44 protein-coding genes and 3 tRNA genes (1 of these 47 running past the window's edge) are annotated in these 57,671 nt (G+C 57.2%); 23 read left to right on the top strand and 24 right to left on the bottom strand.

Translation table 11 applies throughout. The features are described from left to right. From OKC28_RS09465 to OKC28_RS09455, 3 genes are all read left to right on the top strand, one after another. A protein-coding gene (locus OKC28_RS09465) for a putative transporter (RefSeq protein ID WP_021140621.1) crosses the window boundary here: on the top strand, window positions 1-1,316 show its 3' portion. The gene continues 346 nt to the left of window position 1, outside the view; 1,316 of the gene's 1,662 nt are visible here — the last part of the coding sequence; its start codon lies off the left edge, out of view; it ends in the stop codon at window positions 1,314-1,316. Between the two features lie 226 nt (window positions 1,317-1,542). Further along, window positions 1,543-7,533 carry a retention module-containing protein gene (locus OKC28_RS09460; RefSeq protein WP_270688922.1) on the top strand — a complete coding sequence of 1,997 codons (5,991 nt, stop codon included), beginning with the start codon at window positions 1,543-1,545 and terminating at the stop codon, window positions 7,531-7,533. Window positions 7,534-7,859: 326 nt separating this feature from the next. After that, window positions 7,860-8,804, top strand: coding sequence for a chemotaxis protein CheV (locus OKC28_RS09455; RefSeq protein ID WP_021139650.1), 945 nt, complete (start codon window positions 7,860-7,862; stop codon window positions 8,802-8,804). An 89-nt stretch (window positions 8,805-8,893) separates the two neighbouring features. Here the strand turns inward: OKC28_RS09455 and OKC28_RS09450 are convergent, their stop codons facing one another. Beyond that, entirely contained in the window at window positions 8,894-9,493 is a 600-nt protein-coding gene (locus OKC28_RS09450) for an arylesterase (protein ID WP_270688920.1), read from the bottom strand. Here OKC28_RS09450 and OKC28_RS09445 point away from each other — a divergent pair. Next, window positions 9,492-10,190 (top strand): ABC transporter ATP-binding protein, encoded by a 699-nt coding sequence (locus OKC28_RS09445; protein ID WP_005318003.1) that lies wholly within the window; start codon window positions 9,492-9,494, stop codon window positions 10,188-10,190. The two genes, OKC28_RS09450 and OKC28_RS09445, sit on opposite strands and share 2 nt — an antisense overlap. A 54-nt stretch (window positions 10,191-10,244) precedes the next feature. Beyond that, a complete protein-coding gene (locus tag OKC28_RS09440) occupies window positions 10,245-12,692 on the top strand; it encodes an ABC transporter permease (RefSeq protein WP_265452893.1) in 2,448 nt (815 codons plus the stop codon). 83 nt (window positions 12,693-12,775) lie between these two features. On the opposite strand, the gene OKC28_RS09435 is transcribed toward OKC28_RS09440, so the two are convergent. Then, on the bottom strand, window positions 12,776-13,681 hold the full coding sequence (locus OKC28_RS09435) for a TIGR01777 family oxidoreductase (protein ID WP_125602290.1): 906 nt from the start codon (window positions 13,679-13,681) through the stop codon (window positions 12,776-12,778). A gap of 324 nt (window positions 13,682-14,005) precedes the next feature. Between OKC28_RS09435 and OKC28_RS09430 the strand changes: the two genes are divergently transcribed. After that, the gene (locus tag OKC28_RS09430) at window positions 14,006-15,535 is read left to right on the top strand and encodes an EAL domain-containing protein (RefSeq protein ID WP_270688914.1); all 1,530 of its coding nucleotides are present in this window, start codon (window positions 14,006-14,008) and stop codon (window positions 15,533-15,535) included. 86 nt (window positions 15,536-15,621) lie between these two features. Here the strand turns inward: OKC28_RS09430 and OKC28_RS09425 are convergent, their stop codons facing one another. Both OKC28_RS09425 and OKC28_RS09420 read right to left on the bottom strand, forming a co-directional pair. Further along, the gene (locus OKC28_RS09425; RefSeq protein ID WP_059113151.1) at window positions 15,622-16,803 is read right to left on the bottom strand and encodes an aminotransferase-like domain-containing protein; all 1,182 of its coding nucleotides are present in this window, start codon (window positions 16,801-16,803) and stop codon (window positions 15,622-15,624) included. A 216-nt stretch (window positions 16,804-17,019) separates the two neighbouring features. Further along, on the bottom strand, window positions 17,020-18,087 hold the full coding sequence (locus tag OKC28_RS09420; protein ID WP_270688913.1) for a M28 family metallopeptidase: 1,068 nt from the start codon (window positions 18,085-18,087) through the stop codon (window positions 17,020-17,022). A gap of 305 nt (window positions 18,088-18,392) precedes the next feature. On the opposite strand from OKC28_RS09420, the gene trmB reads away from it, so the two are divergent. The 5 genes from trmB (at window position 18,393) to OKC28_RS09395 (ending at window position 22,253) form a co-directional block, all read left to right on the top strand. Then, window positions 18,393-19,106 carry a tRNA (guanosine(46)-N7)-methyltransferase TrmB gene (gene trmB, locus OKC28_RS09415; RefSeq protein ID WP_021139657.1) on the top strand — a complete coding sequence of 238 codons (714 nt, stop codon included), beginning with the start codon at window positions 18,393-18,395 and terminating at the stop codon, window positions 19,104-19,106. A gap of 31 nt (window positions 19,107-19,137) precedes the next feature. Further along, the gene (locus OKC28_RS09410; protein WP_005317987.1) at window positions 19,138-19,470 is read left to right on the top strand and encodes a YggL family protein; all 333 of its coding nucleotides are present in this window, start codon (window positions 19,138-19,140) and stop codon (window positions 19,468-19,470) included. A 129-nt stretch (window positions 19,471-19,599) separates the two neighbouring features. Further along, entirely contained in the window at window positions 19,600-20,520 is a 921-nt protein-coding gene (gene glsB, locus OKC28_RS09405; RefSeq protein ID WP_005317985.1) for a glutaminase B, read from the top strand. A gap of 29 nt (window positions 20,521-20,549) precedes the next feature. Next, entirely contained in the window at window positions 20,550-21,845 is a 1,296-nt protein-coding gene (locus OKC28_RS09400) for a sulfurtransferase (RefSeq protein ID WP_270688910.1), read from the top strand. A gap of 198 nt (window positions 21,846-22,043) precedes the next feature. Continuing rightward, window positions 22,044-22,253: a YgdI/YgdR family lipoprotein gene (locus tag OKC28_RS09395; RefSeq protein ID WP_270688908.1), complete on the top strand. Its 210-nt coding sequence runs from the start codon at window positions 22,044-22,046 to the stop codon at window positions 22,251-22,253. A gap of 54 nt (window positions 22,254-22,307) precedes the next feature. Here the strand turns inward: OKC28_RS09395 and OKC28_RS09390 are convergent, their stop codons facing one another. Next, window positions 22,308-25,868 carry an ATP-binding cassette domain-containing protein gene (locus OKC28_RS09390; protein ID WP_270688906.1) on the bottom strand — a complete coding sequence of 1,187 codons (3,561 nt, stop codon included), beginning with the start codon at window positions 25,866-25,868 and terminating at the stop codon, window positions 22,308-22,310. Window positions 25,869-25,967: 99 nt separating this feature from the next. Beyond that, on the bottom strand, window positions 25,968-27,245 hold the full coding sequence (locus OKC28_RS09385) for an alpha/beta hydrolase (RefSeq protein ID WP_270688903.1): 1,278 nt from the start codon (window positions 27,243-27,245) through the stop codon (window positions 25,968-25,970). 531 nt (window positions 27,246-27,776) lie between these two features. Between OKC28_RS09385 and betI the strand changes: the two genes are divergently transcribed. The 4 genes from betI to OKC28_RS09365 all read left to right on the top strand — a co-directional run bounded on the left by betI (window position 27,777) and on the right by OKC28_RS09365 (window position 32,982). Then, entirely contained in the window at window positions 27,777-28,364 is a 588-nt protein-coding gene (betI, locus tag OKC28_RS09380) for a transcriptional regulator BetI (protein ID WP_099994215.1), read from the top strand. A 4-nt stretch (window positions 28,365-28,368) separates the two neighbouring features. Beyond that, window positions 28,369-29,832, top strand: coding sequence for a betaine-aldehyde dehydrogenase (gene betB / locus OKC28_RS09375; RefSeq protein WP_270688901.1), 1,464 nt, complete (start codon window positions 28,369-28,371; stop codon window positions 29,830-29,832). Between the two features lie 9 nt (window positions 29,833-29,841). Next, complete coding sequence (betA, locus tag OKC28_RS09370) at window positions 29,842-31,521, top strand: choline dehydrogenase (protein ID WP_270688899.1); 1,680 nt, start codon at window positions 29,842-29,844, stop codon at window positions 31,519-31,521. Between the two features lie 243 nt (window positions 31,522-31,764). Continuing rightward, window positions 31,765-32,982, top strand: coding sequence for a BCCT family transporter (locus OKC28_RS09365; RefSeq protein WP_270688897.1), 1,218 nt, complete (start codon window positions 31,765-31,767; stop codon window positions 32,980-32,982). Between the two features lie 429 nt (window positions 32,983-33,411). Here the strand turns inward: OKC28_RS09365 and OKC28_RS09360 are convergent. Both OKC28_RS09360 and OKC28_RS09355 read right to left on the bottom strand, forming a co-directional pair. Beyond that, window positions 33,412-33,487 (bottom strand) — tRNA-Asn (locus tag OKC28_RS09360). An 8-nt stretch (window positions 33,488-33,495) separates the two neighbouring features. Then, a tRNA-Phe gene (locus OKC28_RS09355) sits at window positions 33,496-33,571 on the bottom strand. Between the two features lie 665 nt (window positions 33,572-34,236). On the opposite strand from OKC28_RS09355, the gene OKC28_RS09350 reads away from it, so the two are divergent. Next, a complete protein-coding gene (locus tag OKC28_RS09350; protein WP_270688896.1) occupies window positions 34,237-35,463 on the top strand; it encodes a tyrosine-type recombinase/integrase in 1,227 nt (408 codons plus the stop codon). A 38-nt stretch (window positions 35,464-35,501) separates the two neighbouring features. Then, on the top strand, window positions 35,502-37,811 hold the full coding sequence (locus tag OKC28_RS09345; RefSeq protein WP_270688894.1) for a DUF927 domain-containing protein: 2,310 nt from the start codon (window positions 35,502-35,504) through the stop codon (window positions 37,809-37,811). A gap of 354 nt (window positions 37,812-38,165) precedes the next feature. Here OKC28_RS09345 and OKC28_RS09340 read toward each other — a convergent pair whose 3' ends face one another. The 7 genes from OKC28_RS09340 to OKC28_RS09310 form a co-directional block, all read right to left on the bottom strand. Next, window positions 38,166-38,345 carry a hypothetical protein gene (locus OKC28_RS09340; RefSeq protein WP_029304370.1) on the bottom strand — a complete coding sequence of 60 codons (180 nt, stop codon included), beginning with the start codon at window positions 38,343-38,345 and terminating at the stop codon, window positions 38,166-38,168. Between the two features lie 126 nt (window positions 38,346-38,471). After that, on the bottom strand, window positions 38,472-39,365 hold the full coding sequence (locus OKC28_RS09335) for a helix-turn-helix transcriptional regulator (protein WP_270688891.1): 894 nt from the start codon (window positions 39,363-39,365) through the stop codon (window positions 38,472-38,474). A 284-nt stretch (window positions 39,366-39,649) separates the two neighbouring features. Next, window positions 39,650-40,891: a tyrosine-type recombinase/integrase gene (locus tag OKC28_RS09330; RefSeq protein WP_270688889.1), complete on the bottom strand. Its 1,242-nt coding sequence runs from the start codon at window positions 40,889-40,891 to the stop codon at window positions 39,650-39,652. Between the two features lie 647 nt (window positions 40,892-41,538). Continuing rightward, window positions 41,539-41,973, bottom strand: a complete 435-nt coding sequence (locus tag OKC28_RS09325; protein WP_270688887.1) for a DUF2787 family protein — start codon at window positions 41,971-41,973, stop codon at window positions 41,539-41,541. Continuing rightward, on the bottom strand, window positions 41,970-42,590 hold the full coding sequence (locus OKC28_RS09320; protein ID WP_270688885.1) for a hypothetical protein: 621 nt from the start codon (window positions 42,588-42,590) through the stop codon (window positions 41,970-41,972). Before OKC28_RS09320 ends, OKC28_RS09325 begins: the two co-directional genes overlap by 4 nt. A 22-nt stretch (window positions 42,591-42,612) precedes the next feature. Next, entirely contained in the window at window positions 42,613-42,915 is a 303-nt protein-coding gene (locus OKC28_RS09315; RefSeq protein ID WP_029304363.1) for a YkvA family protein, read from the bottom strand. Continuing rightward, complete coding sequence (locus OKC28_RS09310; protein ID WP_270688883.1) at window positions 42,912-43,460, bottom strand: hypothetical protein; 549 nt, start codon at window positions 43,458-43,460, stop codon at window positions 42,912-42,914. The genes OKC28_RS09315 and OKC28_RS09310 overlap by 4 nt, the downstream gene beginning before the upstream one ends. A 317-nt stretch (window positions 43,461-43,777) precedes the next feature. Between OKC28_RS09310 and OKC28_RS09305 the strand changes: the two genes are divergently transcribed. Next, the gene (locus OKC28_RS09305) at window positions 43,778-44,161 is read left to right on the top strand and encodes a hypothetical protein (RefSeq protein WP_270688881.1); all 384 of its coding nucleotides are present in this window, start codon (window positions 43,778-43,780) and stop codon (window positions 44,159-44,161) included. Between the two features lie 307 nt (window positions 44,162-44,468). Here the strand turns inward: OKC28_RS09305 and OKC28_RS09300 are convergent, their stop codons facing one another. Then, window positions 44,469-44,993 carry a hypothetical protein gene (locus OKC28_RS09300; RefSeq protein ID WP_270688879.1) on the bottom strand — a complete coding sequence of 175 codons (525 nt, stop codon included), beginning with the start codon at window positions 44,991-44,993 and terminating at the stop codon, window positions 44,469-44,471. An 82-nt stretch (window positions 44,994-45,075) separates the two neighbouring features. On the opposite strand from OKC28_RS09300, the gene OKC28_RS09295 reads away from it, so the two are divergent. Then, on the top strand, window positions 45,076-46,212 hold the full coding sequence (locus OKC28_RS09295; protein WP_270688877.1) for a DNA adenine methylase: 1,137 nt from the start codon (window positions 45,076-45,078) through the stop codon (window positions 46,210-46,212). A gap of 65 nt (window positions 46,213-46,277) precedes the next feature. On the opposite strand, the gene OKC28_RS09290 is transcribed toward OKC28_RS09295, so the two are convergent. Then, the gene (locus OKC28_RS09290) at window positions 46,278-47,060 is read right to left on the bottom strand and encodes a type II restriction endonuclease (protein WP_270688875.1); all 783 of its coding nucleotides are present in this window, start codon (window positions 47,058-47,060) and stop codon (window positions 46,278-46,280) included. Between the two features lie 851 nt (window positions 47,061-47,911). Next, entirely contained in the window at window positions 47,912-50,188 is a 2,277-nt protein-coding gene (locus tag OKC28_RS09285; protein ID WP_270688873.1) for an immune inhibitor A domain-containing protein, read from the bottom strand. A gap of 420 nt (window positions 50,189-50,608) precedes the next feature. On the opposite strand from OKC28_RS09285, the gene rraB reads away from it, so the two are divergent. Beyond that, window positions 50,609-50,956: a ribonuclease E inhibitor RraB gene (gene rraB, locus OKC28_RS09280; RefSeq protein ID WP_011898395.1), complete on the top strand. Its 348-nt coding sequence runs from the start codon at window positions 50,609-50,611 to the stop codon at window positions 50,954-50,956. A gap of 74 nt (window positions 50,957-51,030) precedes the next feature. Here rraB and OKC28_RS09275 read toward each other — a convergent pair whose 3' ends face one another. After that, on the bottom strand, window positions 51,031-53,004 hold the full coding sequence (locus OKC28_RS09275; RefSeq protein ID WP_021140747.1) for a sensor domain-containing protein: 1,974 nt from the start codon (window positions 53,002-53,004) through the stop codon (window positions 51,031-51,033). Between the two features lie 171 nt (window positions 53,005-53,175). On the opposite strand from OKC28_RS09275, the gene OKC28_RS09270 reads away from it, so the two are divergent. After that, a complete protein-coding gene (locus tag OKC28_RS09270) occupies window positions 53,176-53,670 on the top strand; it encodes a hypothetical protein (protein WP_212540722.1) in 495 nt (164 codons plus the stop codon). Window positions 53,671-53,902: 232 nt separating this feature from the next. Here the strand turns inward: OKC28_RS09270 and OKC28_RS09265 are convergent, their stop codons facing one another. Genes OKC28_RS09265 through rsgA form a run of 5 tightly spaced genes read right to left on the bottom strand, consistent with a single transcriptional unit; the run spans window position 53,903 to window position 56,769 of the window. After that, window positions 53,903-54,301 (bottom strand): hypothetical protein, encoded by a 399-nt coding sequence (locus tag OKC28_RS09265; RefSeq protein WP_005317936.1) that lies wholly within the window; start codon window positions 54,299-54,301, stop codon window positions 53,903-53,905. A 2-nt stretch (window positions 54,302-54,303) separates the two neighbouring features. After that, window positions 54,304-54,567, bottom strand: coding sequence for a DUF2960 domain-containing protein (locus OKC28_RS09260; protein ID WP_005317932.1), 264 nt, complete (start codon window positions 54,565-54,567; stop codon window positions 54,304-54,306). Next, window positions 54,557-54,826, bottom strand: coding sequence for a VF530 family DNA-binding protein (locus tag OKC28_RS09255; RefSeq protein ID WP_005317929.1), 270 nt, complete (start codon window positions 54,824-54,826; stop codon window positions 54,557-54,559). Before OKC28_RS09255 ends, OKC28_RS09260 begins: the two co-directional genes overlap by 11 nt. After that, complete coding sequence (gene asd / locus OKC28_RS09250; protein ID WP_270688867.1) at window positions 54,823-55,695, bottom strand: archaetidylserine decarboxylase; 873 nt, start codon at window positions 55,693-55,695, stop codon at window positions 54,823-54,825. Before asd ends, OKC28_RS09255 begins: the two co-directional genes overlap by 4 nt. A 39-nt stretch (window positions 55,696-55,734) precedes the next feature. Further along, window positions 55,735-56,769, bottom strand: coding sequence for a small ribosomal subunit biogenesis GTPase RsgA (gene rsgA / locus OKC28_RS09245; RefSeq protein WP_021140742.1), 1,035 nt, complete (start codon window positions 56,767-56,769; stop codon window positions 55,735-55,737). A 91-nt stretch (window positions 56,770-56,860) separates the two neighbouring features. Between rsgA and orn the strand changes: the two genes are divergently transcribed. Continuing rightward, window positions 56,861-57,406 (top strand): oligoribonuclease, encoded by a 546-nt coding sequence (gene orn / locus OKC28_RS09240; protein WP_005317921.1) that lies wholly within the window; start codon window positions 56,861-56,863, stop codon window positions 57,404-57,406. A gap of 189 nt (window positions 57,407-57,595) precedes the next feature. After that, window positions 57,596-57,671, top strand: a tRNA-Gly gene (locus OKC28_RS09235).

Raw genomic sequence — 57,671 nt, 5'->3', positions numbered from 1 at the left:
ATGTACCCTTGCCGGTGATCCTCGGGGTCTTCTCCGGCGCCGTGACCAATACGCCCTCCCTCGGTGCGGGTCAGCAGATCCTGGCCGAGCTGGGGGCCGACCCCGGCGCGACCGGCTTGATGGGCATGGGCTATGCCGTTGCCTATCCGTTCGGCATCTGTGGCATCCTGCTGACCATGTGGCTGGTTCGTCTGTTTTTTCGCATCAAAATCGACGAAGAAGCCGACCATTTCGAGCAACATGCAGGCAAGACCAAGGAGAGTCTGCAGACCATCAATATTGCGGTGCGCAACCCCAATATGCATGGCCTGATGCTCTGCGAGATCCCGAGTCTCGACGAGTCGGATGTGATCTGCTCCCGCCTCAAACGGGGTGAGGAACTGATGGTGCCGCGGTCGGATTCGCGCATCGAGCTCGGTGATTTGCTGCACCTGGTGGGTGAGCGGCATGCGCTGCACAAGGTACTGCTGGTGCTTGGGGAAGAGGTGGAGACCTCGCTCTCGACTCGCGGCACCGATCTGCGGGTAGAGCGGGTGGTGGTCACCAACGAGCAGGTACTTGGCAAGAAGATCCGCGATCTCGACATCAAGCAGAAATACGACGTTGTCATCTCGCGCCTCAACCGGGCCGGTATCGAGCTGGTGCCGACCAGTCAGACCAGCCTGCAGTTTGGTGACATCCTCAACCTGGTGGGTCGACTCGACGCCATAGAGGCGGTAACCAATGTGGTGGGCAACGTGCAGCAGAAGCTGCAGCAGGTGCAGATGCTGCCGGTGTTCATCGGCATCGGCCTTGGCGTGCTGCTTGGCTCCATCCCCTTCTATCTGCCCGGGTTCCCTGCGGCGCTCAAGCTGGGTCTGGCGGGCGGTCCGCTGGTGGTGGCGCTGATCCTGTCGCGGATTGGCAGCATCGGCAAGCTCTACTGGTTTATGCCGCCGAGTGCCAACCTGGCGCTGCGGGAGATTGGCATAGTGCTGTTTCTGGCGGTGGTGGGCTTCAAGTCCGGTGCCGGCTTTGTCGACACCTTGATCAACGGTGATGGTCCGGCCTGGATGATGTACGGTATGGCGATCACCCTGATCCCGCTGCTGGTGGTCGGGGTGCTGGCCCGTCTGTATGGCAAGATGAACTACCTCACCCTGTGCGGCTTGCTGGCGGGTTCCATGACGGATCCCCCCGCCCTGGCATTTGCCAACGGTATGCACCCTACCAGTGGTGCCAGTGCCCTGTCATACGCCACCGTCTATCCCCTGGTGATGTTTCTGCGGATCATTTCCCCCCAGTTGCTCGCCATCCTGCTGTGGGCGGGTGTCTGACCATGACCCGGACGGGAGCACAGTGATGTGCTCCCGTCATCAAAATGCAACACATTGATCATCTTGATTTTATTTTTACCTCCTCCGTCATTGACCCTTCTGTTTAACCGGCCGGTTTAGCCTCAAATCAGTCTATCCATTCGAATTTTCTAACTGGTTTCTGGCGTCATTCACGGGCACATTAGACGGTGGAATATTGCATGCCAATAGAGATTCAGGAGAGAACATGAGCAGCCATAAAATCGCATTGGAACAGGACGTCGTTGTTACCCAGTTGAAAGGCAACATTTACCTGGTCGCCGCAGATGGCAGCCAGAAGCAGCTTGCCGAAGGCGATATCCTGCCCAGGGATGCGGTGCTGATCACTCCTGAGGGCGCCAGTTTCAACGGCGGCAACCAGACTTTCACCCTGAGCCCGACCAACGAGCAGCAGGCTGAGGATGAAACGTCTCAGGCACCTTTGCTGGCCCAGAACCAGGACGTGGCCGCTGGCACTCCTGATGAGATATCGGCTTTGCAACAAGCCATTTTGGGCGGGGCCGACCCGACCCAGGCGTTTGAAGCGGCTGCAGCCGGCGGTGCTCCTGCCGCAGGCGGTGGCAACATAGGTGGTGTGGCCGGTGCCAGCGGCAACGGTGGCTTCGTCACCATAGATCGTACCGGCGATGCCACCATAGCTGAAGCCACCTTCGATACCACCTACAACGCCAATGGCGAGCCGCCGCGTGATGCCGTTGGTGAAGATGAACCTCTATTTACATCCGTCAACCTTGTCTTGAGTGCTGATGCGCAGGTGAGTGAAGGTGGATTTATCATCTTTACTGCGACACTGAATGAGCCTGTTTTTGGTTCTGACTTGGTGATTCAGCTGTCCAATGGCGCAGTGATCACCATACCCGTTGGTCAGAGTTCCGGTTCAGTCACTGTTGCGGCTCCGGCAGATAGCCCTTATGTCGACCCGTCAACGCTCATCGTTTCGATCACTGGTACTCAGGGGGGGGGGGTCAACCAGATAATCACCGGCACCTCAACGACCACCCAGATTAATGACACCATTGACACCACCACCGTGACCCTGAGCTCGGCGACCGCCGGTCAGGACGTGGTCGAGGGCGGCAGCATCGTCTACACCGCCAGCGTCAACAACCCGGTGACCGGCAGCCCGCTGAGCGTGACCCTCTCCAACGGGGTGGTGATCACCATTCCGGTCGGGGCCAGCAGCGCCAACAGCGAGCCGGTTCCGGTGCGCGGCGATGATGCCTACCAGCAGGGTGAGCAGGACCTGAGCGTCACCATCGGCAGCACCAGTGGCGGCAACTACGAAGCGGTGGCCACCACCGGTACCATCAGCAATACCGTGGTGGATGACAGCGACGTGACCACCGTGACCCTGCTGGGACCAAGCTCGGTTGTCGAGGGGGCAGATAGTGCCATTTATACGGTTACCTTGAGCAACGAGGCTCCGGAGGGAAGTATTGTTACTTTGGCATATCGCTATATCAGCGCTAGCGGTGACGACATCGTGGAAACAGCACAAGCGGTGATCGGACCTGATGGTAAAACAGCCACCTTTACTATCTCGACACTGACCGATTCTGTATATGAAGGGGAAGAAAGCTTTGAGGTCTTTGTAACCGGAATTCAAATGCCGGAAGGGGGGTTGGACTTTGAGCTGCTGGATTTGTCAGCCGCAAAAGTGATTACGGTTATTACCGATGCGGCCGATCTGCCGAAGGTGAGCCGCGTGGTAGGCGACAGCGTGGCGGAGGGCAGTGCCAACACCTTCAGCGTGAGCCTGTCCAATGCCAGTACCACGGCCACCACCGTCAACCTGACCCTGGCGGGCGGCACGGCCGAGAAAGGCGTCGACTTCACCGGCACCACGGTGACGGTAGTGATTGGTGGGGTGAGCCAGAGCGTGGCCGTGGCCGCCGATGGCAGCTTCAGCGTCAGCGTGCCAGCGGGCACCACCGGCTTTGCGGTCAATGTCGAGACCCTCGACGACACCACCTACGAAGGCAATGAACAGTACACCCTGACGGCGGGCACCAGCGGCACGCCGAGCGTGACCGGCACCGCCACCATCACCGACAACGATGCTCCCCCTTCTGTGGTGATCAATAAACCGGCAGTCGTGTCTGAAGAGGGATTGGCAAACGGATTGCAAGATGATGTAGGCAATTCGGATACCACCAATGCGAAGGCTGCTAGCGGCACTATTACTGTGGGGGATGTTGACAGTAGTAGCGTGACGGTCAGCCTCTTTGGCCCATCTGGGCTCAAGTCTGGCGGAGTGGATGTGAAGTGGAGCTGGGATCCTTCAGCCAAGGTGTTGACAGGGTACACAGGTACCTTGGGTGGTGCGGACTACAAAGCGGTCATCGATGTGAAGTTGACTGCCCCTACCGGTAGCACCAAGGGTGACTGGAGCTATGATGTGACCCTCAAGGCCCCGGTTGACCATCAGAATCCTGATAATGAGGATGTAAAAGACATCAAGATTGGTGTCTCTGTTTCGGATGGTCAGACCACAACCGTCGGTTCACTGCTCATCACTGTAGAAGACGACTCCCCGATCGCTGGCGATGCTGCTGCGGTTGCTCTGGTGAAAACCAGTATCCCGGATGTGTTGACCGGCAAGTTCAGCCTGACCGGCTATAGCGGGAATAGCACCAGCATTGATGGTGGCAAGTTCACTATTACTGCCAAAGGGTTCTCCTCTTCAACATCTACGGCTCTGACTGGTGCGCAGGTTAATGGATCTGGTGAGGGGATTGGTGTCAAGAGTTCGACAGCCCCTTACCACAACATTGAGAACGAGGTCGATTTCCGCAAACTGGCCGATGGCTCAGGGGTATCTGAAGAGCTTGTGATCAAGCTGGATGCTGGCACTGTGGCTTACGGTGCCAAGATCGAGTTCAGCAAGATGTTCGGTGGTGAGCTGGAGAGCGGCGTGGTCGAGTTCTACCGTGACGGAGTTCTGATCTCAACACTTCCCTTTAGGTCGGATGCGGCGGGGGGAGAGTACAACCAGAACTTTCAGGTTCAGCAAGGTGGTTTTGACACCATGGTGATCAAAGCAACCGATAACGGCAATTCTTTCAACGTCAAGGACAACAGCGACTTTACCGTCAAGTCTATCGAGTTCCTTGGCTCCTCTACTCCACAGGCAATTGCCTATGGCTCGGGGACCGCGGCACCGCAATGGGGGGCTGATGGCAAGGGACATATAGGGCTTTTGGGCTCCAATGAAGTGGGTTTGATGACAGCTACTGGTAAAGAGATTTCCATTTCCAGCAAACCGGGCTTACCCAATACCCTGTATGGCGAAGCCAGCGATGGCACCCTGGTGTTCCGTCTGGAATTTACCCCTGCTACCGGCAAGTGGGAATTCTTCCAGTATGCAGAGATGCAGCGCCCGGTTGGTGATGGCGACATCGACTTCACCTTCAAGGCCTATGATCGGGACGGTGACGGCTCGCAAGGCAGCTTTGCTGTCAACCCGCTGGCGCGCCCTGATGTAACCGGCGTATCGAGTGCCACTGTGGTTGAAGGGGCTACCTTGCAGCATGTTGTGACCTTGAGTGGTGCGACTAATGTAGCGACTGAGTACAGCCTCTCAATCGCGGGCAGTGGTACTCATGCTGCCTCTAACTCTGACTGGGGAACTCTGCAGTTCAGTCACGGTGTAACCTATAACAGCAGCATAGGAAAAATCTCAGTACCAGCCGGTGTGACGAGCTTTACCGTGTCAGTGCCGACAGTGAATGACAAGCTGGTAGAACAGACTGAAACCTTGACTCTGACAGTAGGTGGTGCGACCGGTGCCGGAACCATTACGGACAATGACCTGTCTTTGCGTCTGAGCAACGGTTTGGTCGATGAAGATGGTTTGTCAGGTGGAAATGCACACTTGCCTGAACCTGTTGGTGTGCCTACTGACGGCCCGCTCTCTGTGACTCAATCGTTGGGAGTGACGGACGGCAGTGGTAATAACGTTTCAGGGGTACAGCTCAAGCTGGTGAGCATCACGGGCTTGAGCGGGATTGCAGGTATTGATGGCCAGCCGGTCAATGTTGTTCAGGATGGCGCCGGGCTCAAAGGGTACTTTGGCAACAACCCTGCCAATGTGGCGTTTACTGTGACGGTGGATAACAGTGCCAATCCACCGAGCTACACCTTTACTCTGCTCAAGCCGCTTAGCCACACAGTGGATGGTCAGAGCACAGCGTTGACCAGTCAGGATGAACTGCGCTGTACCGTCAACTATGAGGTAAGCAAATCTGGAGCTGAGACTGCCACCGGTTCGTTTGACTTGGCTGTGCGCGATGATGTGCCGGTTGCAGTGGTCGATGATGCCCGAGTGAGTGTTCTGGTTGATTCGTTTGATGTCAGCGGTATCGAGGCAAACTGGACTGATTGGAGAGGTGGCTCCTCGGTGACTAGGGGAGACTCTAATGACAATGACTCCGGGTTGGATCAAATTCGCTGGGGAGGCCGCAACAATCCCTCTGGCTACGGTTTCATGGACAATGATGCCGCATTGAACGGTGCAATTCCGATTAATGAAGAGATCAAGCTGGGAACATTCACCCACTATAACAACCCGATTTATGACGATGCCATCAGTGCTGCAAAAATGGAGGTTACCTTCTCTGTTACAGATGCGCTGGGTCGAGTAACGCCGATAAAACTCGTTGTGAATTTCAATCATAACGAGACCCCCAACGATATATGGGGAAATGGTGATGACATCATCTCTATCGGCAACACAACCGCCACATTCAACTTTGAAGGCAAGGCTTACACTCTTGAGGTGCTAGGTTTCCGCGATACAAATGGCAATGTGGTTAAGACTATCTACACCAAAGAAAATGCAACCAATAGCTTCGATCTGATCGTCAAGTTGGTTGAGGGGGCGGGTTACCAGCTGCCGCAGACCACTGGCAACGTGTTGTTCAATGATCATGCCGGTGCAGACGGTAGCTTGAGTGTGATTGGTTACGGGGTTGGCAGCAGCTCGACCACCTACACCAATGGTGCTGGTACCCAGGTGGTTGGTCTCTACGGGGTGCTTACCATTCTGGCAAACGGTGCCTACACCTATCAGGTCACCAAGAATGGCAGTCAGATCCCTGCCAATGCGCGCGAGGTGTTCAGTTACAGCGCGCGTGATGGTGACGGCGATACCATGAACAGCACTTTGACTATCAGCGTCAACCCGGTTGACAGCAACGGGGTGCCTGTCCATCTGCTACTGACTGTGGATGGTACCGACCTTAATGACTCGATCCTGGTGCGCAATGGTGAAAACGCGGCTAACGCTGATCGCCTCGATGTCTTCTTCGGTGGCAACTTGCTTGGTGAAATCATCACCAGCAGTGGCGGTACGGCTCATGTTCATACCGGCACCTGCTACAACAAGGGGAGTGCTGATCAGGTCATCAGCAGTGGTGCTGGTAATGACCATGTGGAAACGGGCAGCGGAAATGATGTCATCTACGCTGGCAAGACCGCGGCTGATGGGTTCGGTACTGATGACTCTCTGCAATTGACCGTGGATCAGCTCAAGGCCCACCACATCATGACCGGCAGTCTCTCCGGCAGTGGGGCCATGCTGAATGGTGATGGTCTGTTGTTGAGTGTTGATGTCAGCAGTCACCGAGCTGATGTGGTCAATAGTGGCAGCGGCAATGACAAGATCTATGGGCAGTCAGGCTCCGACATTCTGTTTGGTCATACCGGTGATGACTATATTGATGGCGGCAGTCATAACGATGCCCTGCGTGGTGGCTTGGGCAATGACATCCTGATTGGTGGTCTTGGCAATGATGTTTTGCGTGGTGATGAAGGTGCAGATACCTTTGTATGGAACAAGGGAGATACGGTATCCGGCTCCCTGACCAAGGATTACATCATGGACTTCAACCAGGGGTCAGGCACCACCAACCGTTTGGAAGGTGACAAGCTGGATCTGAGCGACCTGCTGGATCACGATGGTTCTCACAACCAGAACGATCTGAAGGGCTTGCTCTCTGTGTTCCAGGACAGCGAAGGGGTTCACTTGCAGGTCAAGGAGAGCAGTACGGCGTCAGTGACTCAGGAGATAGTGCTGATGAACCACACGTTCGACAGCCTTACCGGCAGCGCGGCGTCCACCTCTTCCCAGGTGATCGACTACATGCTGAGCAACAACATGCTGGATATCGACAAGTAATCCGGTTTGAAGTCAGTCAAAAGCGGCAGAGCAATCTGCCGCTTTTTTTATGTCTGGCCAACGGAAGGTGCATCCACTGGCGGTGATGGCAGGGGATTTGGCTGCGCATCGTAAACGTCTGGCCCACACCCGGGGCCGAAAGGGCTGCGGGTCAGCCATTTGGCTGCTGACAAGTGTGGGGAGAGACCGGCTTTGAGCCGATTCTCGATTTTTTTCATCAAGTTCCGTCATCATCTGGCCGACATAGGATAAGAATACGGGTCGTGTTGGGATTCTGACCCTTCTATACTATGGCGAGACTCGGGCAACGGACGTAAGGGCTTTATATGGCGAGCATATTGGATTCAGTGGATCAACGTACCCAGCTGGTAGGGGAGAACCGTCTGGAGTTGTTGATGTTCCGTTTGGGATCCCGACAACTGTTTGCTATCAACGTCTTCAAGGTGAGGGAAGTGGTCAAGCTGCCCCATCTCAACAAAATGCCGGGGGCGCACCACAACATCAGCGGGGTGGCCAACATCCGTGGCACCTCTATCCCCGTGATCAACCTGCGCAGCGCCATTGGCATGCGCGCCATGCCCATCGATAGCGAGTCCAACCTCATTATCACCGAATACAACCGCACCATTCAGGGCTTTCTGGTGGGGCAGGTAGCCCACATCGTCAACATGACTTGGAAGGATATTTTGCCCCCCCCGCGCTCCGCCGGGCGGGCGAACTATCTGACGGCCATTACCCGGGTTCCCGAAGATGGCGTCGACCAGATCGTCGAGATCATCGACGTGGAGAAGGTGCTGGCCGAGATCATCACCTACGACATCCGAATCTCGGAAGAGGTGCTGGACCTGGCCATATTGCCGCAGATGAATGGTCGCAAGGTGCTCATCGTCGATGACTCCAGCACGGCCCGCAATCTGGTGCGTGAAACCTTGGCCCAGCTGGGCCTTGAGGTAATCGAATGCCAGGATGGCCTGGAGGCGCTCAATCTGCTCAAGGGCTGGTGCGATGCGGGCAAGAAGGTGACTGACGAAATCTTGCTGATGATCACGGATGCCGAGATGCCGGAGATGGATGGCTATCGCCTGACCCACGAGATCCGCAGCGATGCCCGCATGTCGGATCTCTTCATCACGCTCAATACCTCCCTGAGCGGCAATTTCAACGAGGCCATGGTCAAGAAGGTGGGGTGTGACCGCTTCATCTCCAAATTCCAGCCGGACCTGCTGGTCGGGGTGGCACAGGAGCGGCTGCGCCAGATACTGGAACGCTGATGGTCATGGAAACAAAGATCCCGCTTCGGCGGGATCTTTGTTTTGGGCCGACAGGGCCCGATAGTGCGTATAGGGTGATACTGGGGGCATTATTGGGTCAAGAGGGGCTCGATAAAGCTGGCCACCCGGTCGCGGATCAGCGGCTGCGCCGCCGCCGTGGGGTGGATGCCATCGTTCATCATGAGTTCAGGGCGCAACACAATATCATCCATGAAGAAGGGCATCAGTGGCAGCGCATTGGCGGCGGCCAGCTCCGGAAAGATCTGCTCGAACTGGCGCAGGTAGCGGGCCCCGTAATTGCGGGGCAGCTGGATTTGGGTCAGCACTGTCTTGATTTGCAGCTCCTTGGTCAAGGCCACCATCCTGGCCAGATTGTCACGGGTGATGGCGGGGGCGAACCCTCGCAAACCGTCGTTGCCACCCAGCTCAATCAGTACCCAGTCCGGTTGATGCTCCTTGAGCAGAGCGGGCAGGCGGGCCAGGGCCCCTTGCGTTGTTTCACCACTGATGCTGGCATTGATAAGCTGATGCTCGCCCCCTTGCTGCTGCCATTTCTGGTTGAGCAGGGCAGGCCAGCTCTGCTCCGCCGGCATCTGATAACCTGCACTCAGGCTGTCACCCAATACCATCAGGGTTTGTGCCTGTACCGATGAAACTAGGCAACATAAGGCGAACAGGAAACGCGTCATGAATTCAACTCCCATTATTGTCGTCAAGGGCCTGGGCAAAACCGTTAGCCTGGGCCAGGAAAGCCTCACCATCCTTGAAGGGATCGACCTGCAAGTCAATACCGGCGAGACACTGGCGCTGGTCGGCGCCTCAGGCTCGGGCAAGTCTACCCTGCTGGGGCTGCTGGCTGGACTGGATCTGCCGAGCGAAGGGGATATCGAGATCCTCGGGCAGTCGCTGGTGCAGCTGGACGAGGAGGGCCGTGCCCGCCTGCGTGCTGAGCAGGTCGGCTTTATCTTCCAGTCCTTCCTGCTGTTGCCTACCCTGAGTGCGCTTGAGAATGTGATGTTGCCAGCCGAATTGCGTGGCGAGACCCGCTGTGAGCCCAGAGCCCGCGAGCTGCTGGCGGCGGTGGGGCTCAGCGAGCGTCTCCACCATCTGCCACCGCGCCTTTCCGGTGGCGAGCAGCAGCGGGTTGCCATAGCGCGCGCCTTCATGACCCGTCCCAGCCTGCTGCTGGCTGATGAACCGACCGGCAATCTCGACAGCAAGACCGGCGAGACAGTGATCGAACTCTTGTTCCAGCTCAATCGTGAATATGGCACCACCCTGGTGGTGGTCACCCATGATCACGACTTGGCCCAGCGTTGCCAGCGGCAACTGGTGATGGCGGCAGGACGACTGGAGGTCGAACAACATGAGGTGCAGCGTGCATAAGAGAATGCCTGGATATGACTGCAAGGTTGGCCGATTGAACGGGAGTGGTGACGCATGATGCAGTGGCGATTGGGATTGCGCCTGTTGCGGCGAGAAGGCTTCAACGGCGAGTTGCGCTGGTTTGTGCTGGCGCTGGCGCTGAGTGTGGCCTGCGTGCTGAGCGTGGCCCTGGTAGCGGACAGACTGGATGCCGGACTCAAGGCATCGGGGCGCGACTTTATCGGTGCCGACCGGGCGCTGCGCTCGGCCACACCTGCGCCAGCTGACTGGCTCAAGCAGGCAGAAAAAGCGGGCCTCTCCGTGCAGACGACGGTCAGCTTCAACAGCATGCTGTTTCATGGCGATGCGCTGCAGCTGGCCTCCATCCGTGCCGTGCCGAGCGAGTTCCCCTTCTATGGCAAGCTGGAGCTGACTCCCCAGCGAGCACCGGCCCCGGGCGAGATCTGGCTCTCGGCCCGGGTGATGCAATTGCTGGAGGCAAAAATTGGGGATGAGCTGGAGGTGGGCAATACCCACCTCAAGGTGGCAGGTGTGCTGGGCCAGGAGCCGGATCAGGGCTTCAGTCCCTTCCTGCTGGCGCCAAGGGCGCTGATCCACAGTGATGATATCGAGGCGACCGGCGCACTGCTGCCGGGCAGCCGCCAGCAGTGGCGTTACCTGTTCAAAGGCGCGCGCGAGGACGTAGCCAGCTATGAGCGCTGGCTCAAACCCAAACTGAAAGCGGGACAGAAACTTATCAAGCCGGACGATCAGGGCTCCCAGGTGGGTCGCTCACTGGCCAATGCCGAGCGCTTTTTCCGGCTCGCCTCCCTGGCAGGGGTGCTGCTGGGGGCGCTGGCCATGGGCATAGCGGTGCGCCACTTCGCCGAGCGGCAGACCAATATGGTGGCACTGCTCAAGACGCTGGGGGCGTCCCGTCGTACGCTCTGGCAACTGATGGGCTCGCTGCTGCTGTCACTGACCCTGGTCGGTGCCCTGCTCGGTCTGGTGGCGGGCAGTGCCATGCAGTGGCTGACCCTGCATCTGTTGGGCAATCTGCTGCCGGCCGATCTGCCTCCGCCGTCCTGGCGACCTTTTGCCCTCGGTCTGGCGGTCGCCTTCTTCATCACACTGCTGCTGGCCTTTGTGCCCTTCCTGCGTCTGCTGAAGGTACCGCCACTGCGGGTGCTGCGTCGTGAGCTGGAGGCTGGGATCCCGCCTTGGCTGGCGTTGCCGGTCGGTTTGCTGGGGCTGTTTGGTCTGGTGTGGGGCTTTACCGCGGATGCGACCCTGGCGTTGGGGCTGATCGGTGGCATGGGCCTGCTGATGGGGCTGCTGGCGCTGATCGCTTCCCTGCTGCTGCGGCTTGGTCGTCGGGTCAAGGGGCCCCATGCGCTGCGCCTTGCCATCAATCACCTCTCCCGCGAGCGTGGCAGCGGCCTGTTCCAGCTGGCTGGCTTTGCGCTGGCGCTCATGCTGTTTGGCCTGCTGTGGGCGGCACGGGTTGACCTGCTCGACGAGTTTTCCGCCCGCTTGCCGGTGGATGCCCCCAACCGCTTCCTGGTCAACGTGGCCGATCACGAACGGGAAGGGATCCTCGCCGAGTTGCGCCAGGCGGGTGCCTTGACCTCGGATTTCTATCCCATGGTACGGGGCCGGCTGGTCAGCATCGCCAGCGAGGCGGTGCGAGACAACGACGAGGATGGGCGGGAAGGGGTGAACCGCGAACTTAACTTCACCACCACGGCCAGCCTGCCGCCAGACAATCGTCTGACCGATGGACGCTGGCTGGATGGGCCCGGCCAGGTGTCGGTGGACCAGGACCTGGCCAAGCGACTCGACATAGCGCTCGGCGATACCCTGGGCTTCACCATAGAGGGGCGCAGCTTCAAGGCGCAGGTCACCAGTTTGCGGGCCATCAAGTGGGACAACATGCGGCCCAATTTCTACATGATCTTCTCCCCTGACATGCTGGCCTCCTTCTCCCAGACCTGGCTTGGCAGCTATCGGCTGCCGGAGCAGGGCAGAGCTGCAGAGGTGGAGATCATCCGTCGTCATCCCACTGTGAGTCTCATCGATGTAGACGATCTGATAGTGCGGCTGACGGCTGTGTCTGATCAGGTGAGCCGGGCGCTCGGTCTGATGCTGGGTCTGGTGACGGTGGCTGCCCTGCTGGTGTTGCTGACCCAGACCCAGGCCAGCATGGCCCACCGCCGTCGCGAGCTGTTGCTGATGCGCACCCTGGGGGCCAGTAGCGACCTGCTCAAGAAGATGCTGCGCTGGGAGCTGGTTGCCAGTGGCCTGCTGGCGGGGCTGTGCGCCGCCATGGTGGTCGAGCTCTGCTCCTTTGGCCTGCAATGGTGGTGGTTCGAGGGGCAGTGGCAGTTCCACTGGGCCATCTGGGGCGGTTTGCCCTTGCTGGGCGCCCTGCTGGTGACGTTGGCGGGGCAGGGAATGCAGCGTCAATTGCTGGCGGGCACCCTGAGCGATCGTCTGCGCGGGCTCGGTCAGGGGCTGCTCTAGTCCCTTGCTCTTTGCGCAAATGCAACAAGCCCGGCCACATGGCCGGGCTTGTTATTTTCGGCAATCGTCTTGCCGAAACAGGTTCAGCGTGGCCGGTGCAGCAGGTTGGTGAGGGCCTGGGGCAGCTCGGGAAAGGTGAAGTGAAAACCGGCCTCTTGCAGGCGGGCCGGCAGCACTTTCTGGCCGGTGAGCAGCAGGTCGGCCGCCTCTCCCATCAGCAGTCGCAGCGCCAGTGCGGGGACGAAGAAGAGATGCGGTCGGTGCAGAGTAGTTGCAAGGGTTTGGCTGAACTCGCGATTGCTGACGGGGTGGGGGGCCGTACCGTTGAAGATGCCGTCATACTCGTCGTGCTCCAGCAGGAACAGCATGGCGCGCACCAGATCCTGAATGTGGATCCAGCTCATGACCTGCTGGCCTGATCCCATGGGGCCGCCGAGGCCGAGCTGATAGGGGGGCAGCATCTTGGGCAGGGCGCCACCATCGGCGCCGAGCACCAGGCCGATACGCACTATACAGACCCGGGTGTGGGTGCTGCGAGCCTCTTGCGCCAGGGTTTCCCATTGCTGACAGAGTTGATGGGTAAATTCGTCGTGGGGAGTCTTGCACTCTTCATCCAGCGGCGTCTCCCCCTGCCGCCCATACCAGCCGATGGCGGAGGCATTGATCAACACCTTGGGCGGTGTGCTGGAGAGCTTGATGAGGTCGACCAGCTGTTCGGTCAGCAGCCAGCGGCTGTCACACAGCAGCTGTTTGCGTTGCTCGCTCCAGCGCCCGGCGGCGATGGGCTCCCCCGCCAGATTAATAACAGCATCCACGTCGTTGAGGTCGTCGAGCCGATCCAGATTGTCGAGCAGCTTGATGTCATGGCCGAGCAGGTCGTAGGCGCGGCTCCCCTGACGGGTCAACACCACTACCTCGTGCTGCACCTTGAGATGTGCCACCAGGCGGCGGCCGATAAAGCCGGTTCCTCCCGTGATCAATATTTTCATATCCATACTCCCTGACTCTGTTGGCTCTACTCTAGTGGGCCAGCACAACATGAACAAGCAACTGTTTTTGCAAAGATTATAATCGTCACACCCGCTCTGGTTGCCGAGGCATCACCTGGCTCGATACGAGCCAGGGCCAGATTAGGGGGATTGGGTTCGTTCCGGCTCGGATGCCTTGCTCTATGTGGCTGCGAGCCCTGTTTTGATGGCGTATGGTGTCAATCAGGCCAAATCTGATTGCAGCCAATCGTATCAGAAGGGCTTGCTAGGTGAGCGGAGACCAGTAGACTTGCCCGCTTTTTTGTCGTTGCCGTGAGGATGATTATGCCTTTTCGTCGTTTGAGGTTGCGCCAGTTCTATACGAGGCTGGGAGTGTCCCTGCTGGCAGGCTTTCTGTCTGTGTTGCTGGGGGTGTTGATCATCTCATGGCAGACGTTTTCGGGGGTGAAGCAGGATGCCGAGGAGCGTCTCTTGCATGCACGACACATGTTTGACCGTACCCTGGACAATGCCCAGCAGGCGGCGTCCATGGTGCGAAGCAGCATGGATCGGCCTTGCGACGAAGTGGTACAGGGGCTGCGGGATCAGGTGGCGACCGTGCCGGACATACGTACCGTCAACCTGGCCAAGGGGGAGCATATTTACTGCACCTCCCTCTACGGCTCCTACAGCGGTCTCTTCTCCCTGGCCGATTACGCAGAGGGTCAGCTCGACCTGCTGAGAGGCAACCCTGTGACGCCGGATCGTCCCCTTGTCGTCTATCGGCAAGCGGTGGGCGATAACAGCGTGCTGGTCGGGGTAGACGGCTACTATCTGCACAATATTCTCGACATGCTGAGCCGCAACTCGCCGCTGGCGCTGGTCATCGGCAGCCGGACCATGCAGGCCAACGGCCAGGTCAGCGAGGAGGTGCCATCCCGTACGGGCGGCTATCTGGAACAGGTGTCCTCGAAGTATCCATTCAGGGTGGTCACCGATCTGTCCCACAATGAGTACGGCAGCCATGTCTGGAGTTACTCCAGGGCCAGCCTCATCATCTATCCCTTGCTGGGCATATTGGTGGGGGTCGGCGTGTTCTGGCTGACCGGCCGCTCTACCTCTCCTTCACAAGAATTGCGACGGGCGCTGGCCCAGCGGGAATTCATACCCTATCTGCAACCCGTGGTGACGGGGGACGATGGACACTGGTGTGGCTGCGAGGTGCTGATGCGCTGGCAGCATCCCCGTCAGGGCATGATATCGCCGGATCGCTTCATTCCGCTGGCGGAAGACAGCGGCCTCATAGTCCCCATGACCCGTCTGCTGATGGCACAGGTGCGGGATCAGTTTGCCGGCAAGGCCCATACCCTGCCGAGGGGATTTCACTTTGGCTTCAACATATGTGCCAGCCACTGCAAGGATCTGAGCCTGGTGGAGGATTGTCGCGACTTCATCGATGGGTTCAAGGCCAACCCCATCAAGCTGGTGCTGGAGCTGACCGAGCGGGAGCTGATAGTGGCGGATGAGGTGACCGACCGCTTGTTCGCCGAGCTGCACCAGCTCGGGGTCTTCATCGCCATCGACGATTTTGGTACCGGCCACTCCAGCCTGACTTACTTGCAGCAGTTCCAGGTGGATTTTCTCAAGATTGACCAGAGCTTCGTCGGCATGATCGGCTCGGATGCGCTCTCCAGTCATATCGTCGAGAACGTCATCGATCTGGCGACCCGGCTCGGCCTGATGCTGGTTGCCGAAGGGGTGGAAAACGAGGTTCAGGCCGCCTACCTGAGGGCGCGTCAGGTGACCTTCCTGCAGGGCTATTTCTATGGCAGGCCCATGCCGATGAAGGAGTTCGCCAAGCAGCTGACAGCCTGACAGGCCCGGTTTCTCCTGCGTGAGGAATAAAAAAACCAGCGACCTGGACAGATCGCTGGTTTTTCTTTATTCAGGCGGCAGCGCTGTCAGAGCATGCGGGCCAGGGCGCGGGTCAAGCGTTTGACCCCTTCCTCTATGGTAGCTTCATCCACGCAGGAGAAGCTCAGCCGCAAGGTGTTCTTGATCTCGGGGCGCACATAGAAGGGGGCGCCGGGTACGAAGGCGACCTTCTCCTTGATGGCCTCGTCGAACAGTGCCATGGCGCTGACACTGGCAGGCAGGGTCAGCCAGAGGAACATGCCCCCTTCCGGTCTGGTGTAGCTCACGCCGGGCGGGCAGTGACGAGCCAGTGCGGCCTCCATGGCGGCGCGCTGGCGGCCATAGACCTCCTTGATCTTCTCCAGATGGGCATCCAGCGAGTTGTCGATCAGGAAGCGGTGCAGCACTTGCTGGCTGAAGGCGTTGCTGTGCAGGTCGGTGGCCTGCTTGGCGATGGTGACCTTCTGGCGCAGCCAGTCCGGCACCAGCATCCAGCCCAGACGGAAGGCGGGCACCACAGTCTTGGAGAAGGAGCCGAGCAGCACAGTATTGTTCGGAGCCAGCTTGGCGATGGGGGGCAGGTGCTCCCCTTCGAAGCGCAGCTCGCCATAGGGGTCGTCTTCCACCATCAGCAGCTCGTGGCTAACCAGTCGCTCGGCCAGTGCTTCACGGTTGGCGCGGCTGTAGGAGACACCGCTCGGGTTCTGGAAGTTAGGCACGCCGTAGAGCAGTTTTGCGTTGGAGCCGCTGGCCAGCAGCGCATCCAGCGCCACCAGGTCCAGACCCTCTTCCCCCAGCGTAATGGGCTGGAATGCCGGTTGATAGACGGAGAAAGCCTGAATGGCGCCAAGGTAGCCCGGCTCTTCAATGATGAGATCCTGCCCCTCGTCGATCAGCACCTTGCCCAGCAGATCCAGCGCCTGCTGGGAGCCGCTGGTGATAAGGATATTGTCCGGGTTGACGCTCATGCCATGGCGCGCCAGATAGCGGTCTGCAATGTACTGGCGCAGCGGGGCGAAGCCCTCGGTGGCGGCATATTGCAGGGCGGCGGCGCCTTGCTCGCGCAGCACGTCCTGGCAGGCCTGATCGATGGCCTTGACCGGAAACAGGTGCGGATTGGGCAGGCCACCGGCAAAGGAGATGATCTCGGGATTGGCCGCGACCTTGAGGATCTCGCGGATAAATGAAGGCTCTACCTTCTCGAAGCGCTGGGCAAAAAACGGTTGCATAGGGTTCTCTCTGGCATGGTGAGCGGTCGCTCCATTCGACCGCCAAGTTATCCGTTTGTATCAGATTTAAAAAATGAGGCAATGGCTGCAACAAAAATCGATAAAAAAGGGCAGGTTTGGCACCTGCCCGAATATTATCGGCCGGGGGCAGCCGTTGAGCGCAAAAAGCCCTGAATTGGTCCCTGGCCAGCGCGCGTCATTGACGGCTTGTCGGTGTTACAGACCAGGTTCCTTGAGGAAGCGGATCATCAGATCCGTGTTGGCGCTGAGCTGCTGCTCCACCCGGCTCGGGAACAGCTCGGCCATCTTGTCGAGACGGTCGTACTGGGTATGCCAGATCTTGCCCCACTGGGTCTCGCTGTCCCTGTCGCAGGCGCTCTTGGTAGCATCGTCGTAGCAGTCCCACAGCGCCGGATTGGTGGTCTGGGAGTAGCCGTCATAGCCATCTGCCCCGTTGATGGTGAAGTTGGTGGCCTCCACGTAGGCGATGGGCACCCCCAGACAGGCGAAGGGGGCATGATCCGACCAGCTGCCTGTCTCCCCTTCCGGATAGCCGGCGTAGCTGGGGTGGATGGCGAACGGGGTATCAGTCTGTTTGGAGATGGCCAGCAGACGGTCACGGACCTTGGGATCGAAGCTGTAGCGGCTTGGCTCGGCACAGTTGTATTCGGCCACATCCGAGTGAGCTGAGTGAACATAGACGATGTCGCCGCCGGCTATGGTGTCGTAGTTCACCATGGCCACCAATTGGGCGATGGCGGCGCTGTCGAGGCTGGCGACATAGGCTTTGGAGCCGTTGAGGCCGTTCTCTTCCGCGCCGAAGAAGGCGAAGCGTACCGTGTAGGGCAGGGTCTGCCCCTTGAGCGCCTCGGCGACCGCCAGCAGCGCCGCGACACCGGCGCCGTTGTCGGTGGCGCCTTCAGAGCCATGATTGTCACCCGTGCTGTCGTAGTGGGCGCCGATCAGGATTACCTTGTCGCTCTGGCCCTTCAGCTCGGCGACAAGATTCTGGGAGGCCTTGCCGGCCCCACTCTTGGCGTAGGTGAACGGCTGCTTCTGCACATCGTAACCCCAGCCTGTCAGATGATCCTGGATCCAGGCTGCGGCGCGGGTCTCGGCCTCCGTGCCTGTGGGTCTGGCCCCTATCCCCTCGGCGCTCGAGCTCAGTTGCACCAGATACTCATAGGCTTGCTCGGCGGCGCTGGGCGCCTGTGAATCATTGCTGGAGGTGTTGCACCCGGCCAGCAGGGCTGCGATGGCAAACGCCAATGCTGTGTGTTTCATACTGCAATCCTTTGTTGTGTATGGTTTTATTTTCGCAGGCAAGCATGCGCCCGACCCCACGCAGATTCTGTGAAGGGGGTGGCATTTGTCAATCGTGGTGGCGGAATTGGTCAGCGATGGGGGATTTGTTTCGCGAAACACTTGCGCCTTGGGCCTATCTTGGGATAATTCGCTACCCTGTTTCGCGGATTGATGAAATAACGCGCCATTCATCCATGTGATCCGTGACCCCGGGCAATGAAATAACGAGTAATCCATTCATGTCGTCTGTGACCCAGATCGATGCAATAACGAGCAATTTGATTATGTCTGTGACCCAAGATGTATTTAACGAAGACGGCAAGTTCATGCGCAAAATCCGCAGCTTTGTCCGTCGCGAAGGCCGCCTGACCAAAGGGCAGGAGAAGGCCCTGGAAGAACTCTGGCCGGTCATGGGTATCGATTTCGCGCCAGCACCGCTCGATCTGGTCGCCCTGTTTGGCCGCGAGGCCCCTGTGGTGCTGGAAATCGGCTTTGGCATGGGCGCCTCCCTGGTGGAGATGGCCAAGAATGCCCCCGAGAAAAACTTCATCGGCATAGAGGTACACTCGCCGGGTGTGGGTGCCTGCCTCGGCACCGCCCAGGAAGCGGGCGTCACCAATCTCAAGGTCATCTGCCACGATGCGGTAGAAGTGCTGGAGCACATGATCCCGAACGGTTCGCTGGCCTGCCTGCAACTCTTCTTCCCGGATCCCTGGCACAAGAGCCGTCACCACAAACGCCGTATCGTGCAGCCGGCATTTGCCCAGGATATCCGCCAGAAGCTGGCCATAGGTGGCGTGTTCCACATGGCCACTGACTGGGAAAACTATGCCGAACACATGCTGGAAGTGATGAGCGTCGCCGAGGGTTACGAGAATACCTCCACCACCGGCAACTGGGTGCCTCGTCCCGACTGGCGTCCGCTGACCAAATTCGAACAACGGGGCCATCGTCTGGGCCACGGGGTTTGGGATCTGATTTTTAAACGCGTTAACTAATTTAACGAGTCAACTAACCTAAGGAGCTATCATGGCCAATCGTAGCCGCCGTCTGCGTAAGAAACTGCGAGTCGACGAATTCCAGGAAATGGGATTCGACATCAGTTTCAATTTCCCGGTCGGCACTGCCGAAGAGACCATCGATGCGGTAGTCGATGCGATGATCGATGAGGTTGTTGAACCCCGTAGACTGGCGTTCGCCGGTTCAGGCCACCTGGCCTGGGAAGGGATGATCTGCACTCAGCAACTGGGCAAATGTACCGAAGAAGACCGCGCTGTTCTCAAATCCTGGCTGGAAGGCAAGGGAATGGAAGCCGTGGTGGTCACCGAGCTGTTTGACCTCTGGTACGGTGAACCGGCCTGATAACCGCTTGCCTGTAGTGGGCGACCTGTTACGGGTACCCTGTGTCGGGTACATAGACAAATCCCGCCATTGGCGGGATTTTTGTCAGTGGGGATGGGATCTCCACAGCCCCTAGTTATGGAATCGCTTATGGTGTTGTCATCCGAATTACTGGCCAGCATTCTGGCCGAGGTGCGCCCGCTGCTCGGGCAAGGCAAGGTGGCCGACTATATTCCGGCCCTGGCCCAGGTGCCGGCCGATCGGCTCGGCATGGCGGTCTGTACCGTGGAGGGGGAGCTGTTCACCGCAGGTGACGCCTTCGAGCCCTTCTCCATCCAGAGTATCTCCAAGGCCCTGAGCCTGACGCTGGCGCTCACTCTCTATCAGGAGGAGGAGATTTGGGCCCGGGTGGGCAAGGAGCCCTCCGGCCAGCCGTTCAACTCGCTGGTGCAGCTGGAGTTCGAGCAGGGCATACCTCGCAACCCCTTTATCAACGCCGGTGCCCTGGTGGTGAGCGATCTGCTTGAGACCCGGCTCACGGCCCCGCGCCAACGTACTCTGGAGCTGGTGCGGCGCCTCAGTGGCAACCCGGCCATCATGGCGGATCAGGTAGTGGCCCGCTCCGAATATCAGCACTCCGCCCGCAACGCCGCCATCGCCTATCTGATGAAGGCTTATGGCAACTTCGAAAACGAAGTGGACAAGGTGCTGCAAAGCTACTTCAATGCCTGCGCCATCCGCATGAGCTGTGTCGATCTGGCGCGGGCATTCATCTATCTGGCCAACCGCGGCGTGCCGCTGGGGGCCGGTGAGCCGCTGCTGCCGGCCCGCACCACCAAGCAGGTCAATGCCCTGCTCGCCACCTGTGGTCTCTACGACGAGGCCGGTGATTTTGCCTATCGGGTCGGTATGCCGGGCAAATCCGGTGTCGGAGGGGGTATCATGGCGCTGATCCCTGGTGAGCTCTGTGTGTGTGTCTGGTCGCCCGAGCTCAACAAGGCTGGCAACTCGCTGGCGGGCACGGCGGCACTGGAGCTGCTGGCCGAGCGTCTGGGCCGCTCCATTTTTTAACCTTGTTTACCATGAATCGAGAAAACATCATGAAAGCATATATAGGTCTGTTGCGGACCGGTCTGACGGCCCTGTTGCTCTGGTGCGCGCTGCCCGCCTTTGCAGCCGAACTGCCACCCCTCTCGCTGGCGGATGCCAAGGCCAAACAGGCCGTGATTCTGGATACCCGTGCCAGCCACTTCTATCAGGGCTGGCCCATGGAAGGGGAGAAGCAGGGTGGCCACGTTGCTGGCGCCGAAAATCTCTCGGCCGACTGGAAATACAGCGATGACGAATGGCCCAAGGCGCTGGAGAGCAAGGGCTTGAAAGCCGATCGTCCGGTGGCGCTCTATGGCGAGCCGCGGGAAGTGGCCGAGGTGGCCCGTCTGCTGCGCAAGCAGGGCATCAAGCAGCTGTTCGAGCTGCAAGCGTGGAAAGCCGCGCCACGCGAGTATCTGGCGCGCTGGCAGCAGCTGGTCTATCCGCGCTGGCTGGCGGACCTGCAGGAAGGCAAACCCGTGGTTGCCGCCCCCAAAGGGGAGTGGAAGCTGTTCGAAGTGGATTGGGGTTCACCCAAGGCCTATCTCATCAGTCACATACCCGGGGCTGGCTATATCGATACCAACCGCCTGGAAGAGGAGCCGTTGTGGAACAAGGTCTCTGACGAGGCGCTCAAGGCGCTGCTGCTGGAAAATGGCATCCGTCACGACACTACCGTCATCCTCTATGGTCGCAACACAATGGCGGCAGCCCGCGCGGCGCACCTGATGATGTATGCCGGCGTGGCCGATGTGCGCCTGCTGGATGGCGGCCTCGATGCCTGGTTCGTGCAGCACCTGCGCACCGAAACCGGCCTGCCCAACAAGTTCGAGCCGGTAAAAGAGTTTGGCGTGGCCATTCCGGCCCACCCCGAGTACTACACCACACTCGATCAGGCCAAAGCGTTGCTCAAGCAGCCCGACAGTGCACTGGTCAGCGTGCGCACCTGGGACGAGTTTGTCGGCAATACCTCAGGTTACAGCTACATCAAGCCGAAAGGCGACATTCCGGGAGCCAAGTGGGGGCGTGGTGGCGTGGATGCTAACAGCATGAGTGACTTCCACAACCCGGACGGCACCATGAAACCGGCCCGCGAGATCCTCACCATGTGGGATGAGTGGAATATCGAGCCGACCCAGCAGGCCGCCTTCTACTGCGGTACCGGCTGGCGCGCCTCCGAAGCCTTCTTCTACGCCTGGTTGATGGACTGGAAGCGGATCAGCGTCTATGACGGTGGCTGGTACGAGTGGAGTGCAGACCCTGCTAACCCCACAGTGACCGGTGAGCGTCAGCCCGCCAAGTCATGAACAGGCAGTAACAAGAGGCCGGACAGATGTCCGGCCTTTTTCATATGCGCTGTTGGCATCACGTTCAACGCCGACGCCAAGTCACTGATTTTTGATGTAGATCCCGTTCTGTCAATCCACTCTGTGGGGGCGGTGAGGTTGCGCTAGGCTTCAGTCACCACCCTCGTGGTGAGGGTGAAGAGGGAGACGAGACAGGCGATGAAACAACTGATGATGATCCTGGTGTGTGCACTGGGACTCGTGGCGTGCAGCTCTCAATACATCATGAGTACCAAGGATGGGAAGATGATCACCACCGACAGCAAGCCCAAGCTGGATGAGAGCACCGGCATGTACCGTTACTACGATCACGAAGGGCGGGAGGTGATGATCAAGCAGGACGACGTCACCCAGATCCTGGAACGCTAGTCGGCATACTCGATAACAAGGGCTGCCTGCGGGCAGCCCTTGTTGTTTCTTGTGTCAGTTGATCTGGGCCACCTGGCGGTTGACCTGACCGACAAACAGCTGATGGAAGCGGGAGTGGGAGTTGGCCAGCAGGCTGACCGGCGAGCCCTGTTCCACCACGGTTCCCGCTTCCATCACCACCACCTTGTCCACCGACAGCAGCGGCTCCAGATGGTGGGCGATCACCAGATAACTGGCCTCCGGCCGATAGCGATAGAGCAGCTCCGCCATCTTGCGCATGCCGCCGTGATCGAGATCCGAGGTGGCCTCGTCCAGCACTATGAGCGGGCGACGTGACAGCAGGATGCGGGCGATCACCAGCAGTTGGGTCTCGCCAGCCGAGAGTTGCAGCTTGTCGAGGTCCTCGTCCAGCCGGCCAGCGCAGCGCTCGGCTAGACCGACCCGTGCCAGTGCCAACTCCAGCGCCTCGTCATCCTGCTCGGTGAGCGGCGCCAGGTTGGCGCGTAAAGATCCGAAGAAGGTGAGGGGCGTCTGGGAGACGGTGTCGTAGAGATCCCGTACCGCCTCCGGTGCAAGCCGGGACAGCGGTTGATCGCCGTAGTAAATCTCTCCCTGTGAGGCCGGATACATGGCTTGCAGCACACCGAGCAGTGAGCTCTTGCCCGCACCGGTACGACCGCAGACCCCCACCTTCTCGCCGGGGGCCAACTCGAAGTTCACCTTGTGCAGGGCCCACTGGCTCGCCTCCGGATAGCGCAATCCCAGGTTGTCGAAGCGCACCCCTGGATGGGACGTGGCAAGGGCTTCCCCATGCTGGCGCTCGCTCTCGATTTCGCTGTATTCGCGCACCCGCTCCACCGCATTCATCACCTGCTCCACTTCGGCGAAGGTGCGAATGAGGGAGTTGAGCATGGCCGAGGCGGTAAAGGCGTAGGTGATGGCGACGGCCCCCAGCAGCGAGCTGTTGCCAAAGGCCACCATCAGCGCCACGGCGCCTACCAGCACGGCGGAGAGCAGAGTCTGGTGCATGCCGAGCCAGCGGTTGATGGAAGTGGTGGTGTACCAGCTGCGCAGGTTGTTGTCATAGTGCAGCAGCACCTGATCCAGCGCGAAGCGCTCGGCTCCGGCCAGACGCAGGGCGGGGGCTCCGCGAATGGTCTCGCTGATGCTGATGTAGAGCGGCGAGCGCAGCACGGATGCCTGACGCCGCAGCTTGAGCTGCACCGCCCGGTAGCGCCGTTGCAGCACATAGAGCGCCCAGCCCACCAGGGGGGCGATGAGCAGCAGCAGCGGCATGTTGACGCCTATCACCACCACCTGCAGCAGCACTGAGATGAGCATGCCGAACAGCCCCATCAGCATGGACAGCAGTATCTCCTGCGCCTCCCCCAGATCCCGGTCGAAGCGGTTGAGGATGCGCCCCTGCGGCACCTTGTCGAAGAAGGCCATGGGGGCGCGGCTGATGCGGCTCAGCATGCCGTCGAACAGGGTCCAGGCCAGCTTGAGCCCCAGCTTGTAGTTGATGACCCGCACCACCATGATACAGATCAGCGATCCTGCCCCCAGCAGCACATAGATGCCGAGCAGCTCGCTCACCTCGGTGAGGCCGGCCTTGCCGCCGAGCCAGAGATCCGAGGCGATGCGCAGCCCCTCCTGCCCCAGGGTGAGCAGCAGGGCGATCAGGATGGCGCCCGGGGCGGCGAGACGCTGCCACATGAAGCCGAACAGGCCCCAGTCCACCTTGCCTTCCACCACCTTCTCTTCGCTGAACTGTTCCGCCTCCTGCGGTGCCACCATTGGGGCGGGAAGCGGGTGCTGGATGAGATCCGCCAGCTGGCGGGCATCGAGCTCAACCAGTCGGCCCTGCTCTATGCGGATCACCCGATCGCAGTGGGCCAGCACGTCCGGATCGTGGCTCACCAGCAGTCGGGTCGGCCCCGGTTTGAAGGCGAGCCCCTGCTCCAACACCTGGGCCGAGACGATGGGGTCCAGTGCCGAGAGGGGGTTGTCCAGCAGCAGAATATCGGCCTGGGCATAGAGGGCGCGGGCCAGAGCTACTCGCTGCTGCTGACCGCCGGAGAGGCGGGTACCCAGCTCGCCCACCAGGGTCTGATCGCCGTGGCTGAGCAGGCCGAGGTCGGCGCCGAGGGCGCAAGCCCCCAGCACCCAGCGATAGCGTTCACCGTGCCAGGGCTGACCGAACAGTATGTTGTTGCGAATGGTGTCGTTCATCAACCAGGGCTTGTGGCCCAGGTGAGCGACCCGGCCGTGACGGCGGATCTCCCCCTCGAAGCTGTCATCGAAGCCGGCGATGAGGTGCAGCAGGCAGCTCTTGCCCGCGCCGGTGGGGCCCGTGATCCCCACCAGCTCCCCCGGCTGTATGATGAGGCTGGCCCCTTGCAGTACCGGTTTTTGCTGGTGCAGGGCAGTGACCGAATCGACCCGCAGGCTGCCGACGGGCAGGCTGGCATCGGTGAGATCCCTGTGCTGCTCCGGGCTGTTGAGGAACTCGCACAGCCGGTTGAAACCGGTGTTGAAATTGATCAGGGTGCGGATGAGATAGGGCAGCCGCATCATGGGGATCCGCAGCACGGCGAACAGGGCTATGGTGGTGAACACCTGGGGCAGGGTCAGGCTCTGGCCCGATACCAGATAGGTGGTGAAGGTGGCGAGCGTCACCAGCAGCGGCGTGCTCAGCATCAGGCTGTCGTTGATGGCATCGAGCTTGAGCACACGACCGAGCACCCCCAGCTCCTGCTGGCGTTTGGCGTTGGCCGCCCGGGTGAAGAAGGCGCCTAGCCCGTTCTGGCGCACCAGCCGCAGCTTCTTGATGTATTCCGCCAGTATGCCGTTGCGCTCGTCCTGCTGGCGCTTGAGCTGTTGCTCCTGCTGGTTCATCCGCCGCACTACCCGGGTGGAGATGAGCAGCAGCAGGGTGAGCACCGCAAAGCCGACCAGACCGGCGCTGCCCACCTGCCACACCAGCAGGGCTATGGTGCCCAGCAGTTGCAATGCCATGGTAAGCGGCATGGCGGGGTCGGCCAGGATCCAGGTAATGTCCCACACATCCCGGTTGATGAGGTTCTGCACCCGACCGCCGGCCCTGTCGTCGAAGCTCTTGCCCCCCAGCTTCATCACCTTGGCCAGCAGGGCTTCGGCCAGCAGGCGGCGAATGGGGACGTGCATCTTGAGCGCCAGCTGCAACGAGTGCTCCGCCAGCATGCCGGCGGCGAGCACAGAGGCAAACAGGGCGAAAGCCAGCAGCAATTTTTGCTCAGTGGGGGCGCCTGCACCGAGCTGGGTCATGCTGTGGTTGAGCAGCCAGGGGCTGGCCAGGGTCGCCAGCATGCCGAGCAGCTGCAACAGGGTGAGCAGGCCAATCCGCCCCTTGTAATGGCGCCAGATAAAGGCGGTGATGGGCCAGGGGCGTACCGGCTGGGTGGCGGTGAGCTGAAGGAAGGCATCGGCCCTGCCATCCCGTCTGTCTTCCGGCAGCAGGGGATAGAGATCGTCGAGGCCGACCTGGGGTTCGGTCAGCCCCTTGCGTTGCAGCGGGCCCGTCCAGTGATAGAAGAGGCGGCTCAGCCAGCCGGCCGAGATTTCCGGGTGATCCAATGGGTGTCCTTATTATTGTGCTGCTTCCAAAGGGTGGGGCGACTCATGGGTCGCCCTCGATATTATGTGTATCGCGACGGGCTCGTCGCCCGGCCAGGATCAGCGATCCCGGTTCAGTCGGATGAGGCGGTCCAGGATCAGCTCGCCATCGACTCGCAAGCCGTTGTGTTCATATTCATTGGTGATCCAGGCGCGGCTGTTGCCGAGGCCCTTGAGGGTCTCGCGACTGTAGTCAAATTCCACATACATGTCTTCGGCATAGACGGCGCAGGCCACGGGCACAGTGTTGCGGGCCAGCTGCGCCGGGTCGTAGAGGGGGCCCCAATCGGCCTTTTTGGCCAGCAGGTGGGCCGCTTCCTTGAGTGGTATCAGCTCACGGAACTGCTCGAACATCCAGGGGAAGATCATCTCGCCGGTGAAGGCGAAATCCTTGCCGGGTGCCCAGGCTAGGGCCGGATATTCGGCTCTGACCCGCTCGGCCGCCCAGTTGCTGGCGACCCCTTCGGCGTAGATGGACTCATGCAGTATGGCGAACACAGGGTTGGTGTTGAACGGCTGCATGGCTTGCAGCTGATAGAGGAAAGCTGGGTTGAGCCGCTCGCCGATGAAGGCATCTTCCAGCAGGTAGTAGAGCTCCTCGAAGGCGCCGCTGGCGCCGAGATCCAGCCCCTGCTGCTGCAACTGCTCCACCGTCAGGCGCTGGCCGTTGGGCAGGCGCACCTCGTGGCTGTGCAGGTGGTTTGCCAGCCGGTTGGCGATGGCCTGGGCATGGGGGAAACGGGCGAAGAAGGCGCGGTTCTTGTCCGCGACCCGCTGATAGGTGGCGCGATAGACCTCGTCTGCACTGCGACCTATGGGGGCCACGCCGCCTGTGAGGTAGACCTCGTGCAGACTGTCCGGGAACAGCGAGAGATAGGTAAGGCTGCAAAAGCCACCAAAGCTCTGGCCGAGCAGGCTCCAGGGGCGATCAGGACTCAGGATGGCGCGAACATATTCCGCATCCCGCACTATGCTGTCGGCGCGAAACAGGCTGAGGTAGTCGGCCTGCTCCTGGGCGCTGCGCTGGGCCAGCGCATCGGCACTGATGGGGGTTGAGTGGCCGGTGCCACGCTGATCGAGCAGCAATACCCGAAACTCCTGCAGGGCCCGCTTGAGCCAGCCACTATTGGCGGTCGGACGCGGGGCACCAAAGCCGGGCCCCCCTTGCAGGAACAGCAGCCAGGGCAGCTCCTCGTGCAGCTTGTCCTGGCGACAGAGGGTGCGACCAAACAGGATGAGCGTCTCCTCATCGTCCGGCTGCTGGTGATCAAGGGGCACGGTGAAGAAGTGTGGCTCGCAATGGATGCCGTCCAGCACGTAACGCAAGGGGCTGCTCATCTGACGTTCTCCCTGAACGAGGTGATTTTTTGGTGGGAGCCATATCATAACCATGGCCTTCGGCCCGGTCACGCCGGTTTTTGAAAGGGGTAGCAAGATGGGTAATTTCCCTCATGTTGCTCGCGATCCTGTGCCTGCAGTCAGCCCCCCGTTTTCTTGCTCATGAAATCTTCATCCTCTATGCCTATCGCTCCCCTTCTATCAAGGTGACATTCGGTGTGGCATCGACAAGAAGTAACCGCCACACCCTGTTGTTGTGACCTCCAGATGACCATCTTCATGGCTGGGGGTGGGCAACTGATTGAAATGGGTTTGGTTGTTTTTTGCTCTGCACAGTAACCTTTCAGAAACAAATTGATTTGATATCTAAATTAAATTCACACCTTTCACTGTTGTTTATCTATTTGTTTTTTAATGGTGTTTTTGTTTGTTTATGAATTTTGTTTTTTGTTTCACTCATTTTTGTGTGGTTGATCCTTTCTGCTCTAATCTTTATGGTTGTTGCTGGTTGAACAATCAATTAACAAAAACATGCCCATAGTCGGAGTCTCTGAAAAGCGTCGTCAGCAACTGATCCAGGCCACCATCTCTTCGGTGGACGAGTTCGGTTTGCAACACACCACCATCCATCGCATCAGCACCCTGGCCGGCATGTCTTCCGGCATCATCAGCCACTATTTTGGTGGCAAACAGGGGCTGATTGAAGCGGCCATGCGAGACCTGCAAGCCGCGCTTGGTCAGGCGCTGCGGGAGCGGCTCGTACCCGGTATGTCGCCACAAGCACGACTGATGGCGGTAGTGGAGGCCAATTTCACCCCTTTGCAGTGTTCCCGGGCCGTGGCGCGCACCTGGCTTGCTTTCTGGTCTCAGGCCAGCCATGAACCGGGCTTGGCCCGCCTGCAGCGGATCAATCAGCGGCGATTGCTGAGCAATCTGGCCTACTCCTTTGGTTTGTGCCTGACCCGGCAAGAGGCACTGGCTGCCGCACAACAGAGCGCCGCCATGATAGATGGTTTCTGGCTACGCAGTGCTTTGAGCCCTAGCCCTGAACCCGACTTCAGCCGCGCCGAGCGGCTTTGCAAACTCTTTATCCAGCAACGACTGACCCCAGCGGAGTGAATTCATGTCTTTGAAGCGTTATCAGAATTTTGTCGACGGCCGTTATCTGGCCAATGCCACGGGCGAGTACTTCGAGGTCATCAATCCGGCTAGCGGGGCCGTCATCTACGAGGTCGAGGTGGCCGATGAGGCAGTGCAAACTGCGGCCATTGCGAGTGCCCAGAAGGGTTTTGCGCTCTGGTCGGCCATGAGCGGGGTCGAGCGTGGCCGGATCCTGTTGCGGGCCGTGGCTTTGCTGCGTGAGCGTAACGATATCCTTGCCGCCATCGAGGTAGCCGACACCGGCAAGCCCTGGCAGGAAGCCTCTGTGGTGGACGTAGTCACTGGCGCCGACAGCATTGAGTTCTTCGCCGGCCTGGCTGCCGCCATCGAGGGCAATCAGCAGCAGCTGGGGGCTGATTTTTACTACAGCCGCCGCGAACCCCTCGGCGTCTGTGCCGGGATCGGCGCCTGGAACTACCCGCTGCAAATTGCCTGCTGGAAGGCGGCCCCCGCGCTGGCCTGCGGCAACAGCATGATATTCAAACCCTCGGAGGAGACGCCCCTCGGTGCCCTCAAGCTGGCGGAGATCTTCATCGAGGCCGGCATGCCTGCTGGCGTCTTCAATGTGGTGCAGGGGGATGGCCGGGTCGGTGCCTGGCTGAGTCAGGCGCCCGAGGTGGCCAAGATCTCCTTCACCGGCGAGGTGGGCACCGGCAAGAAGGTGATGCGCGCTGCTGCTGAGACCCTCAAGGGGGTGACCATGGAGCTGGGGGGCAAGTCCCCTCTCATCATCTTCGACGATGCGGATCTGGAAGAGGCGGTCAGCGCTGCCATGGTGGCGAACTTCTACACCCAGGGCGAGGTGTGCACCAATGGCACCCGCGTCTATGTGCAACAGGGGATCTACCCCGCCTTCATGGCGCGGCTGCTGGCCCGTACCCGGGACAATATCCGGATCGGCGACCCCATGGATCCCGCCACCAACTTCGGTGCCCTTATCTCTCGTGAGCATCAGCGCAAGGTGCTCGACTATATCCGCATCGGCCAGGAAGAGGGGGCCACCCTGCGCTGTGGCGGGGAGGCGCTGCGGCCAGCCATGGCACCGGATGGCTTCTTCGTCGCCCCCACCATCTTCAGCGAATGCCGGGACGAGATGCGGATCTGCCGGGAAGAGATCTTTGGTCCCGTTATGTCCGTGCTCAGTTTCGAGCAGGAAGAGGAGGTGGTACGGCGAGCCAATGACACTGCACTGGGGCTAGCAGCCGGGGTCTTCACCCGGGACATTCGTCGCGCCCATCGGGTGGTGCACCAGTTGCAGGCCGGGATCTGCTGGATCAACAGCTATGGCGCCTCCCCGGCTGAGATGCCGGTGGGCGGCTTCAAGCAGTCCGGCATAGGGCGGGAGAACGGCCTGACAACCCTGCAACACTACACCCAGCTCAAGTCCGTCTACGTCGGCATGCAAGCGATCCAGAGCCCGTTTTAAGGAGGCACCATGACGCAATTCGATTACATCATAGTGGGGGCGGGTAGCGCTGGCTGCGTGCTGGCCAACCGCCTGAGCGAGGATGGTCAGCACAGGGTGCTGCTGCTGGAGACGGGGGGCAGCGACAAGAGCATCTTCATCCAGATGCCGACCGCCCTCTCCATCCCCATGAACACCAAAAAGTATGCCTGGCAGTTCGAAACCGAGCCCGAGCCCCATCTGGACGGGCGGCGCATGCACTGCCCACGGGGCAAGGTACTGGGAGGATCCTCCTCCATCAACGGCATGGTCTATGTGCGCGGCCACGCCGGTGACTTTGACGAGTGGCAGCAGGCGGGGGCGCAGGGCTGGGACTATGCCCATTGCCTGCCCTACTTCAAGCGGGCCGAGCAGTGGGCCTTCGGTGGTGATGATTACCGCGGCGCTGAGGGACCCCTTGGGGTCAACAACGGCAACCAGATGAAAAACCCCCTCTATCAGGCTTTCGTCGATGCCGGTGTGGAAGCGGGCTACGACGGGACGGCGGATTACAACGGCCGCCAGCAGGAGGGGTTCGGCCCCATGCACATGACGGTCAGGCAGGGGGTGCGCAGCTCCAGTGCCAATGCCTATCTCAGACCCGCCATGGGGCGGGCCAACCTCACCGTGCTGACCGGTGCCCTGGTCCACAAGGTGTTGCTCGAGGGCAAACAGGCGGTCGGGGTACGCTTCGAACGCAAGGGCAAGACGGAGGAGGTGAGGGCCGGCAAGGAGGTGATCCTGAGTGCAGGCCCTATCGGCTCACCTCATCTGCTGCAACTCTCCGGCATCGGCGATCCCGATACCCTGAGGGCGGCAGGGATAGGGGTACTGCACCCTCTGCCCGGGGTGGGCGAAAACCTGCAGGACCATCTGGAGTTCTACTTCCAGTTTCGCTGTCAGCAACCCATCACCCTCAATGGCAAACTGGGTCTGTGGGACAAATTCCTCATCGGCAGCCGCTGGCTGCTGCGCAAGGATGGCCTGGGGGCGACCAATCACTTCGAGTCGTGCGGCTTCATCCGATCCAAGGCGGGGGTGCCCTGGCCGGATCTGCAATACCACTTCCTGCCCGCAGCCATGCGTTATGACGGCAAGGAGGCGTTTGCGGGCCATGGCTTCCAGGTTCACATAGGCCACAACAAGCCCCGCAGTCGCGGCCAGGTGAAGGTGCGCTCGGCCGACCCCCGTCAGGCCCCCGCCATCCGCTTCAATTACCTCTCCCATCCGGATGATGTCGAAGGATTTCGCGCCTGCGTGCGCCTGACCCGGGAGATCATCGGTCAGCCGGCCCTGGATGCCTATCGGGGAGAGGAGATACAGCCAGGGGTGTCGGTCCAAAGCGATGAGCAGATAGATGCCTTCGTGCGCAGTGCCGTGGAGAGCGCCTACCACCCCTCCTGCTCCTGCAAGATGGGGACGGATCCCATGGCGGTGGTGGATCCCGAGACCCTGGTTCATGGCCTGCTGGGGCTGCGGGTGGTGGATTCTTCCATCTTCCCGACCATTCCCAATGGCAACCTCAATGCCCCCACCCTGATGGTGGCCGAGCGCGCCGCCGACCTGATCCTGGGCAAGGTGCCACTGACGGCGCACCCGGTCGAGGTGGGGCTGGCCGAGCACTGGCAGGAGAAGCAGCGTCCGCGGGAGCCAGTGCGTTCCCTGGCTTGAGCCTGTTGGTTGAATAAATAGAGATGCCACTACCCGGATGGCAGTTTGTCAGACCTTAGCTATCGCCCGATCGCACTTGATACCGGCGATAGCTAAGCCCTGATCCCGTGTCCATTTCCCCTCGCCACTGCGGGGTTGGGGGAGTCATGTCCGCAGGAAGCCGAACTGCCTCTTGAACACCACAATGCAATGACAAGGAGCACTTATGTTTGGTCACGAAAGGGATATCGCAGGAGGTCAGTCATGACAGTCTGGCTCAGTGCAGGAATACTGTTTACCTTTGCCGCTATCGCCTTTGTGCTCTATCGCTGGGGCAATATTCGTTGTATCGGTACCACGCCGGTGCGCACCTTTACCTTCGTCGCCATCCTGTTCACCTCCGGGTTGGATGTGGGGCTCATCATGTTCCCGCTCACCGAGTTTGCCGGTTATGCCGATCTGCAGGCGAGCCCGGAATATGGCTTCACCAATCCGCTTGCCATTGAATTCGGTTACTGGGGATTTCTTATCTGGGGTTTCTATTTTCTGACCTGTTTCTATTTCTGCGTGATAGAACCCAGAGTGAAGTTCTTTGAGCTGGCGCCAGTGAAGTTCCTCAACAACCTGGTGATCATAGGCACCTGTGCCTTCACCGCCTATCTGCTGCTGAGCAACCTGCCCTGGTATCTGCCCCAGATCGGGGATGGCGAGAGCCTGGTGGCGAGTTTTTACCTGATAGTGCTGCTGGTGATTGCGCTCTCCATCTATTCGAGCACCAGCCTGAAGTTCGTCAGGATCCTTAGCCTGGGCACGACGACCTGCTTCATCGCCCTGATCGCCCTGATGTGGGGCGCCGCCTTTCTCACGCCGGCGGGATCCCTGGCCGATTTTGCCGCGACGCTGGCACTGGTGGGAGGATACTTTGGTCACATAGAGCGCTTCGTGCTGCCCCTCAATGATTACCACGCCTTTTATCTCTATTGGTGGTTCTCCTGGAGCATCATGATCGGTCAGTTCACCGCCCGCTTCGTCGGTGGCCTGCGTACCTGGCAACTGTTGGGGGCCATGCTGGTGTTCCCCTCCCTGGCCATCGCCGTCTGGTTCGCCGTGCTCTACTACTACCACGAGCAGGGGCTCTCGACCGCCGGCTTCTTCAACTGGGCCATGGTCGCCGTGGGGATCACCATGGTGATCAACTCCCTCGACTCCCTGATCCGCCTCTATACCGACAACCTGGGGTTGACGACCCAGCGGCTCGGCCAGTGGCGTTACTTCGGGCTCAACCTGCTGATGCTGGCCGGCTTGACCCTGTTGTTCAAGCTCGACTTCCTGCAGATCCAGTGGGTCGGTGCCCTGGTGATCGGCCTCTTCTTCGCCTGTTTCGGCTACATCATCAGGTACAAGCTGAAGGCGGTGAGCAACATAGAGGGCGCGCCAAAGGAGAATCGCCTCGACTACGGCAAGATAGAGCTGGCCGGATAAGAGGGGTCGCCAGGGGCGCAGAGTCGCCGTGCTTCAAGCCCGAAGCCGCCGGTCAGTCACCCCCTTGTGAGCCAGGCGTACGATCGCCCGCACATCCGCGTGTCAGCATGCTGATGAAGCGGGACAGGGCGGGTCTCTTTGATGAATTTATTATCGAGGCAAAGGTTGACGATAAAGGGAGGCTGACACAAAGATGGCTCGCCTGCCGATGTGCGCAGGGATCAGTGCTGGAACAGGGTGAGGTGGACTCGGTGAAGCCATCGTGGATACGACGTCGGAAAAAAGAGAAAGGGGTAAACCCGGAAGGCGTGCTGCAAACAGGGCTCTTGCTGTTTAGTGCCGCCTGTGGGGCTACCCTGCTATTGGCAGCCTGCAACGGCAGCTGAAAGGCATAAAAAAAGCCCGCTCTATGAGCGGGCTCTTCAAATTTGGCTCCTCCTGCTGGACTTGAACCAGCGACATACGGATTAACAGTCCGCCGTTCTACCGACTGAACTAAGGAGGAATTGTACTTGGTGCCCAGAGACGGAATCGAACCGCCGACACGGGGATTTTCAATCCCCTGCTCTACCGACTGAGCTATCTGGGCAACGGCGCGCATTAAACCCTTTCTGGACGGGGGTGTCAACCTTGTTGGCCCAGTTTCTGGCATGTTTTTGCATAGGGTGAACTAAGTGGCGAGATAGTGTGCAAGAAGCCCCTGACTCCACACCGGGATCCGGTTGTCGGCAGGTTCTGCTATCGAGGATTTTTCCCTTTATAGAATTACCTTTTCTCCCTCTCGCCCATCCCGATCTTCCAACACGTGAGCCCATTTTTTGTCAAAAAACGGATGAACTAACCTGCATGTTTTTTGTGCGCTGAAAAGTTACCAGAAATTGACCAGACAGGTGGAGTGTGTCGGTGCCTCTGTGCCTCCGGTTGCCAGATCGTCTGAGTGTCAGCCCTGAAGACAAATCATGAAGAATAATCAAAAAACATCATGATTTTTTTGGATTGAAAATGCAAAATCAATTCATTTAATAGATTGAAAATTATTTCGTGACATAGATTTTACCTGTGGATAAGTCACGATTTCCCTTCAAATGAGGGCTGTGTATCGCTGGCTTTCAAAAGTCCTTAATTTGCTGGGGGATCCGATTTTACTTTTTGAATCGCCAGTCTTTGACTGCCTCCAGAGTCTTTACACATAAAAAACGCTAAAAATATCAATGTTTTGCGCATTTTCTGTGCAGTTGTTATTTGGATATGGAAATGCAAAATGCGTCCCAGAACAGCCATCCGGCGGTTCGTATCAAGGGGGCCGTTGTGGAAAAACAACTAACAACTTCGAATGCCAAGGTGCAGAAAAAAACCTCTCGTGGAGTGGACGGCACTCTAAGAGGGCGTAAACAAACACAGGTAACAGATAAGAAGATCCCACAGCTCAAAGTGATTACATATGAATCTGGTCGTTCATATGCACGTCTTTGTTTTTCGCATCTGTGCGAGCGTTACTCAATCGGACTCGGTTGTGTGGCGGCGGTTGGATTAACAGCCATTCGTGATAATGCTCGACGCTTACTGGCTGATTGTTATTCCAATCCGGAAGGATTCAGGCTGCGATACCGTGCGCTATTGCCGCTGGCGACGTATGTACATGAACGGTATTTACCGGATGTTCATGTCACTCATCGCTATCCCAGAACGATTGAATCGAGAGTCAAACCAATAGTGGCTGCTCTCGGGCATAAGCCGTTGAATCAGATCACTCGTGCCGATTTTGAGGACTTTCTTACTCAACTATCCGACACATGCTCTGTTGCTACTTGGAACCGTTATCTGGCTCAGTGCAAGGCCATAATGACGCATGCTGTTGAGCATGGAGTACTCCCTTCGTCGCCCGCAGCAGGCATCCCCGTAAAATACGAGCCTGTCCTGCCTCCCAAGGGCTTACCCGATGAGGCAGTCAATAAGCTGGTCGCTCGCTTGATGGAAGACATTGACGAAGAAAAAGCGCGTCTGTTGCTCTTCCTGTTCGCAACGGGCTCCCGGATGGGAGAGGCAAGAGCTCTAAAGCTGCAGGATTGTAATCTCACCACTCAGATCGCTTATCTACCGACGAGTAAGTCTGGTCGAGAAAGGCTTATACCGCTTAATCAGTTCGCCCTGGAATTGGTTCAGCTTCAGCGCCAGCGCCATGGCACGACTGGCCTGCTTTTTCGAGGCCAAGATGGTGTCTCTCCGATATCGGAGCCCCGCCGTTACTGGTACCGCGTCTGTAATGATTGCGGACTATCGGGGGTACGCATCCACGATGCCCGTCATACCGTCGCTACTTCACTGCTGAACAAGGGCTGTTCGCTCGATGTATTGCAGAAAGTCCTAGGCCACAGCTCTCCTCGGATGACTGAAAGGTACGCTAGGTACCACGATAAGACGCTGGTCAAGGCCGTCGACGCACTTCACACCCTATGGGACCTACCCAACCTCACCTGCTAACAAACTTTAGGAGATGGGGGAGGGAGACTCCCCCATTAATGATTATGCATCGTTCCAAAAAAGATAATAACGGTAAACTGAATCTTTTCATTACTGATAGGACGCATCAAAGAAGGGGCTCACTAGGTTCCCTCGATATTGCTAATCAGGTTGTACCGCCGACAGACTCGGTACCGGACTCGGATCAGGAGGCACCCGCGCCAGAATCGGTTCCTGTCTCTGCTATCGCTCCGGTAGTTCAGCCATCAGAGTCAGCTTTATTAGTACCCAGCGAACCCTATTGCAGCCATCAAAACTTAGCGCTGCAAGAACTGGCGCGTATCCATCAGTGGTCTCAAGAAGCGGCCTATCTGGCATCAGAAGAGGGGCTAGCCCTTAATCAGGGAAAAGGTTCTTCTGAGCGGCCCGTCAGGTCGGATGGTACTCATCTGTCATATACCATTGATGAACTCCAAACATGGATGAAGTCCAGTCTGTTGCCCGAGCACTACGTTGTTAGCCCTGACCTGAAAGTAGTGAACCTTGAAGGAAGGAAGCCCGTTGAGCTGTTCGATACGTTAATCCTTCCGCTCAATTGCATTATTGATAATAACAATCAGTTCAAAGGGTTGGTGTTGGTCTGCATTGGCTATGATGGTAAGCCACACGTCTTTACAGTCCTGCTTGATGATGTCCTGCATGACTTGAAAAGGGTCAAGGTCCAGTTGGGTGAGCTACGTGTTGGGTATTATGGTCATGACGATCGGCAGCTTTCTCGGTTTATGAACCACTGCTCAAGGTGGAACTCAATTGAGCCAATTTATCGTGTTGAGCAGGCTGGATTTATCTCTGAAAAGTTGATCTATGTAACGCATGAGACAGTGCTACAGCGAAACATTGGAACCCCGGAAACTAAGCTGAGCTATCAAATCCGTAAAGCATTGCCGCAACTGCGATCACAGGGCACCTTGCAGGAATGGGAAGAGTATGTGGCTGGACCTGTCCGGCAGCTCCCTAGCATGATGTTTCCGATTTTGGCGATGCTTGGGAATGTATTGTTGGACCTCCTGAAGGAGGGGACGGTTATTGTTCACTTTCATGGGCTCAGCTCAGGCGGCAAGACAACTCGGGGGCAGATGGCACAGAGTGTCGTGGGACGAGCTACTGATCCAAGCAAAGATGGTGGGTCTGCTATCAGGAAGTGGCATGGCACGATTAATTGGCTGTTTGCTGTGGCAAAAAGTCACCACGGTATGGGGCTAGTACTGGATGAGCTTGGGTCACACAACAGCAAAAATTTCGACGCAACCATCTATGCCCTATCCAATGGGAAAACCAAAGGAAGGTGTGAAACGGGTGGGGATGAGAAGGAGGATCAAGGCTCAGCCATCCTCTGCATTATCTCTACTGGTGAACTCAGCACAGATGACTATCTGAGGAAAACGGGTGGCAGTGCCAATTCCGGTGTCTATGTGCGGATGCTCAACATCGAGGTTCACCCCGATGATGCGAAATTGCCCGACGAAACCCTGGCCCAAGCCAAAGCCCGGATTGACCAGCTCAAAGCGGCCTGTGGTCAATACTACGGCACAGCCCTTCCGGCTTTGGCACAAGGGCTGTTGAACTTGCCGGAGGCCACTTCTTATGAGGCTTTGCAAGAGTTAGTTCGCAACCGGGTTCATGAGTGTGCCGAGCGCCTGATGCAGATGGTCAATGGCGCGATGGATTCACCTCTGGTTCGTCGTGGCCTGGATTTCTTCGCTTTAACGCTGGCTACCGGCTTGTATGGTATCGAGCTGGGTGTGTTGCCCTATACCGAGAATGAGGTGGAGGCCGCCGTGCTTGAGGGTGCCAATCGCTGGGTTGCGTCCTTGGAGGAGCAACTGGATGACGTCACCCGAGCCGCTACCCAATTCAAGAATACGGTAGCGCTCCAACGACATAAAATTCACCTTGGCAAGCCAGCCGTTGTAACGAGGGAGCTCCTAGGCTTCATAGAAGGCGAACGGTGTTACATCTTTAAGGAGCAGTTCGACAAACTGGTTCCGAGCATGGGTGAAGCTGTTAAAGCATGGTTGTTCGATAACCAGTATCTTGAGAGGTATGCACCAGACCGCTATGTAAAAAAGATCAAAGTAGCGGGTGTGGATAGTGGCGTTTACTCGTTCTATTTGAATCGATTGTTTGGCAGTACTGGTGAGGTCGTCAGTAGCCATGCCGGAGAGAGTGACAGCCTGAAGGGGTCGCTGCCAAAATGCGAACCATCAAAGCGAATTTTTAGCCGATTCTCAAACAGCAAGGCGGGTAGCATCAGCGCTCCCCCCACATCGGAAACACCGGAGGAGACGACACACATCGAGCAGTTTTAAGAGTAAGGGGGGCCAGTGCGAACTGGCCCCTTTGCTTTTATGGGATCCGGTGGCAAAAGCAGGCAGCAAGGGGAGGAACGTTTTAGCAGGCCGAGAAGGCCAGGATGATCTTGTTGCGGAGGTTTGGAGGGCGGCGCAGCCAAAACGGCTCATTGGGTCGCTAAACCGCGATACAGGTGCCTCGCCATGCGGAGATTACCCCGGTATTGTTCACTGGTGTGATCTCAGCCGGTGCTGTCGAACGGTCCAAAAAAAGAGGCCAGTAGAACTGGCCGCTTTGTCGTTACGAGCGTTTCGTGGCAGATATCGCTCACAGGAGTCAACTAATGACCAACTAACATGTACGCGTTGACGTTATCGATACACTTCATATCCGGCAGGAACGCGGTCTTCATTATCGACTTCCTCTCGGGATTCACCGATCACCCGGTTCACCCGATCCCAGAAAGCCTGGCCATCCGTTTCGGTCAGGCCGTATTCCTGCTTCACTTCGCGCTTTGCGGTGGACTCTTTCATTTGGATCATTTTACTCATGCATCACTCCTTGGATTGCGACTGCTTGATGTTTGACGACAATGCAGAACAGCGGCGACAGGTGGTGTCGTGGCATGTCAGGCGCTGTCGCCAGATGTATAAACTGGGATCTTTGTCACAAATGAATCAGGGTGGAGCCTGACTCATCAGGGTCAATAAATGGCGTAAATCACTGACGATCTGCTCATGGATAAAGCCGGGCGAGATCACGGTAAGTTCCGGTATCCAGGATTTGATGACAGGCAGAATTTGATTGGCATCGAGTACGTGACTGCTCAATAACAGTGCACCGTCATCCAGGGTTTTGACAATCTCCTGCTCGGGCAGCAACAGGCGATGCTGAAAGTTGATGGCGATGGAGGCACTGGCCTTGAGTAGCACCTCGATCATGCCGGAGCGCCAGAGCGTCGGATCGGTATCGATTTGTCGCGCAATGAGCGCATCACGGGTAAAGGTCTGTTGCGATAGCTCAACCAGTGCGATGGAGCTCAACGGATAGGCTTGCAACCTTCCCTCGCTGACGCCGACCAAGTGCCAGGTGCCTTTATAGTTGACGAGCTGATAGGGGCTAAACAGTTGCTTGCGCTGGTCTTTGGTGATGAGCCAGCATTGCAGATGCTGGGTCAGTGCCTGCTCTAATACCGGTATCAGGTGAATGAGTGAGTCAGCTGATTGACCATCGAACCCCTTGATGGCGAAGAGACTGGGGTTGCCTCTGTCCAGCAGCTGACCCAGACGATGTTCACTGGCGCGGGGGAACAGGTCGGTGATGCCAAGCTGTTCGGCCAGCTTTCGCACCTTTCCGTCGTTCTTGTGATTGAGGAACCCAGGATCCAGCCAGTATTGCTGGCTGCGGTGCTCTATCGGTAGATAACTGAGGCGTTGATTGAAATCCCGCTGTAGGGTGCGCACGGTGACGTTGTACTCGGTGGCCAGATCACTCAGGTGCAGCTTCTCACCGCTGTACAGGCGGGTGAGGAGCATACCGAGGCGCTGAGCAATCTTGTCGTGTTCGTGCATACCATCACAGAAGGGGAATAACCGTGTCGTCGATTATCCAAACAGGCCGCGACACGGCGTGACGAATTGGATTGCAGGCAGTTTCTCGCAAACCCCATCATCGGCGATGGGCTTTTGTCATCAGGTGAGGGGTTTTGTTATCAACCGGCGAGAAGCGGTTGAGAAGGCTCATAAGCCACGACAGGTTTTGTGTAGCGGTTTGTCGGGACGGTCGCTGAAAACGGATCATTGGGCGGCTAAACAGCGATATCGGTATCTCACCACTGGATGAGATACCGACATACCTAGCTGGCCTGAACCCACTCTCCCTCTTCGGGAAGCGGCAGCGGCTTGGATGGTACAGAGCTGGTCAGGGCATCATGGATGCAGTTGGCTATTTTCTGGCTGGTCTGCTGCATCCGAGTGTTATGCAGGTGAGCATAACGCAGTGATGTCTGACTGCTCCGGTGTCCTAACTGGGATTGCACGTCAAACAGGGTGCCGCCGTTGGAGACAATCAGCGCCGCGACCGAATGACGGCAGGTGTGCAAGCAAACCCCCTCCTTATCTATACCGGCCCGCGCCAACATCCGCTGAAAACCCTTGGTGGGATTCTGCAATGGCTGCCCTTGCCGCTTGCCAGGAAACAGATAGGGATTTCCCTGTGTCACCGGTAAGTAGTTCAACAGCTCCACCGCCATATGGTTCAGGTGCAACACACGGCTATGGCCGTTCTTGGTGTGGGGAATGTATAGGGTCTTGTCCTCCTTGTTGTAGTGCTGCCATTTGGCCCTTGCCAGCTCGGCCCGGCGCAAGCCGGTGAGCAGCAACATCTTGACGTACTGACCGGTATAGAAACTCTCATGCTGATCGGCAGCCCGGAACAGGCGGCGGATTTCATCTGGAGTGAAGTAGCGTTCGCGCCGATTGTTCTCTCGCAGCAACGACACCAGGGCTGCGGGATTATCTTTGATAAGCCCAGCACGGGCCGCCCAGGTCATGATGGCCTTGAGCAATGCCAAGACGCGATTGCAGGTGGCCGGGGTGAGGCGCTTGAGCAACATCTGTTGCATGCTCTGGATGCGGGTAACGGTGATCTCTTCCGGGATCAGATTGCCGAAGATTGGCCGTAGGTGATTACGGAAGCGATGTTCATCCGTCTTCCAACTGCGATTTCGCGATTGCAGATAGGGGAGATAGTCCTCCTGAAACAAATTGCTCAGGGTCTTCTGGTTGCGCTTGTCCTCCTTGGCCTGCTGTGGGTCAACGCCTTCGGCGATCTTGCGTTTGTAGTCGAGCGCCAGCTTGCGAGCCACGCTGACATCCAACGTTGGATAGTGCCCGAGGGCAATGGCCCGCTTGCGGCCATGTATTTGATAACGCAGCAGGAACTTGCGACGCCCCTCCCCTTTGCCAACCAGACAGCGCAGACCGGTCACTTCGATATCGGAATACTCAGCTTCGGTACTGCGAGCGTCATCGGGGTTAGGGGGCAGATCGGCAATCCGCCGATTGGTGAATTTAAATCGGGTAGGTGTTTCGTTCATGGTTCGCTCCTCAACATGTGAGCTGGTTAGACACGGCATAGGCCCCCTTCACAGTGGAAAGGAGGTTTAATCCCCGTCTCTAGCTTGGCGGTTGAAGTGGCCGTTGCTCATCGCGCCTTGGCCTGACTGGCCCGGCACGATGACAACGCGGGAAAGGTAAGTGAGCAGATGGCCGCCCCGGTCGCTACCCGGTCCGATCCCGTAAAAATCCCACCGAGCCCCGTGCCCGCCCCGCCCAAACGGAGGGAAACGGGGCTGGTTTTTCCCTTTGAGTGATTGGGCTTTTCCATCTCAACCCCGTGAACCCGCGAAATGTGCGGGAATAATGGGGGAATTAATAAAGAGGTCGGGTTGCCCCGCACATTCACGGCGAGCCCCGTGCCCGCCCCGTGTGAGCGGGGGGAAACGGGGCTGGTATTTCCCTTTGAGTGATTGGGCTTTTCCATCTCAACCCCGTAACCCCGCGACATTTGCGGGAGTAATGGGTGAGTTAATGCATGGGGCGGGTTGCCCCGTGCATTCACGGCGAGCCCCGTGCCCGCCCCGCACGAACGGGAGGAAACGGGGCAGGTTTTTCACTTATAGAGACTGAGTAATTCGACGCCAACCCCGTGAACCCGTGAAATTTGCGCATTAACAGGGAGGGATCATTCAGTGGCTACCCTGATCGCGTAGACACCCAGCGACAGGTAGGTGAGGAAATTTCCCTCCCATAATTCATAGAACTCACCCAACTCAGACAACGGCACCACATGCGCATAGGCAATCAGCCCTTCCTGGCTTGAGAAGTCAAAATCGACCTCCTTAGCCAATTCGGCATAGTCACCCATGCCGACATAGGAAAAGTCCGTCATATAGACCAAGGACCATAGATTTCCTCGGCGTTGCAGACGGATCTCCACCGGATGAAAGCCGCCGGTTTCCGGGCCATAACCCGGATCACGAAAGTTCATCGTGACAGCACGGGCTTGGTGCCATGTGGGATGGTGCGTGTTCAGCAGGTCGGTCAGACATACGGCGAACCGGGGTGAAACCGGCAGAGGGAGCCCCTGCCAGTTCAGTGCTATGTCACGGTTGCTCATGGCTGGGTCTCCTCACTGGCCGCCGGGTCTGCGGTTTCAACTTCACCCCCTGTCTCATCCATCTTGTCTGACAAACCGGCCTGGTCGTTGGCTGTTTCCAAAAACGGGGGCTCATTGCCTTCCTCGATGGTTTTCTCATCGGTCGTGTCATCTTGGCCCTTCTGCTCCTTGGCTTTTCCCTTGCGAGCCTGTTTATCCATATTGGCCGGTTCACCCAGCTGAGTAGACCAGTCGCTGAGGGATAGGCCGATCCGGTGGAACGGCGAGTTGGGCTCGGCGGCGACCAATAACTTTTCAGATCGCAGGATGGCGGCGAGGAAACCGTGGTTATTGGCACTGCCTCGAACAAACAGCGCCCTGAGTGCCACCGATTTGAATGGCGCATCCTTGAGGATATCCAGCAGTGCCAAGATGTCATCGAGCGATAACCAGTGCTTGCTGAACAGGCCGCCCGTGTCGTTGGCGGTAATGCGAAGCGCGTAGCGACCTTCATCGTTCTTGCCCACCTCGTAGTGCAGCAAACCACTGGCCCGTGCGCTGATCTTCGGGGCCTTAGCGGATTTAATAACAGTCCAGACCGGAGCAGCCGACGCTGCCGGTTGTGTGGCTTTAGCCATGATGAAATTCCTTCTGAAGGGATTACTTGAAGAAGTCAGCCGCTTTGCTGCGATGACCTTGATGGATATGACTGCCTAACGAGGCAATGGCACCGCTGATGACCCCCAGGTCATCGGTGAGCCCCACGCCGGGGATAAAGTCCGGTACTGCATCGACCGGACAGAGCAAATAGGCGAGTGCGCTGACCACGATGGTCTTGACCCACACAGGCGTCTGCTCGTCGGCCATCAACAGGTAGAGCAAGACGGCCTGCTCAACCAGCAGCTTCATGCCCTTGATGTGTTTGAGCTTGGCGAGTAGCGAGGAACGGTTGATCTCGGTCATGCGGCCCACTCCCCATCCCACTCTGACTCTAGCGCCAGACTGACCACGCCATCGCAGATATCCAGGACCGGACCAGAATTCCGGGCGGTGACGTTGAGCAACTTGAACACCGGATGGTCTTTATCGTGCAGCGCCACTAGTGTGCCCTCCAGAGCAATCCAGCGTTCCGGTAACGGCAACCAGTAGACGGCCTGCTCAGCGCTGTCCGTGGTGAAGCTGCTGTCACCCATGTCCCAGACCTCTTCAAAGATGCCGTTGTCCAGGTCATGGGTGGCCTGACCGGAGAAGCGGGCAATCGACAGCACCAACTGCCCTATCTGAGTCGAGGGCAGTTGGTGCAAGGTGTAGATGTTGGTGTGACTGAAGATGGCAACCAGTACCGGCAGACCGGGCATTGGCAACGATTCCGGTACATAACGACCGTGGATGCGGATAGCTTTGACCAGTTGATGATGGCGCAGTAGTGCCTGCGACAGGGTATCCAGATAATCCTGAGTCGCGTTTTTGCCTTCGCCAATGGCATCGAATAATGAAAGTTCAGACATGGATATCTCTCCTTTGAATTTTAATAGCCGAAATGGCTATTGGATATCAAAGGATTTATATATGTTTAAATTGATAGATGATTCGGCAGTTGGTATATTTTTAAATATTAATCACATATATTTCACATGGAGTTATTCTCGCGCGCGCGAGAATAAATGGGTGAGAATCAATAATTGAGAAAGCCTATTTACATTCTTGAACTGGAGTCGTAGATTATAACTGACGATGACAACATGAGTACTGCGTTGATAGGTGAATGAATATATTGTTGATCAGGTATGGGGAACCACTACTCGTATCTTGAAAGGAGATAAATATGATTAATTTATTAAGCCTGCTTATCAATAAAACAAACGCTTATCAGGTCAATGAACTCGTAAGTCGTGATCATCGTGAAAAGTTAGATTTGAATTCATTTGAGGAGAGGATTAATCGTGCATTGAGATCTATATTTGGTGCTGAGTTGGATGATGTCATTATTGGAAACCAATTCTACGCATACAAACTCAAACAGCGGCGAGCAACGCGCAAAGATAAGGTACAGTTGGGAAGGCTGATTGTGCGCATAATCCCGGAGCTAATCCCTGCCATCAGGAGCTACCCGCAGCGGTATCCTGAAGAGTTACGAACCTGCCGCCGTTTGTTCCAGTGCGTGAAGGCCAAGAAACGACTGGCTGAGATTGGTCCACAACTAAGATAATGGATTCCCCTAGCCTTAGGTGGCTAGGGGCGTTGACCAAATCAATGTGGCTTGAATGGAGCTAGTTGAAGTTGTGGTGAGCGGGGTTCTCCGATCCAAAGAACGGATGGTTGCATACACTCTGGGGTGGTCAAAATTGGACGCTGAAAACCCCGAAAACCTAGTCATTTTTGCGCGCTGTTCAACAAGCTGGGCTTTTGAATTGGCTCCTCCTGCTGGGTTCGAACCAGCGACCTGCGGATTAACAGTCCATGTACAGTCTCAAACCACCAATCTAATAGCCCACTACGCCGTCACGCTAAAACGCCTAATCAAATAAACCTCCGGTATAAATACTGGATTTACATTCATCCTTTATTAACGTGACTTCTTTCGGCTGATCATCATAAGTTAGGTATATCAACCCTCTCATTCCTGCAGAACTAGGATGAGAGGATGGATTATTAAACAACCACAGGTTGTTTAGCTCATCAACTTCAACCTTTTCTATATTTGACAGCTTAAACCAAATTGAACATCTTTTAGTACGATAATATTCAGGTGTTAATTTAGGCTCACGAGAAGAAATTTCCCCCTTACTGGAACTAGCAGAAACCAAATCAACTATATTAGCTTTTGATGTAATTTCAGAGCCATGCATGAGGTATAGTAAACAAGGATAACCATTGTTAATCTGTTTTTTAGCAATTTCTACGAAACGTTGATGCACACCGACACCAAATTTCCCCATCCAGACATGGCCATTTTGAACGATAACAGCTTGATGCTCAGCGATAGTATCTCGCTCTACTAATTTGTCACTATACCTAAGCAAAAAATGTAGATTTTTCATGTAGATATCATCCGGTATATCTTTCACGCAAAGATTTAATTATAATCATACCACTTTAAGCAACTAAACTACTAGGGAAAAAATGATAGATAATAAACACGTTACCATCCAGACTTCTTGCATTGGTGGTGATAATATTATTCATCGTCAGGTCAATTCAATTGAATTGCCACACATACCCACAACAAGATACCAAGGTTCAAAAAGAAAAATACTCCCTGAGCTCGCAAAAGCTTTAAGTTCTATTAACTACACCAAGGCCCTTGATATGTTCAGCGGATCTGGGGTTGTATCTCTGTTACTCAGAGCTCTAGATAAAAACACAAGCGCAAATGATTTTTTATTATACAATCAAAATACAGCTAGAGTTTTTTTGTCTTTTGATATAGATAAACTTAATACCTTGAATGTAAAAAATGATTTAAATCACTTGCTTTATAGCGCTCCTATATCAGGTGAAAGATTAGTTTCAAAAAATTATACCAATATATACTTTACTGATTCAGAGAACGATGAAATAGACCGTTTTTGTCAAAACATTCATTTTCATGATTCTTTTTCCAAATCCATTTACATATACGCTGTAGGCCAAGCATTGATGAAAAAAAGACCATACAATCTTTTTCATCGAGCCAACTTAGAGATGAGGACAAAGGAAGTGGAACGCTCATTTGGTAACAAGAAAACGTGGGAGACACCTATAATTGAACATGCGATAAAGTGTATTAACGAACTAAAAAAATGCTCAATTAAAAAACAAACTGCAAATAACTTTTCCATTTCAGGATTTAACTCCTCAGAACTAGATAAGTTTGCTAATGACTTTGATCTTATATACTTAGACCCCCCATATATAAATGGAAAGGGGGCTCCCGTTGATTACAGCAATTTCTATCATTTCCTTGAGGGGCTATGCGACTATTCTCTATTTAAAAAGGGGGATGAAAAATACCCACACAAACCTATAGTTAAAAAGCCAAGTGCGTGGCTAAAAAAAGATTCGGCCTTAGCTGAATTGTCAGCTATCTGCGATAAATGGCCAAATGCAACAATTGTTTTTAGCTATCGCAGCGACGGCTTGCCTACTCCAGACGAGGCTGCATTAGTAATGTCGAAAAAAGGGAGAAAAACTGAAATTCATACCGCAGGTGAATATAAATATGCGTTAAGCAAAACAAGTACTAATGAAGAACTGTTTATAATATCAAAACCGCTGTAATAGCGATAAAGGTCCTGTTATTTATTTTGGCATAAATTAACAGGACCTTAATGACTAAATGACCATCAATCACCAAGCCATAAAACTCTACTAATGTAGGCCCTCAACGATTCAGCATCATGAACTTCTGACTGAGCTGTTTCATAATTCCCCCAATATATATCGCAAGCTTCTTTTTTACGATGAAACTGAGTAAATGGACCATTTGAAGTTTCAAACCCGTGTGGATCATCAATCTCAATGGAGCCAATATTTTTAGTATTTCCACTACCTGCACGAATACCAGTTATATCAACTTTTTCGCGGATAAATATAGACTGAACCGAGTATGGACAGTAAATTTCACCTCGCTGAGGCATATTAGCCATATCATATTCAGGGAAAGGCTCGTTTCTTAGATAAACAAACCCCAATACCCATTGATCATTATATGTATCGTAAGGGTAAAGGATATTCTTTGTGTTATTTCTTATAAAAGAATTATAACTACCGAGTGTCATCTTTGTTTTTTTATAAAAACCATGCTTAGTTGGATGAGGCTCAATATAAGTAGATTTTACATCTAAAGCTATTCTATGGATTAGCCTCCCATTCTCTAGCTTGCTAAGAGTAAAGTCGGGATAAGTAGTTTGATTAGCCGTTTCGACAATATAACCATACCTTTCAGCCAATGTGCGGAGAGCTGGACTCGCAAATCTTTCAAACACAGTACTGATTACTTTCGTATCTGAATCGATCGGGAGAACATTATTATTTTGGTCTATAAAACCCTGAATTTCCCAAGTGAAGTTATTCGTCAACAAGCGAAACTCTGTGCGAAAAGTATCAATATCAAGCAATCGGGGCATCGTAGTACCTCATAGGATAAAGGACTAAGATGAGGCTTTTGGGGCGAGATATCAAGGCGGATTCAACTCAGTAGATGCACCATGGGTAATCCCTCCCAAAAAAATAATGTGGGGATTACCGTGTAATCTTGATCTGATAACGGGTATTTCTACCGCCTCCAGGCATTTTTTCAAGGCAGCCTTTATCTGACAAATCGGTCAGATGGCGCGTCACGGTGGCTTTGCTGACCTTGGCCACCTTCTGATACTAGCTGGCGCTGATACCCTGCAAAAGGCCGTTCTCGCCGCCGTCCCGCATCCTGTTCTACCCAAAACAACGTCGCATATGAGCCGAATATAACGAGAACTTAGCTCACGACACAATCGGTATCATACAAGAGTTGGCAGGAAGGGAACGTGTTGTTCGTAGGCGGTGGAGGTCATTACAGAGAAGGGGGCGTACTTTGCTATCTGTTGTCAGATGAAGCAGCGAAGCAGAGGTCCGGGGATTATGAATCCCGATCTCGGTGAACAACCTTGCCAGAGATTGACCAGAGACGCATAACAAAAAGGCCTCGCATTTGAAGCGAAGCCTTGTGGAGTGTGCTGTCCAGAGCTGTGGTATGGAAAGTGTCATGAGGATTTTCAATCCCCTGCTCTACCGACTGAGCTATCTGGGCAACGGCGCGCATTAAACCCTTTATACGCAGATGTGTCAACCACAGGGGGCAGATTGAGGTACCGTTCGCTCGATAACCGAGCAATTTCCCCTCCTGTCAGCGGTTTTTACCCTCAATTCTGCCTTGTTGTGCTGTTTTTTCGTTGTGGGCAATGAAAAAGGGGGCCTGAGCCCCCTGGGTGCATTGGATGACTCAGTGACGGCTGACGATGATCCGCCCCGTGCTCATGTCGCGGGCCTGACCCGTGACGCTGATCTTGAGACCATGCTCGGGCAGCAGGCGACCCGCATCCGGGATCTCCTTGCTCTGGTAGCTGCGGGAATCCTTGAACACCCGGTTCGGGGTGACCCAGAAATCGCGCAGCAGGGAGCCGCTCGGGTGCTTGAGGTTGAGTGGTTGCTGGAAGCCCAGGCTGAAGGTGGCATCGTGGATTTGGTAGCGGGTGCCGGCGACGGCGCCGTCACTCCACTTCAGCGTGCGTTGGTCTGCATCAACGACGCCGAGGAAGCCCTCACCCGGGTGGACGCCTACCCAGTTGTTGTCCTGGCTGTTGTCCACGTACCAGAGCAACATGCCCGGCTCGTAGCGCATCAGCTGGTCAGACACATTGATGTGGGCCAGCCCCTTGTCGACCCCCGCATGGTTGCGCCACTCGGCCAGATAGTAGTGATCCTTGGCCTCGTTGCCGTTGCTCTTCACAAACCCGGCCAGGGTGAAAGCTGAGTTGCCTTCGGCCCCGTCGCTCACCAGCGTATCCCCGTCGGCCAGGATCAGGATCTCGTCCACGAACAGGCCGTTCTCGGCCACGCCGCCATCGCTCAGGTATTGCAGGGTGAGGGTTATCTTCTGACCGGCCCAGGGGCTCAAGTCAAATTCGGCATCGGTCCAGCCATTGGAGTTGCCCGTGATGCCGACGCCAAAGCCGATCCCGTTCGGATCGTCGCTGGTGGTCAGGTTGCCGGGGATGGGCTGGCCATTGACCAGCACCCGCCCATAGTCAAACCCCTCTTCAATCTGGTACCAGGCCTTGAACGCCAGACTGGCGCTCTGCTTGCCGGTCAAGTCCAGGGTGAGGTTCATGCGGTTGTCGAGGTTGTTGGCCTTGCCACCGTGGTATTCGTATTGGCCGGCATAAGGCGGATTGAGCGGGATCTGCTTGGCGGGCAGATTGATGCGTACCACGTCGTCGTTGCGGCCCTTGTCGTTGGCTTGATCCAGCATGTAGACGTTGCCGCGGGGGCTGAGGTCGGCGAGCTGCACATTGCTGCCGTGCAACCAGTTGCCGCCGAGGGAGGCCTGCAGGAACTCCTTGGCCCAGGCGGAGAAACCGGTCGGCTCTGTGCCGCCTATCACGCCGGCCCAGGAGCCGGATGACATGATGGACCAGGTGGCCACAGGTTCACCCTTGCCTGTGTACTTGGTGTCGTACTCGTCCGGCAGTCCCAGATCGTGGCCATATTCATGGGCACAGACCCCGGCCGCCGCATCGATGGGCTGGATGGTGTAGTCGTAGGCGGCAAACTGGCCGCCGAAGTTGCCGTTCGGGCTGCTGGTGCCGGGGATGGGGAAGGGGGCACCCAGGTTCCAGCGATGGGCCCAGATGGCATCCTCGCCAAGATCGCCACCACCGGCCTCTTCCCCCACGCTGGAGTGGAAGATCATCAGGTGGTCGATGAGACCGTCCGGCTCGTTCCGGTTGCCGTTGCCGTTGAGATCGTAACGATCCTCCTGGTCAAACTGGGCCAGATCGATGGAGGGGTCATTGGCCACCTGGATCAACGCCTCCTTCACCAGGTCCCGAATGGTGTTGGGGGTGGCATTGGCGCCGTAGTAGGCGGCATTCTTGTCGGCGGTATACCAGCCCGCCACCTGACCGCGCACGCTGTAGCTCTTGCCGGATTGCTGCTCGTAGAACTGGCGCATGGAGATGAAGGTTTCACCGTTCGGGCCCTTGTAGCCCTTACCGGAGAACAGCAGGTCGTTGTAGTGCTCGGGTGTGTAGTCCGGGTAGTACATCTTGGTGAGATCCGGGGTGACGCTGTTCTTCGGGTAGTCGGGAAAGTCCACCAGGATGGCGAGGATCTTGTCCTTGCGTATCTTGCCGTTGTAGTGCTCCTTCTCGATGGACTTGAGCAGCAGGGTGGGCACCCGGTCGCCGGGACGGGCCGTGCCGTTCAGGCGGATCTTCTTGAGGATGGTCTCCCGCATCTTGCCCTCTTTCACCGCCAGGGTGCCGCTGTGGCCTTGGTAGGCTCGCGACTTTTCGCGATAAAAACGGGCGAGGGCGGCCTGCTCCATCTCGGGGGAGGCCAGGGTGGGGATGCGGCCGCTTTTCTTCAGCATATCCAGCACCTTCACCTCGTCGGCCAGGGGGGCATCGAACGGGCTATGTACCGGGGCGGCCATGGCGTGGTTTCCAATCATAAGGGTTGAGCCGATGATCAGGCTCATTATTGTTTTTTTAGGCATTCTATGTGCTCCTTCACATGATAAAAGGGAGCCTTGCTGGCTCCTCTTTCCGTACGGGCCCTGTTGCGCCCGCGTCCCTTGATACACCCCTTGAGTGACCCTTGTCACTGAGTGAAAACTGGTGGATGGTGCTGATTTCACAGTGCTTTTCGATGGGGTTGTGCGTATCGTCAATCCAGATGTGAAGTTCCGTATGGGACATTTCACGAGAAGCAGCAGATTACACTTTATTAACCTTTTATGATGGCACCCCATTTGGGGTGGCCCCAGGCGAGCCGTTATCTTGGCTTGCGCATTGAGCCGGATGCACTCTGCGGGTATGCTTTGCCGCAACTATGCCGCTCCGGGTGAATGTGAGCCGAAGCAGGCACCCGATTGCCGACGGCATGTGACACTAACAAAGTAGTAGCTGGGGTTAATATGAGTCTTGATATGCAAGAGTGGCGTGCAGAGACCACCGCCATCGTCAACGAGTTGCTGGCCGATGGCAGCAACCCGGATCTGGAATATGACATTGAGCACCACTTCGCCTGTCAGGATTTCGATCAGCTGGAGAAAGCGGCCGTCGACCTGTTCAAGGCCGGTTTTGAAGTGACTGACGCGGAAGAGATGGAGCTGGATGACGGCGCCCCCATCTTCTGTTTCGATGCCACCATAGAGCGCAAGCTGGACATAGAGACCATAGTGGCCGACATCGAGAAAATGTTGCCGATCCTCAAAAAGTACGGCGTGGATTACGACGGCTGGGGCACTTACTTCCAGGAGTAAGAACGACAGCGGGTGTCGGCGCTGTGCCGGACAAAACAAAGGCCACTTTCGAGTGGCCTTTGTTTTGTCTGCGGTCAGCTGCCGGGCAACTGATAGTTGCGGGCAAACTCGTCGGGTGGCAGCGGGCGGCTGAACAGGTAGCCTTGCAGCCGATCGCAACCGGCTTGTACCAGCCAGGCTTGCTGCTCGGGGGTTTCAACCCCTTCGGCGGTGATCCTGATCCCAAGCTCGTGGCCCAAGCCGATGACGGAGCGCACTATGGCGGTGGTGGCCTGGTTGGTGGCCAGCCCCTGGGTGAAGCTGCGGTCCAGCTTGAGGGTAGCCACCTGCAGCCGTGGCAGGTAGGCGAGCGAGCAGTAACCTGTGCCGAAGTCATCGATGGCGAGCTGGAAACCCGCCTCAATCAGATTGGCGAGGTTGCTCTCAATCTCGTCGGCGTTCTCCATCAGCACCCCTTCGGTGATCTCCAGCTCCAGTTGCCAGGGGGCGAGCCCGTGACGCTCTATGCAGGCGAAGATCTGCGGGCAGAGGTCGGGGTCACGAAATTGCAGCGGTGACAGATTGATTGAGAGCACCAGATCCGGCGCCGCACCCTGCCAGCGAGCCAGTTGGGCACAGCCTTGTTCCAGCATGCGCTGACCGAGCTGGCCGATGAGCCCCAGCTCCTCTGCCAGCGGGATGAATTCATCTGGCGAGATCATGCCGAGTTCGGGGTGGGGCCAGCGGCAGAGCAGTTCAGCCCCGTGCAACTGGTTGTTGCGGGTGCTGATGATGGGCTGATAGACGGCGGTGAGCTGCCCCGACTTGATGGCCAACGGCAGCTGGGCCGCGATCAACTGACGGCGTTTGAGTTTGGCATCTAGCTCGGGATCGAACAGGGTACAGTGCTGCTGCTGACGCTTGCCCTGGGCCAGTGCGGCCTCGGCATGGCTCAACAGCCGTTCGGCGTCGTTGGCCCTGCCGTGGGCAATGCCGAGGAACACAGGGATCTGGATCCTGTGTTCTTCGATCTGGTAGGGCACCATCAGCTCCTTTTGCAGGCGGCGACTCCAGTCCGCCAGCGGTTCACTCAGCTCGGGCAGCAGCATGGCGAAGTCGTCGGCGGCGACCCGGCACACCAGTGACTGGGGCGGCGCCAGCTGTTGCAGACGACGAGCCACCTGGCTCAGCAGGCGATCGGCGACCCGGATGCCGAAGCGGTCATTGATCTCGCGAAAGTGTTGCAGGTCGACCAGCAGCAGGCTGGCCTTGCGGGCCCCGAGGTGGCGACTGGTCTGCAGAAAATGGGAGAGTTTGAGCAGGCCGGTCAGGCTGTCGTAGTGCTGCTCCTGCTGCAACTGGGCCTGGGTGGTCCGCAGTCCGGTGATGTCACGGCTCAAGGTCAGGATGCCGAGGGAGTTGCCCTCGTCGTCCGGCACATCGACCCGGGTTATCTCCAGGTGGCGGCCCTGACCGTTGGCATCCACCAGGCAGTATTCGCCCCGCCCCATGGGCAGCTCGGTGGAGAGTCTGTGTGCGACACGCTGGCCGAGCGCCTCGCTCGCCGCCATGCCCATGAAGTCGAGAAAGGCCTGGTTGCAGTCGATGAGCAGTCCCTGATGGTCTTCCAGCCGGATGGGATCCGGAATGGCGTCAAGCAGCCGGCGCTGCAGCAGTTGCTGCTGGCGAAAGGTCTGCTCCAGCTCCTTGCGCTGGCCAATCTCGTTGACCATACCAAACAGCGCCACCGGCTTGCCCTGCTCGTCATAGAGGGGGATCTTGTGGATCTCCATCCAACGGGTGCTGTCGCCACTGTTGCAGTGCAGCTGCTGATAGAGCAGAGGATTGCCCTCTGCCAGCAGGCGATCATCCTCTTCCCGAAAGATGTTGCCCCATGGCATCTCTATGTCCGTCTTGCCGATGAGCTCTTCTGTTTGCTGCAGACCGGCCTGCTCCACAAACGTGCGGTTGGCAAACAGGTAGCGCCCGTCCGTATCCCGACAGAAGATATTCATGGGCAACTGATCGATGATCTGCTGTAACAGCGTCAGGGTGAGCAAGGAATTCACGCAGGCACTCACGGGGGTAATTTCGAGCAAATCTATGATAGCAGACGGGTTTTGTAAAGCTTGGGTTAACGAGGATGCATTTCTGCCGATCTCTGCTGACAGTCTGTGTCGTCAACGCCATAATAGCCGCCGGTTGGCCGATGGCCGAATAATATGGATGAGAGAAGCAGCATGAAAAAGATATTGGGGATCGCCCTGGCCCTGCTGATGGTCGGGTGTGCCAGCGACAACAATGGTGGTGAGCAGTACCGCTATAACCCGCCGGTTGCCAAGGCGACCAACAACACCCAGGAGATGCAGATCCCGGTGGATCTGGTGTGGGCGCGCGCCGAGAAGTGGTTTGCCGATCATGGTCTCAACATCGAGAACAGCCAGCGTGGTTCAGGTCTGATGACGGCCAACGTCGAAAACGCCGCCGATGGTCTGGAGTGGCTGGATTGCGGCACCATGGGTTCCAAAGTGGCGCTGGGCAACCCCAATCTGCAGATCAATCTGATCATCACCCAGAGCGGCAACAACAGCGTGGCGACCGTCAACGTCAAGGGCAATACCCAGCTCTACTTCGTTGAGTCGTCCGGTGAGCGTGTCGCAGCCCCTTCCATCACGCCTGTCTGTGTCTCCCAGGGGCGCCTGGAACAGAGTCTGTTTGCCACTCTGGGCAACTAATCCGCCTCTGTCAGCCGCCTGCTTGTATGGTGGCCAGCATCAAACACCCCCTTGCTTGCAGCGGGGTGTTTGTTTTTGGGTGGCCAGCGTGCCCTGAATAGAGGGTATATGCCGCCGTCAGCGCATTTCAGGTTCTGACACCCGGGTGCCCCTGTGTTGCCGCCAGACATAAAGAAAAACGCCCCCGGCAGGGGCCGGGGGCGTTCGGAGCGTCAGCACGACTGGCTGGCGACTAGAGGGCGCTGTCACCGTGAAAGAGAGCCTGCTCGCCGGATTTGAGCACATAGCCTTTCCAGGGGAAGAGCTGGTAGGCACCTCCCTGCCAGGACCAGTTGCCCTCATCCCCTTGTCGGGTCAGCAAGGTCTGCTCACCGTTTGGCAGAGTCAGTTCGGCCTTGCTCTGGTCGGCATTGAACAGCACGAAGGCGCTGCCGGTCTCATCCGATTTGAGGGATTGCAGTCTCACCGCCTGTTCAAACAGGCGGACGCACTGGTTGGTCAGCGCTGACCATTGATAACCGGCGCTGGCACGACAGCCGTGGATATCCTGATCATTGCCGACCATATGCTGGGTCGGGGTACTGCAAGCCGCCAGCAGCAGGGAGGCGGCCATCAGAGTCAGAGTGCGCATGCTTACTCCTGTTTGTCTTCGAGATTGTCCCGTTCGATGACGATGTTGGAGAAACCCAGCTCCTTGAAGTAGTTCTCCTGGTAATCCTTCACGCTCTTCTTGTCGCGGCGGCAGACTTGGGCCAGCTGGGCCTCCATGGCGTGGAAGCTGGAGAGATCCAGCCCTTCGGCGGCGGCAATGGCATCGTAGATGCTGCGAAACTTGTCGTTCGCATAGCCGAGCTCTTTGGTCTGCTTTTTGTAGGTGTAGGTAATCTTAAACGCCATCTGGCCCTTCCTTCTTCAATTTGGCTTGCTTGCGCTGGACATAGAGATAGAGGCTTTCGACCTTCTCACGTGCCCAGGGGGTCTTGCGCAAGAACTTCAAGCTGGACTTGATACTGGGGTCGTCGGTGAAGCAGCGGATGTTTATCTGCTGTCCGAGCTCTGCCCAGCCATAGTGCTCGACCAGGGCGGTGACGATCGCCTCCAGGGTCAGCCCGTGCAGCGGGTTCTTTGCTTGTGAGGAGCCTGGCTGGTCACTCATGCGTCGGCCGCCAGCTTGGCAAAGGGTTGACCCATGCGAGTGGTGACGCCATTGGCCAGATGGGGCTCAAAACCGGCAAGCATGCCAGGGCCAAACAGGCAGACCACTGTGCTACCGAGCTTGAACAGGCCCATCTCTGCCCCTTTTTGCAGTGTGATGGCTTCATCACCGCTGTAATCCCAGCGCACCACTTCTTTCTGCTTGGTCGGCGCTATATTGCCGGCCCAGATGGTTTCGATACTGGCGACGATAGTGGCGCCGACCAGCACCAGCGCCATGGGGCCATGGGGGGTGCGAAAGGTGGCGACCACACGTTCGTTGCGAGCGAACAGGTTGGGCACATTCTCGGCGGTGAGCGGGTTGACGGAGAAGAGATCCCCCGGCACGAACACCATGCTCTCCAGCACGCCGTCCAGCGGCATATGGATGCGGTGGTAATCCTTGGGCGCCAGATAGATGGTGGCAAAGTCCCCACCCTTGAATGGCGCCACCAGATCCTCGAAGCCACCCAGCAGCTCGCGGGCGCTGTAGTCGTGGCTCTTGGCCTGGATGATGCGGCCCTGATGAATGGGGCCGAGCTGGCTGACGGTGCCGTCCACCGGCAGGGCCAGGGTCATGGCATCCTCGACCAGCGGACGGATCCCCGGCTTGAGCTCGCGGGTGAAGAAGGCGTTGAAGCTCGCGTAGTGGGCCGGATCTTCGTGCAGCGCTTCGCTCATGTCGACGCCGTACTGCTTGATAAAGGCCTCTATCACCCGAGTGGTGAGGTTGCCCGCTTCTGCGGCAGCCAGCTTGCCCACCAGACGGGAGAGGGCGTGCTTGGGCAAACAGTATTGACCGGCAATTTTCAGGTTGTCAGTGATGCTCATGATCTTGATCTGGTCTTTATGGAAAGAGGGTTGAATAGGTCACGTCCGGGCTTGTTGCCGACCGTGGCGGGCTTCCTGCATGGTTTCCAGGATGCGGTGATAGTTGTGGAAGCGATCGGCACTGATGTCGCCACGGTCGACTGCCGCACGCAGGGCGCAGCCTGGGTCGTCCTTGTGGGTGCAGTCGCGGAATCGGCAACCACCCAGGTAGTCACGAAACTCGATGAAGCACCAGGTGATGCGATCGGCTTCCAGATGCCAGAGTGCGAACTCGCGGATCCCGGGGGAATCGATGAGATCGCCGCCGCTCGGGAAGTGATAGAGTCGCGCCGTGGTGGTGGTGTGCGTACCTAGCCCCGAGTTTTCGGAGATCTCGCCGGTCAGCACATCCAGCCCCGGCATCAGGGCGTTGGTCAGGGACGATTTGCCCACCCCGGACTGGCCGACGAAGATGCTGATCTTGCCTTCGAACTGGGCCTTGAGCTCATCGAGGCCTTCGCCGCTCTCGCAACTGACCAAGATCACCTGGTAGCCAAGCTTGCGATAGGGGTCGAGTTGTCGTTCGACACGGATGCGGGCAGCCTCATCGAGCATGTCGACTTTGTTCAGCACTATGAGTGGCTGTATCTCCACATCCTCGGCGGCGACCAGGTAGCGGTCGACAATGTTGGTGGAGAACTCGGGCATCACCGCCGAGACGATGATGATCTGGTCGATGTTGGCGGCGATGGGTTTGACCCCATCGTAGAAATCCGGCCGGGTCAACACTGAGTGGCGCGGATGCACCGCCTCGATGACGCCCGCTGTCGCGGTATTGAGGCCGGGCCGCCAGACCACCTTGTCGCCGCACACCAGGCTGCTGATGCTGCTGCGACGCAGGTTGCTGCGGTGGATGGTGCCGTCAGTCGCTTCTACGTCAGCATGCTGACCGAAACGACTGATCACCACTCCTTCAATGGCCGGGCCAAACAGGGTGTCATCCACGACAGTGGTGTGATCTTTTTGCAACCGCCGCTCGCGGTTGGCCTGGACGCGCCTTTGTTGACCCAGATTGAGTTTTGCTTTCTTTGCCACTCGATTCGCCAGTTTATGAACAGATTCAAAGCCAGTATGATACATGCAAATTGGCAAAATTCCGCCATTCCTCCCAATAGAGAGAATAATCATGACAGTCAGCGCGCAGAACCTAGTATGGATCGACATGGAGATGACGGGTCTGGACCCCGAAGAGAACGTGGTACTGGAGATCGCCACCATAGTCACCGACAAGGATCTGAACGTGCTGGCAGAAGGGCCTGTCATCGCCATCCACCAAAGCGATGAAGAGTTGGCCAAGATGGACGACTGGAACGTCAACACCCATACCAGGAGCGGACTGGTGGCCCGGGTCAAGGAGAGTCAGTACGACGAAACCAGGGCCGTGGCCGAGACCCTCGATTTCATTCGCCAGTGGGTACCGGAGCGCACCAGCCCGCTGTGCGGCAACAGCATAGGCCAGGATCGCCGCTTCATGGTCAAACACATGAGCGAGCTGGAAGCCTTCTTCCATTACCGCAACGTTGACGTCAGCACCATCAAGGAGCTGGTACGTCGCTGGCAGCCCGAGCTGCTGGATCAGTTCACCAAGAGTGGCTCCCACATGGCGCTGGACGATATTCGTGAATCCATCGCCGAGCTGCGCTTCTATCGTAGTCACGTCTTCAAGATCTGATTGCCTGGCATGGGGTTGCCATCGATTGGTTGCTAAAATCGACAGTTCGGCCAGCTTTTGAGCGAACACGCGCAACCAGACGAAAAAGCCCTTGCAATTGGAAAGACTGCTCTTATAATTCGGCTCCCGTGCAGTAGCGCAAGCAACCAAATGCTGCACGATTTGTTTTGATGCCATTTTATGGTGTGTGCGGGAATAGCTCAGTTGGTAGAGCACGACCTTGCCAAGGTCGGGGTCGCGAGTTCGAGTCTCGTTTCCCGCTCCA

The organism is Aeromonas sp. D3 (genome assembly GCF_027705025.1).
In the GTDB taxonomy this organism is placed as follows: domain Bacteria; phylum Pseudomonadota; class Gammaproteobacteria; order Enterobacterales; family Aeromonadaceae; genus Aeromonas; species Aeromonas salmonicida.
Note: the sequence above shows the minus strand (reverse complement) of the source record. Positions and strands in the feature narration are given on the sequence as shown.

Coding starts and splice junctions, on each gene's coding strand:
- OKC28_RS09435 (WP_125602290.1), bottom strand. CDS start 13,681: ATGAAAATATTGATCACGGGAGGAACCGGCTTTATCGGCCGCCGCCTG.
- OKC28_RS09255 (WP_005317929.1), bottom strand. CDS start 54,826: ATGAGTGACCAGCCAGGCTCCTCACAAGCAAAGAACCCGCTGCACGGG.
- OKC28_RS09285 (WP_270688873.1), bottom strand. CDS start 50,188: ATGCCTAAAAAAACAATAATGAGCCTGATCATCGGCTCAACCCTTATG.
- OKC28_RS09270 (WP_212540722.1), top strand. CDS start 53,176: ATGAAAAAGATATTGGGGATCGCCCTGGCCCTGCTGATGGTCGGGTGT.
- OKC28_RS09265 (WP_005317936.1), bottom strand. CDS start 54,301: ATGCGCACTCTGACTCTGATGGCCGCCTCCCTGCTGCTGGCGGCTTGC.
- OKC28_RS09455 (WP_021139650.1), top strand. CDS start 7,860: ATGGCGAGCATATTGGATTCAGTGGATCAACGTACCCAGCTGGTAGGG.
- glsB (WP_005317985.1), top strand. CDS start 19,600: ATGGTGTTGTCATCCGAATTACTGGCCAGCATTCTGGCCGAGGTGCGC.
- betB (WP_270688901.1), top strand. CDS start 28,369: ATGTCTTTGAAGCGTTATCAGAATTTTGTCGACGGCCGTTATCTGGCC.
- asd (WP_270688867.1), bottom strand. CDS start 55,695: ATGAGCATCACTGACAACCTGAAAATTGCCGGTCAATACTGTTTGCCC.
- OKC28_RS09395 (WP_270688908.1), top strand. CDS start 22,044: ATGAAACAACTGATGATGATCCTGGTGTGTGCACTGGGACTCGTGGCG.
- OKC28_RS09425 (WP_059113151.1), bottom strand. CDS start 16,803: ATGCAACCGTTTTTTGCCCAGCGCTTCGAGAAGGTAGAGCCTTCATTT.
- OKC28_RS09440 (WP_265452893.1), top strand. CDS start 10,245: ATGATGCAGTGGCGATTGGGATTGCGCCTGTTGCGGCGAGAAGGCTTC.
- orn (WP_005317921.1), top strand. CDS start 56,861: ATGACAGTCAGCGCGCAGAACCTAGTATGGATCGACATGGAGATGACG.
- OKC28_RS09345 (WP_270688894.1), top strand. CDS start 35,502: ATGATTATGCATCGTTCCAAAAAAGATAATAACGGTAAACTGAATCTT.
- OKC28_RS09260 (WP_005317932.1), bottom strand. CDS start 54,567: ATGGCGTTTAAGATTACCTACACCTACAAAAAGCAGACCAAAGAGCTC.
- OKC28_RS09385 (WP_270688903.1), bottom strand. CDS start 27,245: ATGAGCAGCCCCTTGCGTTACGTGCTGGACGGCATCCATTGCGAGCCA.
- OKC28_RS09300 (WP_270688879.1), bottom strand. CDS start 44,993: ATGAAAAATCTACATTTTTTGCTTAGGTATAGTGACAAATTAGTAGAG.
- rraB (WP_011898395.1), top strand. CDS start 50,609: ATGAGTCTTGATATGCAAGAGTGGCGTGCAGAGACCACCGCCATCGTC.
- OKC28_RS09305 (WP_270688881.1), top strand. CDS start 43,778: ATGATTAATTTATTAAGCCTGCTTATCAATAAAACAAACGCTTATCAG.
- OKC28_RS09420 (WP_270688913.1), bottom strand. CDS start 18,087: ATGAAACACACAGCATTGGCGTTTGCCATCGCAGCCCTGCTGGCCGGG.
- OKC28_RS09330 (WP_270688889.1), bottom strand. CDS start 40,891: ATGAACGAAACACCTACCCGATTTAAATTCACCAATCGGCGGATTGCC.
- OKC28_RS09365 (WP_270688897.1), top strand. CDS start 31,765: ATGACAGTCTGGCTCAGTGCAGGAATACTGTTTACCTTTGCCGCTATC.
- OKC28_RS09335 (WP_270688891.1), bottom strand. CDS start 39,365: ATGCACGAACACGACAAGATTGCTCAGCGCCTCGGTATGCTCCTCACC.
- OKC28_RS09310 (WP_270688883.1), bottom strand. CDS start 43,460: ATGTCTGAACTTTCATTATTCGATGCCATTGGCGAAGGCAAAAACGCG.
- OKC28_RS09410 (WP_005317987.1), top strand. CDS start 19,138: ATGGCCAATCGTAGCCGCCGTCTGCGTAAGAAACTGCGAGTCGACGAA.
- OKC28_RS09290 (WP_270688875.1), bottom strand. CDS start 47,060: ATGCCCCGATTGCTTGATATTGATACTTTTCGCACAGAGTTTCGCTTG.
- OKC28_RS09460 (WP_270688922.1), top strand. CDS start 1,543: ATGAGCAGCCATAAAATCGCATTGGAACAGGACGTCGTTGTTACCCAG.
- OKC28_RS09430 (WP_270688914.1), top strand. CDS start 14,006: ATGCCTTTTCGTCGTTTGAGGTTGCGCCAGTTCTATACGAGGCTGGGA.
- OKC28_RS09400 (WP_270688910.1), top strand. CDS start 20,550: ATGAAAGCATATATAGGTCTGTTGCGGACCGGTCTGACGGCCCTGTTG.
- OKC28_RS09340 (WP_029304370.1), bottom strand. CDS start 38,345: ATGAGTAAAATGATCCAAATGAAAGAGTCCACCGCAAAGCGCGAAGTG.
- OKC28_RS09320 (WP_270688885.1), bottom strand. CDS start 42,590: ATGGCTAAAGCCACACAACCGGCAGCGTCGGCTGCTCCGGTCTGGACT.
- OKC28_RS09315 (WP_029304363.1), bottom strand. CDS start 42,915: ATGACCGAGATCAACCGTTCCTCGCTACTCGCCAAGCTCAAACACATC.
- OKC28_RS09445 (WP_005318003.1), top strand. CDS start 9,492: ATGAATTCAACTCCCATTATTGTCGTCAAGGGCCTGGGCAAAACCGTT.
- betA (WP_270688899.1), top strand. CDS start 29,842: ATGACGCAATTCGATTACATCATAGTGGGGGCGGGTAGCGCTGGCTGC.
- OKC28_RS09325 (WP_270688887.1), bottom strand. CDS start 41,973: ATGAGCAACCGTGACATAGCACTGAACTGGCAGGGGCTCCCTCTGCCG.
- OKC28_RS09450 (WP_270688920.1), bottom strand. CDS start 9,493: ATGACGCGTTTCCTGTTCGCCTTATGTTGCCTAGTTTCATCGGTACAG.
- trmB (WP_021139657.1), top strand. CDS start 18,393: ATGTCTGTGACCCAAGATGTATTTAACGAAGACGGCAAGTTCATGCGC.
- OKC28_RS09295 (WP_270688877.1), top strand. CDS start 45,076: ATGATAGATAATAAACACGTTACCATCCAGACTTCTTGCATTGGTGGT.
- betI (WP_099994215.1), top strand. CDS start 27,777: ATGCCCATAGTCGGAGTCTCTGAAAAGCGTCGTCAGCAACTGATCCAG.
- OKC28_RS09350 (WP_270688896.1), top strand. CDS start 34,237: ATGCAAAATGCGTCCCAGAACAGCCATCCGGCGGTTCGTATCAAGGGG.